Source organism: Hymenobacter terrestris (assembly GCF_013377905.1).
In the GTDB taxonomy this organism is placed as follows: Bacteria; Bacteroidota; Bacteroidia; order Cytophagales; family Hymenobacteraceae; genus Hymenobacter; species Hymenobacter terrestris.
Map to the genome: position 1 here is coordinate 57,180 of NZ_JABKAV010000010.1, position 43,451 is coordinate 100,630.

Genomic DNA, 43,451 nt, shown 5'->3' on the forward strand with positions numbered 1-43,451 from the left:
TCAGTCGATGAAGCGGCCCAGGCGTTGGCCAAGGAGCTGAACATCAGTTCGCCACAAGCCAGCCGCACCACCATCAACGGCCTGCCCGCTATTGCCCTGCAGGGCGACCAAGTGGGCCAGGATCAGCAGGGCCGCCAGGGCATCCAGGCCAGCACGCTTTCCTACATCATTCAGGATGGCAAAACGCTGTACGCCCTCATCGGTCTCTGCGGCCCCGGTACGCTGGGCAGCTATGGCCCCGCCTTCCAGCGCACGGCCCAGGGTTTCCGCCGCCTCACCGACGCCAGCAAGCTGAACCGCCAGAGCGAGAAAATTCGCATCCGCACCGCCAAAGCCGGTCAGACGCTGGCCCAAGCCCTCACGGCCAATGGCGTGTCCAGCAAGCGCCACCAAGAGCTGGCTATTCTGAACGGTATGAAAACCACCGACAAGCTCAGCGCCGGTACGCTGTTTAAAGTGGTGGGGAAGTAGGTTTAACTTTGCCTCCATTCGTTTTGAAAGCTAGACTTCAAGTTTTTTGAGGTCTAGCTTTTTTATGAAAGACTGAATGGTTTCGGAGTTGAGCAGTATCCAGACATCATCTCCTGTGGGGTCTTCGGGGATAAAATCGAACTCCAAATGACAATTAGCTATTGCTAATTCTAAGCCTTCAAAGTTGAGTAGCAACAGGTGCGGCCGGGTGTCGGGAAATCCAAAAACATCAAAACCGGTGAGTTGTCTGCCCACCAGCTGCTGCCAGTAGGCTGTCTCGGGGGCAAACTTTTCGCTGGCCAAGCAAAACGAGGTAGCTGAAGCACATAACGTGTAGTGAAACCACCCCTTAACCCCGTTCCACCCGATAAAGACGGTTTGTCCATTCTCGAATTGCAATTCTACCTGCTGGGCAATGATATCTATCCCTTGCTCATTCGTTGTCAAAGCCTCTATCCCGAAAACATCATGGTAGAAGTATGCAGCTAACCTTTGGCGCACGACGCTGGCCACGGGCCGGAGCAGGTGCTCCAAGAGAAGTGGATAACTCATCTGGATTAGAGTAAAAAAAGCACCTCAGTCTAACTACTCGAATTAGGCGCGTAATTAATAGCAGCGAAATCAGCGACAATCTGTGATTTAGTCCTCCAGCGCGTTGGTCAGAAACGTGTTCTTGAGGCCCAGCCAGAGCAGCCAGAATCCTAGGCACCAGTAGAGGTAGGTGCGGTAGTAGTCCTGGGTGTTGCGGTAGCGGGTTTGTTTGATTTCGGACTTCTCGTAACTATTGATCTGGTCGAACACCTGGCGCAGGCCGGCGTTGTCGGTGGCGCGGAAGAAGCGGCCGTCGCCGGCCTGGGCAATCTGGCGCATGGTGGTTTCGTCGAGACGCGTTTCCACGAAACGGGGCCGGCCGTTCTCGTCGGTGCCGTAGGGCACCACGCCATCCTGCCCCAGCCCGATGGTGTAGAGTTTAAGGCCATAGGCATGGGCCAGTTGGGCGGCCGTCAGCGGGTCGAGCGAGCCGGCTGTGTTTTCGCCGTCCGAGAGCAGGATGCACACTTTGGTGCGCGAGGGCGAATCGCGGAGGCGGTTGGTGGCCACGCCCAGCGCCGTACCGATGGCCGTGCCGTCGTTGGCAATCAGGCCCAGGCGCAGGCCCTGCAGGTTTTCGCGCAGCAGCTCGTAGTCGGTGGTGAGGGGAGCCAGCGAGTAGGCGTTGCCGGCGAAGGCCACCAGCCCCACCCGGTCGCCGCGGCGGCGGTCCAGGAAACCGAGGGCCACGCGCTTAGCAGCCTCCAGGCGGTTGGGGCGCAAATCCTGCAGCTCCATCGAGGCCGACACGTCGAGCACCAGCACAATATCAATGCCCTGGCCGGTTTGCGCCACCCGCTCGTCGGTGCGCTGGGGCCGCGCCAGCGCCACAATCCCGAAGCCCAGGCTTAGGGCCAGCACCACATCGGGCACGAAACGCAGGGCCGCGCTCCAGTCGCGCCGCAGCTCGCCGGCCACGAAGGCCACATCCAGGTGCGCCCGCCGCCGCCGGGCCAGCGCCCAGCGCAGCACGAACAGCAGTGGCACCAGCGGCAGTAGCAGCAGCAGGCGCGGCTGCTCCCAGCTGTAGCCGGCCAGCGTGGCGTAGCGCAGGCTGTCGAGCAGTTCTTGCATTTATGGTGGAAGGAGAGCGTGAAATAATGACTTAGCGAGCAAAGAACGTCATTCAGCGCGCAGCGAAGAATCTCGCGTGCAGTCGTTGAAGTATACTAATCCAGCGTCAGCACGCGAGATTCTTCGCTGCGCGCTGAATGACGTGCCCTTGATCATTCGCCTTCTTGCGTCATCACCTGCCCGTACTGGCGTTCGGCAAACTGGCGGAGCAGGTCGAACATGACGTCGGTTTCGGTGTCTTCCTCGAAAAACTGATTGCCGTAGATAACCCGGTCGGCCAGGGCCAGGGCCTGCCGCACATCGGGGTCGTGGTGGTAGCGGGCCACGATTTCGCGGGTCGTGAGGCTGGTGATGTTGAAGTTGGTGAGCGTGGAGAGGTAGTTTTTCCAGAGCGTAATGGCCCGCTCCATGTTGTTGAGCGAGCGGGAAAGCGTGAATCGCTCGACGTGGCGGGCATATTGGGCCAGAAAGTACGCATGGTTCTTCCGCAAGCGGTAGCGGCGGTAGCGCAGGCGCAGGCGCTGCCGGAAGCCCAGCACCAGCCCGCCGGCCAGCAGCAGCAGCCCGGCCAGTCCGGCCAGCCAATAGGGGTAATTGAAGCGCTGGGCTACGGGCAGTAGCTGCAGATTCTGGCGTAGCGCCGGCGCCTCGGCGGCGGCAACAACCGGAGCCGTAGGCCGCAGCCGCACCTGTGCTGCCGGCGTGGGCACCACCAGCGTATCGCGACCGCGCAGCACGGTTACGGGCACGCTCAGCGTCTGCACCGAATCGAGGCTGAAGGTGCGCAGGCGGTATACGGCTTGGTCGAGGCTGCGGCCCTGGCGGGTGCGAGTGGGCCGGTAGCGGCGGCCCACATACTCGAAGGGCGCGAAGCTGGCGGCCGAGTCGGGGAAGATGATTTCCAGCGCCGGCGCGTGGTCCGAGGTCAGCTCGTATTCAATAATTTCGCCCACCCGCACGCTCGCCTTCCGGAACCGGCCCTGCGCCACTGCCTGCTGCTGCTGCGCCGATGCGCCGGCTACCGTAGCTGCGACGGGTACCTGAGCCGGCACCTGCGCGACGCCCGCGCCGGCCAGCAGGAGCAGGACCACCGTTGCCGACAACCGCCGGCCAATGCGTTGCGGCCAATACCAGTTCAAGCCCGCGCCCTCACCCACGACCTCCGCGCTGGTTGCGCCGCCGGAACAGGTTCACCAGCTGGGGAACGAAGTCGTCGGCGGTGCTGATGGACAGGAATTCGGTGCGGTGGCGGCGGCAGATCTGGCCAATCTGGGCCCGGTTCTGCTCGTAGGTGGCCCGGTAACGCTCCCGAAAGGCCGCCGACGAGGTATTCGTCCACACGGTACGGCCCGATTCCTGGTCATGGAGCGGGATGATGCCCAAAGGCGGGAATTCCTGCTCGCGCTGGTCGAGTAGTTGCAGCACCACCAAATCGTGCTTGCGGGCTAGCATCGTCAGCTCCCGCTCGTAGTCGGCGTCGATAAAATCGGAAATCAGCAGCACAATACTGCGCCGCTTCAGCAGCCCCAGCGCCTGCTTTATGCCGGCCGCCACCGCCGTTTGCCGGTGCTGGGGCTCCAGCTCGTACAGCCGCTTGATGAGCGAGTAGGCGTGGTGGGTGCCTTTGCCCGAAGGCTGGTACAGCTCTTTCTGGTCGGAGAAGGCCAGCAGGCCCAGCTGGGCATCCTGGCGGGCGGCGGCCAGTGCCAGCACCCCGCAAATGTCGCGGCCCATATCGAGCTTGCGGCGGCCGGCCGCGCCTACCTGCTGCGAGGCACTCACATCGAGCAGCAGCAGCACCTGTTGCTCACGCTCTTCCTTATAGGTTTTTACAAACGTGCCGTGGCCTTTGCTGCTCACGGCCCAGTCGATGGCTCGCACTTCGTCGCCGTACTGATACAGGCGCACCTCATCCACTTCCAGGCCCGTACCTTTAAACACGGAGTGAAAATTGCCCTGCAACTGGGCATCCACGGCCTTTAGGATGCGGATTTCCATCTGCCGCAGGCGGCGCACAAGCTGCTGGAAAGGCGAATCGGCGGGTTTCATTCGGCCTAAACTACGGTATTGACCTAACTTTGCCTTCGTGAAACGAATTTCCCATTGCCTATCCGCTGCCCGCCGGGCCCTGCCGCTGGCCGGGCTGCCGGCTTTGCTTACGGCTTTACTGCTGACTGCCAGCGCCTGCCAGAAAGCAGAAGAGGTGCCCGCGACCGCCCAATTACTGCCGCCCGACAAAATGGTGAGCGTGCTGATTGAACTGCACACGCTGGAAGCGCGCACCGAGGCGGCTCTGCTGCCGCCCGATTCCAGCCGGGCCCTGTTCCGGCAGGAGCAGAAGAAAGTGTACTGGCGCCACGAGGTATCGGACTCCACCTTCACCCAAAGCTTCCGCTATTACGCCGTCCGGGGCAAGGAGCTGAACACTATCTACCAATCCGTTATCGACAGCCTTGCTACCCGCGAGAAGATGGCAAAATAGGGTGGAAAACTTTGTTTAACGAAGGCGGCTGCCGTTGGGAAGAGGGGCCGCCAGGGTGGCCAGCACAATGTGGCCGGCCGCATCGGGGGCACCAGTAACCAGCACCTCGGAGCGTAGCGGCCCGATTTGTTTGGGTGGGAAGTTCACCACGCACAGCACCTGCAGGCCCGGCAAGTCAGCCACTTGGTAATGATGTGTAATCTGGGCGCTGGACTTACGCAGGCCGATTTCGGGCCCCAAGTCAATCAGAAGCCGATAGGCGGGCTGGCGCGCCTCCGGAAATTCGTGCGCCTCCACAATAGTACCCACGCGCATATCCACGCGCTCAAATTCCTCCCAGGTTAGCATATTTTCAGGTTAGAGAGATTGAGGGCCGGGAAGTCAAAAAGTGCAAACTACCTTATTCGGCAAAGGGCGCCAACTGCTCGAGGCGCAGGCGCGTTTTCTGCTCCCACTCGGCTTGTTTGGGGGTGTTGAGGCCGTGGTTGCTCTCCTGGTCGTAGCGGGCTTCGTCGCGCTGCCAGGCCAGAAAGGCCACTTTCGTGATGTTGTTGAAAGCCGGCTGCAAGTGCAGGCAGTCGAACTTGATGAGACTCAGCTTCTGGCGCAGCAGCCGGGTATGTACCTCGGTCAGGTCGAAATGCAGCTGCTCGTGGCGCAGCAGCGCGGGCGAGGCTTGGGCCGCGTTGCGCACCCACGACTCGGAGGGCGCAAACGTGGCCTGCACCTTGCCCGAAAACTTGAAATCGATGCAGCCAATTGTGGCGTCGATGGAGGACGAGGTGAGGGCCGCCAGCCGGTCGGTGTTGGGGCGGGCCCGGAAGTCTTCCCAGCTAAGCGGCCGGGCGGCACTCCAGGTAATTTTAGGGGCCGGCGGCGTAACCTGGGCCGGCGCGGCGGGCATCAGCAGGCTAAGCAGCCAGAAGGGAGCAGTAAAGAGCATGAGGGGGGAGCTATTGGCTTGGCTTAATAGCGGTCAACTGACTGCTTTAGTTCATTCGGTGAGCTACTAACGCACGGCCAGCACGGGCTCGGCAAGCGAAGCCGCTACCAATGGCCGCCGATAGAAGCGCAGTAGCAGCATGCCGGCTACCAAAGTCAGCCCCGTAAGCAAACCCAGCCACACGCCCACTGCGCCCATATTTAGTTTGAAAGCCAGTACGTAGCCCAGCGGTAGGGCTACCACCCAGTAAGCCAGCAGGGCTACCACCGACGGCACCTTCACGTCTTCGAGGCCCCGGAGCGCGCCCAGGCCAACCACCTGCAGTCCGTCGGAAATCTGGAAGGCGGCGGCAATCAGCAGCAGCGTAGCAGCCTGAGCCACCACGGCGGGGTCGTCGTTGTAGTAGAACGGCAGGTAGTTGCGCACCAGCACCAGAATAAGGCCCATCAGGCCCATAAAGGTAAGCGTGAGCAGGTAGGCCATCTGGCCTGCCTGCCGGGCCCGCATCCCATCGTGCGCCCCAAAAAACTTGCCTACCCGAATGGTAGCCGCCGCCCCGATGCCGCTGGCAGCCATATAGGTAACCGAGGCCACGTTGATGGCAATCTGGTGGGCAGCCAGCTGGGTAGCGCCGAGCCAGCCAATCATGATGGCCGAAAAGCTGAATGCGCCCATCTCAAACGTCATCTGCACGCCAATGGGCGCGCCCAGGCCGAGCAGGCGGCGCAGGCCGGCCGTATCGGGCCGCAGGTTGGCCTGCGCTGCGAGCCGGTAGGGTTGCAGCCGCTTGGCCCGCAGTACATACCAGGCCATTAGCCCGGCCATCAGCACGCGGGCTATCAGCGTGGCCCAGGCAGCGCCCATCATCCCCATATTGGGCATGCCCAGCTCCCCGAACACCAGCCCGTAGCAAAGCACCGCATTCACCACATTGGCCTGTATTGAGAGCGACATAGCCTGCTTGGTGAGGCCCAGGCCCTCGGCAAACTGCTTGAAGCCCTGGAAAATCATCAGCGGGAAAAACGACAGGAACAGTACCTGCACCCAGGGTGAGGCCAGCAGCACCACCGCCTCGGGCTGCCCCAGATGGGGCAGCAGGGCCGGTACCAGCAAGCCCAGCGCCGCCAGCACCAGACCAGCCACCACGCTCAGCCACACGCCGTTCACGAGCAAGCGGCCATTGGCGGCCACATCCTGGCGACCATCGGCGGCGGCTACCAGCGGCGTAATGCCCATCGTCAGGCCCAGGCCCAACACCATTACCACAGTGCTTACACTCACGGCCAACGACACGGCCGCCAGCGGAATCTTGCCCGTCTGGCCCACTACCATGCTGTCTACCACATTCACCATAACGTGGCCCAGCTGGCTAAGCACCACCGGGTAGGCCAGGCTAAGTGTGGGATTTAGGTGAGAGCGGAACGTGGAGGGAATCATAGCCGGGCTGCAAAAGGATGCGCAAAGGTACGGCTTTGGTGAGGGTGGAATAGCGAAAAGGTGAGTTGCTGTAACGGGGTGCCGACGCGCTGGAATTGCAACGGTGCAACAGCGCCCGAGCCCTAACCCATCCGCCTTATCCTTTCACCAGCTCATCATCCGGCCTGTTACCGCAACACCGCTGCCATTCGGTCGCAGGCCGTTGCTAAATCGGCATCGGGCACGGCGTAGGAGAGGCGCGCAAAGCCGGGCGCGTGGCAGCCGGCACCGTCCACCACATCGACGCCGGCCGTGCGCAGGCGCGCCACCAGCTCGGCCGAGGCTGCAACCGGCGACTGGCTGGGGCGCAGGTAGGCCCGCAGGTCGGGGAAGGCATAGTAGGTGGCGGCCGGTAGCGGCGGCTGTCGGGCGGCTGGCAGGGCCGCCAGAAAATCGTGCAGGTAGGCGCGGGTGGGGCGTAGCTGCTCCAGCAGGCGGCCCGATACCTCGGCGGCGGCTTCGGTTACGGCCAGCGCCGCGGCTTGCTGAGGCGCTGGCACGGCCGCTCCGGTGGCGTGCTGCCAGGCCGCGCAGGCGGCCGCCACTGGGGCCGGGGCCACCAAATAGCCCAATCCCCAGCCGATAAGGCCCAGCGACTTACTGAACCCGCTTACCACTAAGTGCCGGCCACGTGGATCCGGGAAATCGAGCAGCGAAACCGGCGGCTCGGACTCGAAATGAATGAGGTCGTAAATCTCGTCGCTGAGCAGGTAGAGGTCGGGGAAGTCGGCGGTTACCTGCAGCCAGCCGGCTAGCTCGGCCCAGCTGTAGCGGCGGCCGGTGGGGTTGCCGGGGTTGGTAAACAGCAGCACCCGCGTACGGCCGGCCGATAGCGCCGCACGTAGCTGCTCGGCTGGCAGGTCGTAATTGTTGTCGGGGCTGAGTGGTAGGGTGCGGAGCGTGCCGCCGGCGCGGGCCACCAACTCATCGAACCCAAACCAACTAGGTGTAAGCAGCAGCACTTCGTCATCGGGGCGAAGCACGGTTTTCAGCAGCGCAAACAGAGCCGCTTTGGCCCCGGGCGTGATGACCACATTGGCCGGTCCCAGCGGAGCGGCGTCAGTGGAGCGCGGGCGGCCGGCCAGCGCCGCCCGCAGCGCCTCGGAGCCGGCGGCGGGCAGCACCGGCAGCGGTGAAGTCTGGAAAGCGCGGGCAGCCGCAGCGGCAGCCTCGGGAGGTATGGCGAAGTTGCCGTAGCCCGAAGCCAGGGAAACAGGAGCAGTCATGAGAAAGCAGGCAGGTGAGGGCCGGAGCGGAGAAGTTGCAGCGCGAAAGCCCGGGAGTTTTCGCGCTGCAAGCTAAGCGTCTTTCCGCAGCAACACGTCGGCGAAGTAGTCCTGCTCGTCGGTGAAGAACTCGGCAACCTGCAGGCCTGCTTCCTGCGCAATATCTTCGATGGCGGGCCGGGTAAATTTGAAAGAATTTTCGGTGTGAATCATCTCCCAGGCCCGGAAATCAACCGACCAGCCGGGCTCGGCAAACTGCACGGTTTGGGCGCGGGTGCTGGCCAGAAACGAACGCACGGCCCCCGTAAGCGGGTTGTAATCGGTGTAGTGCTGCCAGTGGGCGAGGTCGAAATCGGCCCCCAGCTCCCGGTTGATCCGGTGCAGCAGATTGTAGTTGAAGGCAGCCGTTACGCCCTGGCTGTCGTCGTAGGCCGCGCGAATCACGCGCGGGTCTTTCTGCAGATCGAAGCCGATGAGCAGCCGGTCGTCGGGGGTGAGCGGGCCGGCGAGGCGCTGCAGAAACTGCTGGCGGTCTTCGGGGCTGAAGTTGCCGATGTTGGAGCCCAGAAACAGCACTGCCTTGCGGCCCGGCCGGCCCGCCATCAGTCCCAGCGCATCGGCATAATCGGCTACCACAGGCTCCACGCGCAAGTCGGGCAGTTCGGCCTGCAGGCTGCGCGCCAGCCCCTCCAGCGCCGCCGCCGAAATATCAACCGGTACATAAGTAAAATCGGCCCCCGATTCCAGCAACTCGCGCAGCAGAATCTTGGTTTTTAGCCCGTCGCCGGCCCCCAGTTCCAGCAGAAAAAACGGCTCGGCCGGATTTTGGGGCCGCAACGCCCGCGCAATGGCTGCCCGGTGGCGGCTGAACAGTGCAAACTCGGTGCGGGTAGGGTAGTACTCCGGCAGGGCCATAATCTGCTGGAAAAGCCGGCTGCCTTCATCGTCGTAGAAATACATCGACGAAAGTGCCTTGAAAGGTCGGTTGAGGCCTTCCCGCACATGGTCGCGCAGCAGCAGATTGGGGTCGGCAATGGTATTAGAAGAAGAAGCCACTTCGGTGGCCGAAACAGTGTTATCGTGGGGCATAGAGAAGGATGTATGAACTAATAACTAACCGCTACCAGAACGTCATTCAGAGCGCAGCGAATAATCTCGCGAACAATCATACGGTTTACTTTTACAACGTCAGCAAGCGAGATTATTCGCTGCGCTCTGAATGACGTTTCTTCCGCTAACAGCTAACAGCTAACAGCTAACAGCTAACAGCTAACGGGCCAGGCGGATGCCGGTGAATTGCCAGCGTTTGTCGGCGTGGAAGAAGTTGCGGTAGGTGAGGCGGATGTGGCTTTCGGGGGTGGCGCAGGAGCCGCCGCGCAGCACCAGCTGGTTTACCATAAACTTGCCGTTGTACTCGCCCAGCGCGCCGGCCGCCTTCTGGTAGCCGGGGTAGGGGTGGTAAGCCGAATAGGTCCATTCCCAAGCGTCGCCGAGCAGCTGGTGGCACTGGTCGGGAGCGGCATCGGGCGACAGGGGCTGCGGGTCGAATAAGCTACTTTCCAGGAAGGTGCCGGCCTCCGGATTGGGGCCGAACTGGCGGGCTGCAATTTCCCACTCCTGCTCGGTAGGCAGGCGGCAGCCCCGCCATTGGGCGTAGGCATCGGCCTCGTAAAAGCTTACGTGCGTAACCGGCGCGGCCATATTTACGGGCTGCAGGCCGTGGTAGGTAAAGCGCAGCCACTGCCCGTCGCGCTCCAGCCAGTACAGCGGGGCCTGCCAGCCCTGCTGCTGCACCAAATCCCAACCGTCGCCCAGCCAGTAGCGGAAATTCTGGTAGCCGCCGGCCGCCATAAATTCCAGGTACTCGGCATTAGTCACCAGTCGGTTCTGTAGCTCGAAATCGGCCACGTAGGTATCGTGCGGGGCTTGCTCATTGTCAAAGCAGAATCCGTCTCCCTCGAAGCCAATCCGGTGCATGCCGCCCGCTACCAGCAGCCAGGCGGCTTTCGGAGCGGAAGAAGCCGATGCAGGTGCCGGTTTATCAGCTATATAAGCCGGGGCTAACGGACTGCTACTGAGGATATATTTAATGTCGGTGGCCAGCAGCTCCTGGTGCTGCTGCTCGTGCTGGAGGCCCAGCTCGAGCAATTCCCAGAAGGCTGGCGGCAAGGTGTCAGCTTGTTCGGTGAGTAGCTGCTGCATGGCCGCATCCACGGCCTGACGGTAGGCATACACATCGGCCAGGGGTGGGCGCGAGAGGGTGCCACGGTCGGCCCGGTTCACGCGCGAACCCAACGAGTTGTAGTAGGAGTTGAACAGGAAGGCGTAATCGGGGTGGAAAACCTGGTAACCGGGCAAGTAATCGCGCAGCAGAAACGTTTCCCAGAACCAGGTAGTGTGCGCCAAGTGCCACTTAGGCGGGCTCACATCAAGCATGGGTTGCACCACTGTGTCTTCGGGCAGCAAAGGCTGGCACAAGGCCACTGACTGCGCCCGTACGGCCGCAAACCGATTGGCGGAGGCAAGGGGTTGGGCCGGCTGCAGAGTTGGGGCTAAGGTGGGAGCGAGAGAAACGGACATAAGGAGGGACAGATAGGGGGCAGAAGTTACTGCTAAACGCTAAACCAGCCGAGTAGTTTACAAGGAGCTAAAGCCGGTGGCAGTCATACGGGTTTACCCCGATTTTGATGAAATGCATGCGTAGTTATACGGATTAGCTCATCCGTAGAAAGCGGTATTTTGCTGTTTTGTCTTGGTAAATACCCCTAATTCAAGGATAAAAGATCCTTGTTGACCGTAGAAGCTAAACAATATCGTCGGCGTGTTTTCCCCTCAGCCACCTTATAGAAATTCCGCTTCGCTTGTCATCTACCCATCTTTTGTTCCCGGAACATATGAACGCCGACCTCACTGCTCGCCCCGCCGCTATTACTACATCTGCTAAAGTTGCCGGCGCCAAAATAACCTCGGGTAAAGCCGCTGCCGACAAAGCCGTAACCAAGCGCCCCCGTGGCTTTGCCGCCATGGACCCCGCCACCCAGCGTCGTATTGCCAGCGAAGGTGGCCGCGCCTCGCATCAGAGCGGGCGGGGCCATCGTTTCACATCAGAGGAGGCTCGCGCCGCCGGCCGCAAAGGTGGCCAGGCTACTCGTAGCACCGCTGCCAAGAGCAAAACCGACCAATAGCCGGCCGCAAGTCCGGACATCAACGCCAACGCCGCCTTCTATCCGGGTCATCCGGACGGGAGGCGGCGTTGGCGTTGGTGGCCGGGTTGTATATTGCCTGAATCCCGCCGCTGCGGGCTGCTTTTTGCTTATCCTGCTATGCTTCAGCTTCGCTCCGTTAGCCGCGCCCTGCGCTTCAACTTTCCGGCCCGCACCTCCCGCGGCGCCCTCACCGAGCACTTGGTTCATTACCTGATGCTCTCCGATACGGCCGCGCCCGAGCAAGCCGGCTGGGGTGAGGCTGCCCCGCTGGCCGGCCTCAGCCCCGACCACGGCCCTGCTTTCGTGGCCACGCTCGAAGGCTTTGTGCGCGAGTTCAACCGCCGCCAGTTGCGCGAACTGCTGCCCCAGGAAGCGGCCGAGCTGGTTGGTCCCGAGTGGCCGGCCCTGCGCTTTGCCCTCGAAACGGCGGCCCTCGACTACCAGCACGGCGCCCGCCGCCAGCTCTACAACAATGCCTTCAGCCGCGGCGAGGCCGGCCTGCCCATCAACGGGTTGGTGTGGATGGGCGACGCCGACTTCATGCGCGAGCAGATTGAGGCCAAGCTGGCGGCGGGCTACGACTGCCTGAAACTCAAAATCGGCGGCCTCGATTTCGCCACCGAGCTGCGCATTCTGGCCGACATCCGGGCGCAGGCCGGCCCCGACCGCCTCACGCTGCGCGTAGACGCCAATGGAGCCTTTACGCCGGCCGAAGCCCTGGGTAAGCTCGAACAGCTGGCCCGCTTCGACCTCCACTCCATCGAGCAGCCTATTGCCGCCGGGCAGTGGTCGGCAATGGCCGAAGTATGCCGCCACTCGCCGGTGCCGGTAGCCCTCGATGAGGAGCTGATTGGCCTGACCGCCCCGGCCCGGCAGCCAGAGCTGCTGGAGCAGGTGCGGCCGGCCTACCTTGTGCTCAAGCCCACGCTGCTGGGTGGGCTGGCCGCCAGCCAGCACTGGGCCACGCTGGCCGACAGCCACGGCATCGGCTGGTGGCTTACTTCGGCTCTGGAGTCGAACGTGGGCCTGAACGCCATCAGTCAGCTGGCTGGCACGGTGGCCCTGCCCGGGTTCCCGCAAGGGCTGGGTACGGGCCAGCTCTACCACAACAATTTGGCGGCTCCGCTCAGCATAGCGGGAGGCCAGCTGCACTACCATCCGGCCGGCGTGTGGGAGGCCCCCGGGTAGCGTTTTGCGGGTTCCGGGCGATTATGCTTCATGTGTAATTTTAAGTACCTTACCCGGGAAGTTTATTCCTTGTATGCCGCTACGAATCGGGGCTTTACTGCGTGCGTACCACCAGCGCCGGCCGTGGCGGCTTAGTTGGCTGCTGTTGTTGCTGGGGCTGATGGGCCCCGTTGTGCCGGGCCGTGGGCAGATAAGCGAGCCAGTGTTTCGGCTGTTGCGGCCGTGGGCCCGCCAAGCCAAAGTGCCCTTTGTCCTTCAGCGCAACCTGATTGTGATAGAAGCACGGCTTAATGGGCAGGGGCCGTATAATTTTCTACTCGATACGGGCCTGGCCAGCTCCCTCATCACCGACCCCGCCGTGGGCCGTGAGCTGAACTTAGCTACCACCGACCGATTCCTGGTGTCGGGGGCCGGCGAGGAAAGTGCGCTGGAGGCCTTCCGGGTGCCGGCTGTGGCTGTGCAGTTCGCCGGCCAGGTAGGAGCCACTCGCGCTTCGTTTCTGATGCTTTCTGAAGACGTGCTGAATATTTCGGGCTATGTGGGGGTGCCCGTGCATGGCCTGTTAGGCGCCGATGTATTCCGGAACCTGGTAGTGCAGGTTGATACCGAGCAGCAAACGCTGGTGTTCCGCGACCCGGCCCGCTACCGGGCGCCCCGCGGCCGCCGCTGGGCTCGCCTGCCGCTCGAGTTCGATGGCTCTAAAGCTTTTCTGAACCTGCCCGTGCAGGTTTCCGACTCGCTGCAACTGCCCCTACGGCTGGTACTTGATACCGGTGCCGGCCACGCCCTATCGATCGAAACCACTTCCGACCCACGCCTGCGCGTGCCCCCGGCCCGATTGCGCACCCAGCTTGGGCGCGGCCTCAACGGCAATATAAACGGGTTTCTGGGCCGGGTGCCGGCTCTGCAGCTGGGTCGCTACCGCATCAGTAACCTGCTCACGTCCTACCCCGATTCGGCCGATGTGGCGGGGCGGGCCGAAACGTTTCGCAACGGTAATCTGGGCTTCGAGCTACTCAAACGTTTTACAACCATCATCGACTACCCACACAACCGGCTGCTGCTGAAGCCGAACAGCCTGTTCCGCGACCCATTCGAATACGACATGTGCGGCTTCGACTTGCTCGCATTCGGGCCCGACTACCAGCGCTACCGTCTGCTGCGGATAGAGCCGGGCGGCCCCGCCGAACAGGCCGGGCTAAAAGTGAACGACGAAATTATATCCATCAACTTTATTCCGGCCGAGTTCTTTTCGCTCACCGACATTAGCCGAATGCTGCACTCGGTCGATGGCCGCCTGCTGCTGTTTGTGGTGCGCCGCGCCGACACCGGCGAGCTGCAAAGTGCCCGCGTGCGCCTGACCCGCCGGATTTAGGCTCTGCCGTCAGCTCGCCGGAACCGAACGGACTTTTTTGCGAAATACCGGACCGGCGCGCAACTCGGAGGCGGCTAAAAGCAGTACATTGAAAGCCCGACCGTCTTCCCGCCCTTTATGACGAACCCCGCCGCCGCAACTCCTGCTGGGCTGCCGCCGGCCATTGTGGCCAATCAGCACATCTACTCCGATTATTTCGACGAGCAGTTCGTCGAAACGCTCGACCAAAATATCATGCAGCTGCTCGACCGGGTGTGGTTTCGCTCCGAGTTGGTGGGCTTCGATGACTACCCTCAGCGCAACCGGCCCGATCGGCCCCTGCTGTTTGCCTCCAATCACTCGGGCATGGCCTTCCCCTGGGATGCCATGGTGGCCCTGGCGCACCTGTGGCGCTACCTGCCCGACCTGCGCGACCTGCCCCGGCCGCTGTCGGCGCCTATGCTCTCGCAATCGATTTTGATGAATCCGTTTCTGGTGAAAGACTTCTGGAAGCGGGCTGGCTGCGTGGATGCCACCACGCTCAATTTCGAGACGATGATGTACTACAACGACCACAACCTGATGCTGTACCCCGAAGGCGTGCCGGGCATCGGCAAGGGGTTCAACAACAAGTACCGCCTCCAGCGGCTGGCTACCAGCATCGTACGCCTGGGCATCGAGCACCGCACCGACATCATCCCGTTCTACACCATCAACGGCGAGTACCTCAACCCGCATACCTACAGCTGGGAATGGGTAAACCGGCTGAGCAAGAAAATCGGGATTCCGTTTATTCCGGTGGGGCCGGTGCTGCTGCTGGTGCTGCTGCAGCCCTGGTTTTTCTACATGGCGTTTCCGGCCAAGCTCACCTTTGTGCTCGGCACCCGCGTGAAGCCCTACGAACTAACCGACAAGGACCCCGCCGACCTAACCCGCGACGACTACCGGGATATTTCGGAGCAGCTGCGCGCGCGCATGCAAACCGAACTGGACGCCGCCGTGGCCAAGTACGGGCAGCAGCCCTACCGCTGGTCCGAGCTGTGGCAGCGCATCAAAACCAACTGGCGTTACTTTCCGTTTTTTCTGCCGTGGGCCTGGCCCGCGCTGTACCAGGAGTTCGAGCGCCAGTACATTCGGGCCGGCCGCCGCCACTTCGACCTCGACCTGCGCACGCCCGGGGCTTACTGGCGCATGCTCTGGCGCAACCCGTTTACGCTGGCCTTCTTTGTTCCATTATTGGGCTGGATTCCCATTGCCATCCGGGGGTATAGAAACCACCGGATAAATCGGGCGTCATAACAGCGGAATTTTTAGTTCTACCCAGCCTCCATCTCAGATTCTTCTCCACATGTCCTCGCCTCAACACGCGGTATTGCAACAGTTTCTGGTGGCTGCTACGGGCCCGCTGGCTGAGCGGCGGCCCCGGCTGCCGGCCATGCGCCTGTTTGCCGAGCTGCTGGCTTTCGGGCAGTTTATGCCCTGGAACGTGTTTCTGGAAGATGTTGATGTAGAAGGCATTCCGGGCGAGTGGGTGCGGCCGGCAGAGGCGGCTGAGGGGCGGGTGCTGCTGTACCTGCATGGTGGCGGCTACGTGCTGGGCTCGCTCAATACCCACCGTTCGTTGGTAGGCCGGCTGGCCCAGAAATGCGGTGTGGCGGCACTGGCCATCAACTACCGCAAAGCCCCCGAGTACCCATTTCCGGCTGCCCTCGAAGATGCCCTGACCGCCTACTTCTGGCTGCTGAACCAGGGCTACGCGCCCGCCGACATTGTGGTGGCCGGCGACTCGGCCGGGGGCGGGCTGGCGCTGGCCCTGCTGTTGGCCCTGCGCGATGCCGACGAACCGCTGCCCGCCGCCGCCGTAGGCCTCTCGCCCTGGACCGATTTGCAACTGCCCGCCGGTACGCTACGCAGCGTGTGCCACGATGAAAGCCTGCTGCTGGAGGCGCTCGAAATTCGGAACTGGGGCCCGCTTTATGCCGCTGAAACCCCGCTAAGTCACCCCCTTATTTCGCCGGCCCGCGCCGAGCTGCACGGGCTGCCGCCGCTGTTGCTGCAGGTTTCCGACGCCGAGGTGCTGGGCGACGATGTGCGCCGCTTTGCCGAGCGGGCCCGTGCGGCCGGAACGCCCGTAACACTGCAGATTTTTGATGGGCTGGTACACTGGTGGCACTTGTTCTGGCGCTTCGTGCCCGAAGCCGATATAGCCCTCGACCGGGTAGCCGACTTTACGCGGCAAATATGGGTGCTGCCAGCCGCCGCCCCGGCTGGCAGCGCCGCTGCAATTCGGCAAGCAGCCTGAAAATGAGACGCATCAGCAGAAATAATGCAGATTGCAGCTTAACTATATAGCAGGTATTTCGTAGGTTTGTAGAAACTAGTAGGCTTGCATACTAGTTTTGGCCCGCTGGCTTCGCAAACGCTGTTCTTCGCTGGTTTTCTTCACTTTCCACTCATTCAAACCCAACTCCTCATGGAAGATTTGTTCAAGAAGTTCGTAAATGCCGGTGTGGGCTTCGTTTCGCTGACCAACGACCGGGTGCAGAAGACCATTGATTCGTTGGTGAAGGAGAGCAAGCTCTCGGAGAAGGAAGGCGCCAAAATTATGGACGACCTTAAGAAAAACACCGATGCCAAGCGTAAGGAGTTGGAAAAGCAGGCCCAGAGCCTGGCTTCCAAAATGCTGAAAACTGTTGGTGTTGCGCCGAATTCGGAGTTGGAAGAGCTGAAGCGTAGCACCAAGTCTGGCAGTAAGTCGGCGGCTGGCAGCAGCGCCGCTTCGGGCAGTAAGAAAGCCGCGCCATCGAAAGCCGGTAGCGCCGCCAAAGGTGCCGCCGCCAGTGCCACCAGCAAAGCGGCCAGCACCGTGAAGAAGGCCGCTGACAAAACCAGCGCCGCTGCCGGCAAAACCCAGAAATCGGCCGCCGGCTCGGCCGGAGCTGCTAAGAAAGCTGAGAACAAGGCTGACGACAGCAAGTCGTAAGCTTTTAAGCGTAGTTGAAGTGAAGTAGAAAACCCCGTCCGTGTTTCGCGGGCGGGGTTTTCTACTTCACTTTCGCCGTATCTTGCCCTTCCTATGTTCAAGAACACCATCTCCAATCTTTCGCGCATCCGGCAGGTAGCCGAAGTGCTGATTCGCTACGGTTTCGAGGACGTGGTAACGAGCACGGCCCTGCGGCGGCTGGTGCCCCAGAGTCGGCGGCGCTCGTGGCTGGAAGGCGAGCAGGCGGTGTTCGAGACAACCCGCTGGGAGCGAATCCGGATGATTATCGAGGAGTTGGGGCCCACTTTCATCAAGCTGGCCCAGGCCCTGAGCAACCGCGCCGACCTGCTGCCTCAGCCGCTGATTGACGAGTTTGAGAAGCTGCAGAGCAACGTGCCGCCGTTTCCGGTGGCGCAGGCCCGCCAGATAATTGAGCGTGAGCTGGGCCGGCCGCTGGAGGAGGTGTTTGCCGATTTTGAGGAGGTGCCGCTGGGCTCGGCCAGCATCGGGCAGGTACACGGCGCCCGGCTGCTGACGGGCGAGAAAGTGGTGGTAAAAGTGCAGCGCCCCGACGTGCAGGACAAGGTGCGAACCGACCTAAGCCTGCTGCACGAGCTGGTGCGCCTAACGGCCGGCTTCCTCAAAAAACAGGGCCTGAGTAACCCCCAGGACATTGTGGACGCCTTCGAGCGGAGTATGACCAAGGAGTTGGACTACACCTCCGAGGCCCGCAGCATGGAGCAGTTCCGCAAGCTCTACGAAGACTACGACACGTTCTATATTCCGAAGCCCTACCGCGAGCTGAGCACCAGCTGCATGCTGGTGATTGAGTTTGTGAGCGGCTGCAAAATTACCGATAAACCCCAGCTGCTGGAATGGGGGCTGAGCCCCGAAAAGGTGGCCGAAGTGGGCATGGACGTGTACCTGACCCAGATTTTCGAGTTCGGCGCCTTCCACGCCGACCCCCACCCCGGCAACGTACTGGTGCGCCCCGATGGTACGCTGGTGCTCATCGATTTTGGCATGGTGGGCCGCCTGACCAAGCAGCAGAAGTACGCTTTTGCGGGCGTGTTCATCGGCATGGCCCGGCAGGATGCGCGCAGCATGGCCCTCAACTTCCGCCGCCTGGCCCTCACCTCTGAAATACCCGATATGCGGGCTTTTGAAGCAGATTTGAGCCAGCTGATTGAGGATTTCGCCTCGCTCGACGTGAAGGAGATGAGCATGTCGGATCTGGCCGATTCGCTGCAGGACGTGATTTACCGCTACAAGCTGCAGGTGCCGGGCGCTGTGTTCCTGATTCTGCGGGCGCTGGTTATTCTGGAGGGCATCGGTAAGGTGCTGCACCCGCGCTTCAACACCTTCGAGTTCGTGCGGCCCTACGGTGCCAAAATCATTGCCGAGCAGTACTCACGCGAAAACATCCAGAACGAGGCCCTCTACACCGGTACCCAGCTGCTGGCCCTGCTCCAGACGCTGCCCACCGACGTGCGCCAAATCGTGCGCAAAATCTCGCGTGGCGACCTGCGGCTGCGCGTCGAACTCAGTGGCTACCAGCTGCTCATGGCCAAAGCCGACGAGCTGGTGGGCCGTGGCATTCTGGCAGCCATTACGGTGGCCATCATCCTGTTTGCGGGCCTGAGCCTATTGGGTAACTACTCGCCGGCCATGCCCTACTACCGCGGGATTCCTGTCATTACCTGGTGGGCGCTGGCCGCCGGCGCGCTGCTGCTGCTGATTTTATTGCTGCTGGGCACCCGTCGGCCGCGCCGCCGCAAGCCGCAGTAGGCCAGGCTTTACTCACGAAACAGCGTGTAGGCCGCCCGTATGCCCACCGTCTGGATGCCAGACTGCAGGATATCCTCGAAAAAAATATCGGACGGAAAATACCGCTGATAGAAGGCACTCAGCCGCACCTCCTGCCGGGGAGGCAGCGGTAGTGCCATACCCACTGAAACCGCCAAGTGCGGCGTCACATTACCGCTTTCGCTATACTGCTCCCTGAGGACAGTGGGCCCACCTCCCCGCGGCCGCCGGTAGATTTGGGTGTTATTGTGCACCCGGTAATTGAACCCCAACTCCAGGCCCATTAGCAGGCCGGGGCGGCCCGGTTTGCCCAACCGCTGGCTGATGCGGGCCAGACCGGTGAGGAAATGAAACTGCCCGCGCTCCTGCTCCTCCGTTGGCGGCGCCGAACCAGAAGTATCTTCGGTCCGAAAATCGGACCGATAAGCCAAGTGAGTATAGCCCAGGCCAAGGTCGGTTTGCAGGCCGCTGGCCCGCATCAGGTTCCAGGCCAGTGCCACCCTCTGGCTCGTGCCCTGGCTCAACTTTTCGAACGACGCGTTGCCGATGCGCACGAGGCTAAAGTCGGCCTCCAGGCCCAGACCGTGGCGGTAGGTGCTGCGCAAAATACCTGCCGCCGGCTGCCATCCGGGCGCCACGCAGCGGTTGTAGCGGCTGAGTAGCTGCCCGACGTAGCGCTCCTCGAAGAGTAGGCGCAGCACCTGCTCCTCACTCAGGTTCAGGTCGGGGCAGCCGGCGAGGTAGCTGTTGAAGAGCAGGTGCCAGTTGTAGGCGTTCAGTTCGTAGAGCGTGTCGGCGGCGGGGGATGGGGGCTGCAGCAACAGGCCGGTTTCGTTGGCGAAGGCATAGAGGGCAGCCGGCCCCAGCAGCCGGGGCAACACGAAATAGCGGGCCGTGCCGCCTTCGGCCAGCCGCACTACGGCGCTGGCAACCAGGGCTTGGCCACGCAGGCCGTATCCCTGAATCTGAGTTGGGTCGAACTGCTGGAGCTGTCCATCGGGGCCGAGCAGGTGCACTTGCCGCTGCTGGGGCAATTCGGCCAGCGTGCCGTGCAGTGTGTCGCCGCCTAGCGTGAGCACGTAGCCCGGCAGGCCTTGGGCGCGGGCGCCCGATGCGGCCAGCAGCATAAGAAGCAGCGCGGTGGTAAGGTAGCGGTAGCGCATTGGCAAAGGAGAATAACGAGGATAATTCGGAGGCATAGCAAACCGGCTGTGCAAGGGTAAAGATAGCCTGCCGGCAAACCAATCGGCCGAAAAAACAACCCTGTTGCCCCTGCCTTGCGTATTAAGAAGCAAGCTGCCCTACCGGGGTAGCATTTACTTATTCTTTCCTTATTTCCCCTACTCCATGTCCGATTCCAAAAAGACCACTGATCAGAACGACGACAAAGTATATTCGACCAAAACCGGCAGCACCGCTACCGACCTGACCGGAGCTACCAAAGTGATGACTACCGCCGCTGACGGTGAAACCGACGCCAGCGCCCCCATCAGCGACCAGGTAGACGAGAAAACTATCCGCCAAGACGCCAAGGACGACCAGAATAAGAAGTAAGTCCGGCCCCATAGCTCACTAAAGCAAAGCCCCCGCACGGAACCGTACGGGGGCTTTGCTTTGATAGTGATTGTACCACTCAACTCTGATTCGCAACGAGCCGAGCGAGCTTTCATTTGTCAGCTAGTAGCTTATGCGAGCTGCATGTCCTGGATGATGCGCTGGATTTTCTCGTCGGCGAGGCGGGTGGCCAGATCGAAATCGACGGCGGAGGCAAGGGGCTGCTTCACGCTGAAGTAGAACTTGATTTTGGGCTCGGTGCCGCTAGGGCGGGCCGAAATCTTGCTGCCATCTTCCAGGATGAACTGGAGCACATTGGAGCTTTCGAGGCCGGTTTCGGTTTCGAGGCCGGTGCGTAAGTCCTTTATTTTACCGGTTTTAAAGTCGCGCATTTCCACTACCGGCTGGCCGGCTAGGTTGGCGGGCGGGTTGGCCCGTAGGTCGCGCATCATCTCCTGGATTTCCTCGGCCCCGCGCTGGCCTTTTTTGGTGATGGAAATCAGGTGCTCCTTGTAGAAGCCGTAGCGCAGGTACATGGCCACCATTTCTTCATACAGCGTGTGGCCCTGGTCTTTGGCTACGGCGGCCATTTCGGCCAGCAGCGCGCAGGCCGAAATAGCGTCCTTGTCGCGCACGAAGTCGCCGAGCATGTAGCCGTAGCTTTCCTCGCCGCCGCCCACGTAGGTTTCCTGGCCTTCCAGCTCCCGGATGATGCCGGCAATGTACTTGAAGCCCGTCAGCGTCCGGTAGGCCTTTACGCCTTGGTAGCGGGCAATGTCGCCCAGCACCTCGCTCGTGACAATGGTGTAGACGATGAAATCCTTGTCGGTAGCCTTGCCGGCCTGCTTGCGGGCCGAGAGCACGTAGTGCGTGAGTAGGGCGGCCGTCTGGTTACCATTGACGAGCACCCACTCACCGGCCGGGTTTTTCAGGGCAATGCCCACGCGGTCGGAGTCGGGGTCGGTAGCCAGCACGATGTCGGCGTCGAGGGCCTGGGCTTCATCGAGAGCCATCTGCATGGCCGCCTGTTCCTCGGGGTTGGGCGACTGCACAGTGGGGAAGTTACCATCGGGCGTCGCCTGGGCGGCCACGATATGCACGTTATCGAACCCGAGCTGGGCCAGGGCCGGTGGCACCATCGTAATGCCGGTGCCGTGGATGGGCGTGTACACTATTTTTAGGTCGTGCTGGCGCCGGATGGCCTCGGGGTTGATACTCAGACCTTTCACCTTCGCCAGATAAGCGGCATCGAGCTCGGCCCCGATAAGGTGAATGCGGCTGGGCTCGGGCTGGAACTTCACTTCCCGCACCGAGCTGATGGCGTCCACTTCGCGGATGATGTTCTGGTCGTGCGGCGCTACCACCTGCGAGCCATCGGCCCAGTACACCTTAAAGCCATTGTACTCCTTGGGGTTGTGTGAGGCCGTAACTACGCAGCCGCTCTGGCAGCCCAGCTCGCGGATGGCAAACGACAGCTCGGGCGTGGGCCGTAGGGCTTCAAACAGGAAAACTGTAATGCCGTTGGCCGAGAAAATATCGGCCGCAATGCGTGCAAATTCGGGGCTATTGTGGCGCGAGTCGTGGGCCACGGCCACCTTTATCTCCTGGCCCGGAAACGACTGGAGCAGGTAATTGCACAGGCCCTGGGTGGCCATGCCCAGCGTGTAGCGGTTCATGCGGTTCGAGCCCGCGCCCATCACGCCGCGCAGCCCGCCGGTCCCAAATTCCAGGTTGCGATAGAAGGCGTCGGACAGCTGCTCGTGCTGGCTGTCGTCGGCCAGCAGTTGCCGGATTTCGGCTTGCGTAGCGGCGTCGTAGTCGTCGGTCAGCCAGCCATTTATTTTGGTTTGCAGGTCAGAGGAAAGCGGCATTGGTTTAGAGCTTAGTTGTTAGGGCTTAGGTTTTAGGTCGGGCAGCCAGTTTGGTGCTTCGGGCTGTTGGATTGGTACTCAACGCAAGTTGCGAAGAACGGTGTAGGGGCGGGGCTTGTCCCTGCGCGCCATTAAACGGTTGCTGTCGAATAAAGTCGGCACGCTCGTCCCACGATTCCGTTCCTGCGGCGGGCGGGGACAAGCCTCGCCCCTACACCGTTCTTCGCAACTTGCGTTACTTAAATGACGAGCGAAGCAGCTACAGGGGGTAAGAAGTGACGGGCCGCTAATGTATAGTGCTTAGGTTGATGACCGAACAGCGCGTTCAATCATCAGCCTAAGCACTGCGCACTAACGACTAGGCGCTAAACCTTACAGGTTGCCCCGCAGGCCCTGCTCGCGCTCAATGGCCTCAAACAAAGCCTTGAAGTTGCCTTTGCCGAAGCTCTTGGCTCCTTTGCGCTGGATGATTTCGTAGAACACGGTGGGCCGGTCCTCCACCGGTTTGGTGAAAATCTGGAGCAGGTAGCCCTCCTCGTCGCGGTCGATGAGCAGGTTCAGGGCGCGGACGCTTTCGAGGTCCTCGTCGATGTGGCCCACGCGCTCCAGCAGGTCGTCGTAGTAGGTGGCGGGCACGTTGAGGAACTCCACACCGCGGCGGCGAAGCTCCGTTACCGTCGTGCGGATGTCGTCGGTGAGCAGGGCCATGTGCTGCACGCCGGGGCCGTGGTAAAAGTCAAGGTACTCTTCAATCTGGCTCTTTTTCTTGCCTTCGGCGGGCTCGTTGATGGGGAATTTTACGAAGCCGTTACCGTTGCTGACCACCTTGCTCATCAGAGCCGAATACTCGGTCGAAATATCGTCATCATCAAACGTGATGAGCAGCTTGAAGCCCAATACATCCTCGTAGAACTTCACCCACTGGTTCATTTCGCCCCAGCCCACGTTGCCCACGCAATGGTCGACTACCTGCAGGCCCACCGGGTTGCCCTGGGGCACGTTGCTGGTGCGCGCCACGAAGCCCGGCAGAAACGGCCCGGTATAGTTGCTGCGCTCCACGAAGGTGTGGATGGTTTCGCCATAGGTATAGATGCCGGCCAGCGTGACTGAGCCGTTTTCATCCTCAATGGTATAGGGCTCGAAAGCCACTTTAGCACCGCGCTTGGTGGTTTCCTCAAACGATTTGCGGGCGTCGTCCACCCACAGGGCCATCACCTTCACGCCGTCGCCGTGCTGGGCTACGTGGCGCGTAATGTCGGAATCGGGAAGGAGGGAAGTGGTGAGCACCAGCCGGATTTTGTTCTGCTGCAGCACGTAACTGGCCCGGTCGCGCACGCCGGTTTCGGGACCGGCATAGGCCACTAGCTCGAAGCCGAATGCAGCCTGGTAGAAGTAGGCCGACTGCTTGGCGTTGCCGACGTAGAATTCGAGGTAATCGGTGCCGTTGAGGGGCAGGAAATCTTCGGCCGGATGGGCCAGTACGGCCGGGGAAGTCATGGTTTGCATAGAAGGATGGCTTACGTGAGCGGGGAATTAGTTGGGTTGGGTAAAAATACGGGTTTTTAACTTCCGGTTTTTGCTGTGTGGCTTTTTGCTGCCGGTTTGAGGCATATCAGGGAGAGCCCGCGGAAGCCTAAAAGAGCTTGCTAAAATCCATAAACAAACGGGCATCAACTGAAAACCAAACCTCAGTTCTTACCTTTGCCAACGAACCTATTGCCATTCGACCTATGAATTCGGAAGAGTTGAACAAAGCCCTCGTGGCCCTTATCGATAAGAAAGCCGAGCTGCAGAAACTCACCTACGATGATGCCCGCTACGACGACATCGAGGAGGAACTTCATGACCTGGAGGACGACTTCAACGAGGAGTATGGCCCGTTTCTGGAAGCCGCCCTCGAGAAAGTGCATGACGAGCTTAGCTCCGACACCGATGTGCTGTTGCCCACGGCCTACCTGCCCGTCGGCACCAGTACCAAACCCACTCCCAAGGAGGGCGTCTGGATTGATTCGGAGAAATATTCGGGCAAGGAAGCCCGCCTGACGCTGGTGCCCAACCCCGTCCGCCTCGTGCTCACGGTAGGCAAAGCCGTGCAAGAGGACGTGTGGAAAGCGTAAACTCCACCGAGTAAAAGGTTAACGAGCAAAAGCGAAACGGGAGCAAGCGGCCAAGGTCGTTGGTTCCCGTTTTATTTTTGCTCGTTAACCTTTTAGTTTGAAACTATGCTCTACCGCATCAGCCAGCCCGACGATTGGCAACGGGCGCAACAGAACGGCTTTTTTGCCAGCCCCGACCTGGTGGCCGAAGGATTCATACATGCCTCGGAGCTGGCGCAGGTACTGGAAACGGCCCGGCTTTACTACGCCGATAGCCCCGGGGCGCTGCTGCTGGAAATAGACGAAGTGGCTCTGCTGGCCACCGGGGTGCGGGTGGAGCGCGAGTGGGCTGCGGGGCGGCAGGCATGGTTTCCGCACGTGTTCGGGCCGGTGCCGTTGGCAGCCGTGCGCCGGGTGTGGCAACTGCCGGTAGCCGCCGATGGGAGTGCCGCGCTGCCGCCGGAACTGGTGGAACAGTAAGGATCTGAAAGAAAGGATAAAAGCGTTATTATTATTGCGCAAACCCACTATATAGCGCCGGGACGGTAAGACCACACTGGTATTTATCTGCCGATTCTAAAGTGCCGTTTTATGTCCTCAACAACTACTGTTTCGCCTTTGCTGCGCCGGCTGCCGGGCGGTTGTTCGGCACTGCTATTGGGGGCTTTGCTGACGGCTTGCGCATCCAGCCAAACACTGAGTATTGTGCCGGCCGGTTGGGGGAGATTCCCGGTCACAAGCCTGATCAGCCACCCCGACAGCGTGTACGTGCGCTTCCATTTCGTGCGGGCCGACCCGAAAGAGCTGGTTTTTGAGGCCGAGTTCAGCAACGCTGCCAACCACCCGGTTACTATTGACCCAGCCAGTTTCTACTTCCTGCCATTGCCCGACAGCGCGGCCAAACCTGCCGCCGTTGCGGCCGCTTCCCCGGTTTCTGCGGCGAGCCGCCGGCTGGCTTTCAACCCCGAAATGCGGCTGGACTCGCTGGCCCACCGCCGCGACGAGCTGGCCGATAAGGCAAGCCGCGTTAGTCTGGTAGAGGTGCTGCTGCTGGTGGCCAGTACGGCCGAAAATGTGGCCAGCGTCAACAGGCGCGAAACGCCTATTGAAAGAACCAGCCGGCAGGTGCGGCAGCAGGGCGGCCAGGTGTTTTTTGAGGTGCAGCGGGTCGTGCGGGCCGCGCAGGCTCAGCAGCTGCACACCACCGTTGCGGAACAGTCCGTGAGCAGCCTGCGTCGCGCCACCCTGCAGACTGGCGACCGAGCCGTGGGCCTCGTGTACTTCCCCCGCCTCGATGCGGCCCGGCAGCTACGGTTCGTGCTGGCCTTCGACGAGCAGCCGGTTTCGTTCGATTTCACGCAGGAAACCCGAAAGCTGAACGGGAAACAAGCAAACCCCTGAACGTACAGCGGCCCGCCCGAACAGCTTGGTTCGGGCGGGCCGCGTCGGGCATATAGCACGCGTGAGCTATACCAGCTCGGCTAGCTCCAACCAGCGGAGCTCTTTGGTTTCCAGCTCCTGGGTGAGGGTCCCGAGGCGGGCGCCCCAGGCCGCAAACTCGTCGGCGCTGCCGCTGCCGCCGTTCAGCTTGCCGGTTACCTGCTGCTTCTCGGCTTCGAGGGCCGCCATGTCCTTTTCGAGCTGCTCGTACTCGCGTTTTTCGGCGTAGGAGGCGCGGCGTTTGGGGGCGGCAGCCGGCGCAGACGCTGCGACTGGCGCGGGCTTGGCGGCTTCAATTTTAGCCTCAGCGCGGGCGGTTTTAGCGGCTTTTTCTTCCTCTATCAACGCGGCTTCGGTTTCGCGCTCGGCCAGGTACTCGCGGTAGTCGGTGTAGTTGCCGGGGAAGTTGAGCACGGCCCCACCCGGCTCCAGCACAAACAGGTGCTCGGCCAGTTGGTCGAGGAAATACCGGTCGTGACTCACGATGAGCAGGCAGCCGCCGAAATGCAGCAGGAAGTCTTCCAGGATGTTGAGCGTGCTCAGGTCGAGGTCGTTGGTGGGCTCGTCAAGAATCAGGAAGTTGGGGTTCTTAATGAGTACGCGCAGTAGCTGCAGGCGACGCTTTTCGCCCCCGCTCAGCTTGTTTACCAGCGTGTACTGCTGGGCCGGCGGGAACAGAAACAGGCTCAGGAACTGGCTGGCCGTGAGCACGTCGCCGTTGGCCAGCTCCACTACTTCAGCCACTTCCTTCACGATGTCAATTACGCGCTGAGTGGGGTCAAACTCCAGCTCCGTCTGGGTGTAGTAGCCAAACACGGTAGTCTGGCCGACTTCAATGGTACCGGAGTCGGGCGCGAGCTTGCCCGTGAGCATGTTGAGCAGCGTGGATTTGCCCGCGCCGTTGGGGCCCACGAGGCCAATGCGGTCCTTCTTCTTGAACACGTAGCTGAAATCGTCGAGCACCACATTGTCGCCGAATGTCTTGTTCAGGTGGCTGGCTTCGATGATTTTACCGCCCTGGCGGGTGGTTTTCACGCTCAACTCCACGTTCTGCTTGCTCAGGTTGGTGCTGGCCTTTTCCTTCGTGATGTAGAAAGCGTCGATGCGGGCCTTCTGCTTGGTGCCGCGGGCCTGGGGCATGCGGCGCATCCACTCCAGCTCCTTCTTAAACAGCTGGCGGGCCTTTTCTACCTCGGTGGCCTGGCGCATTTCGCGGTCGGCTTTTTTCTCCACGAAATAGGCGTAGTTACCCTGGTAGCGGTACATCTGACCCTTGTCGAGCTCCACGATTTCGTTGGCCACGCTGTCCAGAAAATACCGGTCGTGGGTGACCATGAGCAGCGTGAGGCTGGGGGAGGAGAGGCGGTTTTCGAGCCACTCAATAGTGGCTAAGTCCAAGTGGTTGGTTGGTTCGTCGAGCAGCAACACATCGGGCTCCTCGATGAGCACGCGGGCCAGGGCCACGCGCTTGCGCTGCCCACCCGAAAGCTTGCTCACGTTGCGCGTCAGCAGCTCGCCCAGAATGCCGAGCCGGCTCAGAATCTGCTGTACCTGCGCCTCATAGTCCCAGGCCTGCAGCGAATCCATGCGCTCGAGCACCCGCTGGAGGTCGTCGGCTTTGTGGTCGGGGTCGTTTACCACATGCTCGTATTCCTTGATGGCCTTGAGCGTGTCGTTCTGGCTGGCGAAGATGGTCTCTTCCACCGTCATCGTTTCATCGAATACCGGCTGCTGGCCCAGGTAAGTTACCCGGATGCCCTTGCGTACGCTCACCAGGCCGGTGTCGGGGATTTCGAGGCCCGCCAGAATGCGCATCAGGGTGGTTTTGCCGGTACCGTTGATGCCCACAAAGGCCACCCGCTGGCCCTGGAGCAATCCGAAGTTCAGGTCTTTAAACAGCCAACGGTCGGCGTAATTTTTGGAAAGATTTTCCGCGGAAAGAAGATTCATGCCGCAAAGGTACGGCGGTGAATCGGGTGATGGGGTAATGAAGTAAAGAGAAGGTGAGGGAAAAAGAACTGTCATGCTGAGCGAAGCCGGAGACGACGTCGCAGCATCTCTACCGCAATAGTAAAATTGGGGTCAGGATTGGCATTGCAGTAGAGATGCTTCGGCTGAGCTCAACATGACGTTCTCCCTACCTTTGTCCTTCCCATCACCTCATTCGTCGTCACATATGCCTTTCCCCATGACTTCGCGCCGCTGGCTGTGGCTGTTTCTGCTGGTGCTGGGCGGGGCCTTTTGCTGGCAGCTGGGCAGCTGGGGGCCGTTGGACAGCAGCGAGGCCCGCTACGCCGAAATCGGCCGCGAAATGCTGACGGGCGGCGACTGGCTGCACCCGCGGCTTTTGGGCATTCAGCACTTTCATAAGCCGCCGCTCACGTACTGGCTCACGGCGGCAGGCCTAGGGCTGTTTGGCGTGAATACGGTGGGTGTGCGGCTGCTGCCGGTGCTGGCGGTACTGCTGCAAGTGGGGCTGGTGTACGCGCTGGGCCTGCTGCTGTTTGGCAACGACCGGGCCCGGGCGCTGGCCGCGGCCGTCATCTACGGCACGCTGCCGGTCGTGCTCATTTCGGCCCTCAACGTCACGACCGATGTGTACCTGGCCACCCTGGAGCTGGCCGCCGCCTACGGCATTCTACGCTACTACCACGACGGCGGCCGACGCTGGCTGTACCTGTTCTGGCTGGGGCTGGGTCTGGCATTTCTAACCAAGGGCCCGGTAGGCTTCGTGCTGCCGCTGATGGCCGTGGCGGGCGCCTACTTCCGGGTGCCGGCCGCCGAACGGACGGGACCAGCGCGGCGGCCGTTCACGGTGCATCATGTGCTAGGGCTGGGGCTGTTTTTGGTGGTGGGCCTGAGCTGGTACGGCTATCTGGTGGCCGAAAACCCGGCTTTCGTGCGCTACTTCTTGTATGAGCACACGGTGGAGCGCTTCGCCAGCGCAGATACCTTCAACCGTAGCAAACCCTGGTGGTTTTACCTACTGCTGGCTCCGGCTGTTAGTTTGCCCTGGGCGGTGGCGCTGGTGGTACGGGCTGCGCGCACACCATGGGCCACGGTGCCGCGCCAGTGGCGCAACGTGCTTATTTTCTGGGTGCTGGTGCCGCTGCTGTTCTTTTCGCTCTCCAGCTCCAAACTGCTGTTTTACGTGCTGCCCATTTTTCCGGGCGTGGCGTTGCTGACTACTTATTACTTGGGTCGCTGCACCGAGGCCATGCTCCACCGCTGGTACGTGGGCATTCTGGCCTTCTTCGGGTTGTTGCTGGGGGCATTATGCGTGTTGCCGATTTTTGCAGCTGTATTCGAGCTAGGGCTGGAGTTGCGCCCGCTTACCTCGCTCTGGCCAGCTGTTGGTGTAGTTGTGCTGGTGCTCACGCTTAGTATGTGGGACCAGGTGCGCATTGCGCCCCGGCTGCTGGCTGGCACGGTCATTTTTACGGTCTTTCTGCTGCTGTCGGCCAAGCCTATTATGCAGCAGAACGAGCTGACCTTCAACGGTAGCCGCCCGCTGGCCGAGTTCATCACCCAACAAGGTCTGCAAACCCGCCCGATAGTGGTGTACAACCAGTTAATGCCCTCTTTGGCTTTCGAGTTGGGCACGCTGCCGGTGTTTCTCCACGACGGCAACATTAATCTCGACCGCGAAACCAAGTTCGAGCCCGGCACCAGCTGGCACCGCTACCTGCTTTACTTCGACCAGTCAGAAGCCGAACTCCACTGGCTGCTCGCCAGCAAACCGGTGCTGCTCATAAAAGGCGAGCTGAGACCCGAGCGCAACTGGCTACTGCAAAGCTTTACCCATCAGGAAAAGCTGGGCGAGTGGACGGTATATTGGTGAGAATAGAACTGAACGAGGTAGGAGCGGGGCTTGTCCCCGCCCGCCGCGGGGACGGGTGCCGTGCCCATCACCGATAGCACGGCAACCGTTCCCGCGGCGGGCGGGGGCAAGCCCCGTTCCTACGTCGTTCATTTACTGCCCGCTGTACACTGCCGCTGCCTTTTCGCGCAGGTTGTAGCTTGATGACATGACCTCGCCATAGGCGCCGGCCGAGCGGATGGCCAGTAGGTCGTGGCGCTGGGTTTCGGGCAGCAGGCGGGCCCGTCCGAACGTGTCGGTCGATTCGCAGATGGGCCCCACCACATCGTAGGCTAGCTCGGGCAGCTGGCTGCTGAGGTTTTCGATGTGGTGGTGGCTGCCGTAAAGGGCCGGGCGCATCAGTTCAGTCATGCCCGCGTCGAGAATAGCGAAACGCGTGTGCTGGCTTTCCTTCACATAAAGCACCCGGCTGAGCAGCGTGCCGCACTGCGCGACCACCGAGCGGCCCAGCTCCACGTGTATCTGCTGGCCTGGCCGCCGCTGCAGGTGCTGCTCAAACATGCCGAAATACGTCTGAAAATCAGGAATCGGGTACTCGTTGGGTTGCTCGTAGCTGATGCCCAGGCCGCCGCCCACGTTGAGGTGGGGCAGGCGGTGGCCGCGGTCTTCGAGCCAGGTCTGCAGGTCGTTGAGCTTGCGGCTGAGGGCGGCAAATACGCTCATTTCCGTTATCTGCGAGCCGATGTGGGCGTGCAGGCCCAGCAGCTCCACATTAGGCAGCTGCTCCAGCTGCTCCAGCACGCCGGCCAAATCGGGCAGACTGATACCGAATTTGTTGGCATCGAGACCCGTCGTGATGTGGGGGTGCGTGTAGGCATCCACGTTGGGGTTGATGCGCAACGCCACCCGGGCCCGGCGGCCCTGGGCGCGGGCCAGCTCATCGAGCACCCGCAGCTCGGGCACCGACTCGGCATTAAAGCAGAAAATATCGGCCTCCAGGGCCAGGTTTATCTCAGTGTCTGACTTGCCCACGCCCGCAAACACTACGTCATCAGCCCCGAAACCGGCCTCCAGGGCCCGCGCCACCTCGCCGCCGCTCACGCAATCGGCACCCAGCCCGGCCTGCCGGATGCGTTCCAGCACGGGCAGGTTGGTGTTGGCTTTAAGAGCATAATGCACCCGGAAATTGCCCGGCCGAGCGGCGGCCGTCAGGGCCGCCAGCGTCTGGTCGAGCAGGCCGAGGTCGTAATAGTAAAAAGGAGTAGGCTGATTCAGAAACTCAGCTGGAAGCTGGAAAGGCATGGAGTTGGATGATTAAGTTGTGATGGGCTGGGGTTGTTTGAGCAAGTGGGCGTTGGCACATGAATCCTGTCATGCTGAGCGAAGCAAAGCGTAGTCGAAGCATCTCTACCGCTTCGTTACAGTCATCCGGGTTACTACTACAGTAGAGATGCTTCGACTACGGCTTGCGCCTTCGCTCAGCATGACAGGAGTTTCTGTCTCCGCTATTTCCGCTCCTCAAACAGCCCCGCATTCAATGCCCGTAACGCGCGCACTTTGTCTTCGGTGCTCACCAGAATGCTGATATTGTTGGGCGAGCCGCCGTAGCTGATCATACGTACCGGCACGTCGCGCAGGGCGGCGAAGGCCCGGTGGGCGCTGCCGTTGGCGTCCTGCGTGAGGCTGCCGACAAGGCAGATGATACTCTGGTTTTCATCAACTGCCACCGCGCCGAAATCCTGCAGCTCGGCCACAATCTGGGGCAGACGGCCGGCATCGTCGATGGTAAGCGACACGGCTACTTCCGAAGTCGTAATCATGTCGATTGCGGTGCGGTGGCGTTCGAACACCTCGAACAGGCTCCGCAGAAAGCCGTGGGCCAGCAGCATCCGGCTCGATTTCACGTTGATGGCCGTGATGCCGTCTTTGGCGGCAATGGCCTTGATGGACCCGGAGCCGGTGCGCGCCGAAATGAGCGTGCCGGGCGCGTCGGGCTGCATGGTGTTCAGCAGGCGCACCGGAATGCCGTGCGCCCGCGCCGGCAGCACCGAGCTGGGATGCAGGATTTTGGCCCCGAAATAGGCCAGCTCGGCGGCCTCATCAAACGATAGCTCCCGCACCGGATAGGTGCCGGCCACCACCCGTGGGTCGTTGTTGTGCAGGCCGTCAATATCGGTCCAGATCTGGATTTCCTCGGCCTGCAGGGCCGCGCCAATCAGCGAGGCCGAGTAGTCGGAGCCGCCGCGCCGCAGGTTATCAATGCGGCCGTGGGCGTCGCGGCAGATGAAGCCCTGGGTGATGAACAGCGCGTCGTTGGGGTAGGGGGCCAGCGCGGTGGCCAGCCCCTGCCGGATGGCGGCGACATCCGGCTCTCCGTCGGCATTGAGGCGCATGAAATCGAGGGCGGGTAACAGCACGGCCGGGCGGCCTAGCACCGTCGTTACGTAGCCGTACATCAGCCGCGTGCTCAGCAATTCGCCCTGGGCCAGGATGACCCGCTCGCCCTCGGCTGTCAGCGGCAGGTTGGCGGCCAGCTCGTGCAGGGTCTGGAATGATTGGTCCAGCGTCGGCCAGAAAGAAGCCGCCTCAGTTGCGCCGAGCAGTTCGTGGGCCACCGCTTGGTAGTGTTGGCGTAGCTGTTCGAGGTGGGCGGCTGCCGGGGCGGCGTTGCGGGCGTACAGCAGGCCGGCCAGCTCGACCAGCGCGTTGGTAGTCCCGCTCATGGCCGACAGCACCACCAGGCGCCGCTGCAGGTGCGGCGCGTGCATCAGTTCTGCCACCTCGCGCATCCGGGGCGCCGACCCGACGGAGGTACCGCCAAACTTTAAAATCTTCATAAGAACTACGTGTGGAGCGAAGCGCTGCTTTGCCCAAGCCAAAAAAAGCGCCGACCCTTGAGAGGACCGGCGCGAAAAATGTTCAAAATCAGGTATAGTGAACTAGTGCGACGGTCGGGTCGGGGTGCGTTTCTTCGATTTCTTGCTCATTGGCCGGCTGCTGCCCACCTGCTGCCCGCGCAGCCCTGCATCCCCAGCCGAAAGGCGGTTGAAACAGAAGGAAGCACAACAGAAAATAGATGTTAGCATAGTAGCAGGCCGGCACACCCGGCGCATTTGCGGCCGCAAGTACGCTCCGGATACGGGATATTCAAGAAAAGGAAAGGAAAAAGCCGGCCCTATCGCACTGGCACGGGCATTACCGGCAGGCTTTCGTGGCCCTCGGCATCCACGCTCACCACCCCAAACAGGAAGTTGTCCTTGTTGTAGGGCAAATCGGCTTTGAGGTCGGTTACAAAGAACTTCTGCTCCCATTCGGAGGCGTTGGTGGGGCGCATGAGTATGTAGTAGCCAGCCGGTTTTTCGCCCGCGGCGGGTGCTTCCCACTGCAGTTCGGTGCGGTTGGTGAGCTTGGCCGTGAGCACGCCCACGTTGCGTGGGGCGGCCGGGGCCAGCGCCAGGCTGGCCAGCGTGGCCAGATTTACGCCGGTGTTTTGGCGCAGGTAGGCGAAGTCCATGAACTTGGCCAGGTCGCCGTATTCCTCACCATTTTCGGTGCGCAAATCCTGGTGCTGGTGGCGAAAATCCTCGTTCACCTCCGTAAAGCGCACCGCCGTGAAGCCCTGCTGATTGAAGGGCGTGTGGTCGCCGCCGCGTAGGAAACGGTCGGGGCGGTACACCAGCACTACCTCGTGGCCGGGCACGTACTGCTTGGTGGCCTCGCGGGCGTAGCGGGCCAGCAGACGGCTGGGCGAATCGTTTTCCGAGCTGAGCGTGCGGCGCATGCGGGCTTGCTCAGGTGTTTCGCTGGCCGGAATGCCTTCGCTGAGCACGCGCAGCTGGGTGGTGTTTTTGATGGTCGGGTCGTGGCCGGTTGAGTTGCCCACGATGTCGTTGTTGAGCATGGCCACCAAGTTCCAGCCCTCCTTTTTGGCCCGCTTGGCTAGGTGGGTCGAGCCATACAAGCCCTGCTCTTCGCCCTGCACCGCCACGAAAATAATGGTGGCCGGAAACTGCTGCTGGCTCATCACGCGGGCCAGTTCCATCACGGCCACCGTGCCCGAGGCGTCGTCGTTGGCGCCGGGCGCGTCGGCTGTGGCGTTCATGACGTCGCTCACCCGCGAGTCGATGTGGCCGCTGACGATGAACACGCGGGTGTCGGTGGGGTCGGTACCGGGCAGCGTGGCCATCACGTTGGCCATGACCACAGGCGCGTTGATGCGGCGGCCGTCGGGCTTGATGGTAAACGTATCCTGCTCGACCTTAAGCCGGCCGCCGCTGGCCTTGCTGTATTTGCGGAACTCGCTTTCCACCCAATTCCGGGCCGCCCCAATACCGCGCTTCTTGCTCTTGGTATCAGACAGCGTATGGCGTGTGCCGAAGCTCACGAGCTTGTCCACGTCGTCGCGCAGATTCTTTTCCGACACCTGCTGGACCATTTGCAGGATGAGCGGGTTGGGCGTGGTAGCGGGCTTGGTCTGGGCGAAAACGGGCGCGGTCAGGCCCAGGCCGAGCAGCAAAAGGAGGGAGCGGGACATAGTGGAGAAGTGGTTGGAACAGGAAATATAAGGCGGAGTGAGGGGATATAATGCGAAGCTCCCGCTTCGCATATCGTTGCTGAACGCCAGAAGACGTCATACCGCGGTATGCGGAACTGCCGGAACTGCAACGGTTTCGTGCAACGATACGCGAAGCGGGAGACTCGCGCTACATGCCCATAGACACAACCACACTCGCCGCGTTGCCCCCGAAGCCAGCAGCATTCACCAGAACTCGCCGCACGGGCAGCGTGCCCGGGCCGTTTACATCGGTAACGAAGGGTGGCGTGGGCCAAGTTTGGGTTTGGAGTACGTGCAGGGCAAAGTCCAGGCTGAGCGCGGCCGAAGCGCCCAGCGTGTGGCCCAGCAGCCATTTGTTGGAGAGTAATAGCGGCAGTTGCTCTCCGAACACAGCCCGTAATGCGACCCGCTCGGCCGCGTCGCCAGCCGGAGTGCCGGGCGAGTGCAGCACTACCGCATCAATATCGGCTGGAGCCGTGCCCGCCTGCTGTAATGCTGTGCGCATGGCCTGTTGGAAATGCTGGCCGTCGGCCGAAAGTCCGGTTTTGCTGCCTAGCCCTTCGAAGCCGAAGCCCACGCCGTCGAGCAGCAGCGCACTTTCGCCCGCCGCCTGCAATGCGGCCCGGCTCCCGCGTTCCAGCACGAACACGGCCGCGCCCTCACCCAGCACAAACGTGGAGGGCCGGCCCGCGCCCGGCCGGCAGGGCCAGGGGGCGGCCGTGAAGGGCGAGTAGATGCCGATAGCCCGCATCTGGGCCAGCGTGAAGGCCGTGAGCGGAGCTTCGGTACCACCGGCCAGGAACCGGTCGGCCATGCCGGCACGCAGCCAGGCCACGGCGTTGCCCAAGGCCTGGAAGGCGCTGCTGCAGGTGCTCGAATGACTCAGGGCCGCCGCGCCTGTCTGCCCAGCATCGAAGGCCACCCAACTGGCCACGTTGCCCAGCGTGGTGAGGGGTGAAGCGGCGGCCGGTACGCGCCCTTCCATCATAAATGCCGCATGAAACTCCTCCAACCGCCCCGTAGCGCCCCGGCTGCTCCCGATGCTGACGGCTAGATTATCGGCTGCCAGTTGCCAGTTGTCAGTTGCTACGTTATTATCACTGCTGGTGCTGCCAACCGACAACCGACAGCTGGCTACTGCCAGCCTCGCAGCCAGCATGGCCAGTAGCACGGTGCGGTCGAGTTGGCGGTACGCCGAGTGGGCCTGGCGCAGCGCGGCCACGGCGTCCTCGGCCTCAGCCGGCAGGGCTGCTACGGGTAATCCCGCCGCATGCGTGCTGAAAGGCGAAGCGGGCGCGTTCCAATCGGCTCCCAGCCCCAGCGCCGATACCCGGCCCCGACCCCGGATGACGATTACGGTGTCCGAAGCGCGGTTAGTCATGCAGAATGTGGGGCAGATTGGCGGCGGGCACGAAGTCGAGCACTAGCTCGCGCATCTGGCGCAACACAGCGTAAAGCAGCTCCAGCTCGGTATCGGTGGTGCAGTAGGGCGGCAGCAGGTACACCACGTTGCCCAGCGGGCGCAGCACAATGTGGTGGTCGAGGGCGAGTTGGTAGAAGGCGTCGCGCAGGCGGCTGAAGTAGCTGGTGCCCTCGCCCGGGTCGTACTCCACGGCCAGAATGGTGCCCCGGTGCCGTACCGCCCGGATGCCCGGCTGAGCCTCAATCTCGGTTCGGAAAGCGGCGTGGGCGCTGGCGATACGCTGGCGCTGGCTGGTGCATTCATCAGTGCGGGTGAGCTCCAGGCTAGCCAGGGCGGCGGCGCAGGCCACGGGGTTGGCCGTGTAGGAATGGCCGTGAAACAGCGCCCGCATCTTGTCGTCGCTCAGGAAAGCATCGTAAATCGGGGAGGCGCAGGTGGTGAGGCCCATGGCCAGGGTGCCGCCGGTGAGGCCCTTGGAAAAGCACATCAGGTCGGGTTGTTCGGTTAGCAGGCTGCTGGCAAACAGCGGTCCGGTGCGGCCGAAACCGGTCATCACTTCATCGGCAATGCAGAGCACGCCGGCCGCGTGGCAGCGGCGCAATAGTTCGCTCAACACCTCGGGCTCGTACATCACCATGCCCGCCGTGCCTAGCACTAAGGGCTCAAAAATGAAGCCGGCCACTTCAGGCTTTTGCAGGACTTCGTCGAGCTGGGCCAGTACTTCCGCCTCGCGGCCCGGCACCGGCACATCGATAAACTCCACGTCGAACAGCAGCGGCCAGAAGGGCTCGGTGAAAGCCCCGCGGCTGCTCACGGCCATGGCCCCAAATGTGTCGCCGTGGTAGGAATTGTTGAAGCAGATGAATGTCCGCCGCTCGGGCTGACCCTGGTTATGGAAGTACTGGAGCACCATTTTCAGGGCTACTTCCACGGCCGTCGAGCCGTTGTCGGAGTAGAAGGCCCGGGCCTGGTTTGCGGGTAGGATTTCCAGCAGCTGCTCGGCCAGCTCCACGGCGGCCGGGTGGGTGAAGCCGGCAAACAGCACGTGCTCCAAAGTGCGCAGCTGCTCGCTTACGCGGGCCGCAATGTGCGGGTGAGCATGCCCGTGCAAATTCACCCACCACGACGAAATAGCGTCGAGGTAGCGGGTACCGTCTTCGGCTACCAGCCAGCTGCCCTCGCCCCGCATGATGGCAATGGGCAGCGGAGCGGTCTGCATTTGGGTATAAGGGTGCCACAGCACGGCGGCGTCGCGTTCAGAAAGGGTAGGCATGGGGGCAAAGGTAGGCCCGATACCGTTTCCCGCAGAGGACGCGGTGTTTTCGCGGGATACGCTACCCCTCAAACCACGCCCGGTACTCCGCCGCGTACCGCGCCACCACCGTCGCCGACACCGCCGGCTCCTCCAGTATCCGCGGCAGCACGGGCCCGTCGTAGTAGCTCAGAATAGCCTCCTCGGTTGCCGGGTTGGGCACTCCGTTGAACACGAGGCCGCGCACCGGAATCTGCCGGGCTCGCAGCGCCTCCAGCGTGAGCAGCGTGTGGTTGATGCTACCCAGATAGTGCCGCGACACCACCACCACGGCCAGCCCCAGCCGCTGCACCAAATCGGCCACCGAGAAGCCGGGGGCCAGCGGCACCAGCAAGCCGCCCGCGCCTTCTACCACGAGGTGGTTGGCCGTGGCCGGCAGCTTGAAATCGTCGGGCCGCAGCGTGATTCCCTCGGCAGCGGCGGCGGCGTGGGGCGAGGCCGGCAGCGCCAGCCGGTACCGCTCGGGCCAGAAGCGGCTGACAGAGTTCGGGACGAGCCCACGCACCGTGCCCGCATCGGTAGTCGGCGTGAGGCCCGCCTGCACGGGCTTCCAGTAATCGGCCTGCAAAGCCTCGGTAAGTATGGCCGCCACGAGCGTTTTGCCCACGTCGGTGCCGATGCCGGTGATGAAGAGGTTTTCCAAAGGCGGGAAGTCAGGCGGGGTGCAACGGTAACGAGTTCTTTACAAGAACAACTTATTTCTTCAGCAGCTTATACACATCTTCAGAATCAGCGCCCAAATCCCTCGTAAACTCAAGCTTGCTGCCATTAGAAACCAGCTTGTATTCTCCTGATAGGATGAGCGTCCAATCAAACTCCGCTGTCCAGGGGCAGGCATTTTCGAAATTGATAGTATTGCCCTTGATGGTGTAGGTTCCACTACACAAGGCCGGGTATTTTTGGACTTGACTTTCCCCGCTCCAGTTTCCGTCTGAAAAAGTGATAGTCACGTTGGAAATTGCTCCCCCAGCCGATGTCAGCCTCTGAAACGTGCCAATGTAAGTGCCTTCCGGAATAACACTCGGCTCAGTTTTCTTGCAGGAAGTCGTGAGAAGTAGCAGAAGCAAGAAAGAAAGGAGTACGTGTCTCATCGTATTGAATTGAGGGAGGCAGTAAGATGCTACTTGCTGGAGGCCGGTTCTGCTATGAAAGTTGCATTCTCGTTCTTATTGTAAGAATTTTCCATCACTTGCCATTAGCCACTTAATTTCCCAGCACAATCCGGTTAGCAACTGCTGGATTTAGGCCAGGGATATTGCTAGTAATCAGTCTGATGTGAAGGCGCATCTCCACGCCTGTCCGTTAAGCAAAACTGGCTGAACGGCACGGATTACGAGACGTAAAGATGCGTTTATACAGTAGCCTACCAACTTGCTAACCTGTTTCCTAACCTGTCTCGTTATCTAGATGAGCAGGCCCTCATTTATATAGCGTATTATCGGCCAGCCCATTCAGATAGAACTGCACGCACGCCTTCAACTCGTTGCCGTACTGTCGCAGCTTGATGGGGTTGGGGCTGGCGAGTGGGGCGGCGGGCAACTGGTGGCGGCGGTAGGGATAGAGGCGCACTTGGTTGTCAGCCGTCAGTTCGGTTACGTAGTCGGTGTGGATGAGCCAGTAGCTGCCGCCACTCAGAAACAGGGCGCGCCCGGCAGTGCCGGAGTCAAATACTGAGGAGCCGAAGGGCAGCAACTGCCCCTCGGCGGGTAGGCCTAGTAGGTCGAGCACGGTGGCCGGTACGTCGGCCTGCTGGCTGATGCGGGGCTGGGAAATAGCCGGCAGCGACTGGCCGGGTGCGAAGAGCAGCAGCGGCGTTTTGTACTCGCCCAGCAGGTTCTGGTAGTCGGGCGCGTCGGACTGCGAGGTATGGTCGGCCAGCAGAATGAAAAGCGTGTTGGTGTACCAAGGCTGCTGCCGGGCCGTGGCGAAGAACCGGCGCAGCGCTAAATCGGTGTAGGCAATGGTGGGTTGAATGGCCAGCTTGCTGGTGGGCAGCTTGCCCTGATATTTGGCCGGCAACCCAAACGGCTCGTGGGCGCTGAGCGTAAACAGCGTGCTGAAAAAGGGCTGCTGCTGCCGGCTCAGCTGCTGGCTGAAATACTGCAGATACGGCTCATCGAAAATGCCCCAGTGACCGTCGAAATCGGAGCTGTTGGCCGCGCCGGGATACTCATCAAGCCCAAAGTACTGCTGCATGCCAGTCATGCCGCCGAAGGTGTTGAAGCCCATTGTGCCGTTTTGGGCACCATGAAACAGGCTGGTTTGGTAGCCGTGGCGAGCCAGGATGCTGCCCAGGCCGTGCAACTCATCGGTCTGGAAATCGGAGGTAATGAACGAGCCTTCCATCAGGCTCGGCAGGCCCGCCAGCACGGCCGGCAGCGCCTCGATGGAGCGGCGGCCGTTGGCGTAGTGGTCGGGTAGCAGCAGCCCGCCGCCGCGGGTGGCCAACGAGTCGAAAAAGGGCGTGTAGCCGCGCCGGCCGGGGTTTTCGACGCCGGTATACTCCGAGCTGAAGCTTTCCAAAATCAGGATGACCACGTTGCGGCCCGGCAACGGCGCGGTAGTTCGCTTCGGCAGTGGCCGGGCCGCCAGCGCCGTCTGTAGCTGTTGGGGCGAATCGAAGTAGTTTTTGCGCTCGGGCACAGCATAGCCCAGGCTTTTGAGGAAGGTAAAGGTGCTGTTGAGCGCCAAGTGCCCCAGTACGGCTGGTTGCTGCACGAAAGCGGCCCCGGTGCGCAACGGCTTCAGTTGCAACCCGCCCCGAATACCTAGAACTGCCAATAGGGCTATAGCTACAAGCTGCAAGCTGTAAGCTGTAAGCTTTTTTCTCCACTCTTTAGCAGTGTTCGTCTCTCTACCAACTTGAAGCTTGAAGCTTGTGGCTTGGAGCTTTTTATGCGCTTGCGGCTCCTCAAGAGGCATCGGATAGAAGTACCACAGCGTGGCCAGCAGCGCGCCGAAAGGCAGCAGTAGCCACCAATAGCTAAGCAGCAGCTGGCCCGCTTGCCGCTGCACATCGGCCCCGATGGTGCTCAGCTCGTTACTCGTGCGCCGGCCGATGAAGCGAAAGTACTCCCAATCCACTAGGTTCAGCAACAGTCCGAAGCCGTTGAGCAGCAGGTATACCGCCCGCGTCAGCCGCTGCCAGCTCCGGCCCCGGCTGGGCACCAGACTCAGCAGCAGCCACGGGATATTGAGCAGCAGTAGCGCCGACAAATCGAACCGGAATCCGTGCCAGAACGCCAGCACCACCTGCCCCGCCGGGGCCTGCCGGAACGCGCCATAGTTCAGCCCGAAAAAGCCCGCCCGCAGCAGCACGTACGCCCCCAGCAACAGCGCAAAACGACGGACAAGCAAACGCAGAAACTCGGTGGGCATATGCTAATAGAGCAGCAGTAGAAAGTGGCGTGGGGATATTGAACGGGTAGGGGTGGGGCTTGTCCCCGCCCGCCATTGAACGATTCAAACCCGGACCGTTTAACGGCGGGCGGGGGTAAGCCCCGCCCCTACATCGTCCAGTATATTTCGACGGTTTCGGCTAGCGGTAGACATATACAACCTCTACAGCGGCACCAGCTTTACAGCTTGCCCATCGGGCAAATCTTTTATCTGGCGGTAAAAATCGGCCAGCCAAGTCAGCCGACTAACTACAGGTACAGGTTTGGCCACGGGTGGGGTTATGGCGTTGCTAGCAATGCACAGCGGCGGATACAAACTCAGCAGTTGCCCCGGCTGCAGTACGCCGCCAGCCTGCTGGAAGGAGCGGAGCGGCTCCAGGCCCAGCGCATCCATCGGAAACTTCTCGGCCCCGAACAAAAAGTGCTTGAAGTCCACATCGAGGTCGGCCAGCTCGCCGGTTTCGGTATCGAGCAGTAGCACGGCGTCGCCGCGCAGCAGAAACTGATTTCCCACGCAATCCTGGCCGAACGGAATGTCGGACTTGCGCAGTTCGGCATAGGTGCGCCACAGGGCCCGCTCGCCCTGCCAGACCTGAGCCAACGCGTGCCAGCCCGGCGCGGCTACGCAGCCCCGGATGTGTAGCCCGCCAAAGTAGGCCACCACGCCGTTCTGCGCCCGCAAAAATGCCTGTAGGTAGGTCGGCAGCCGCGCCAGCGTCACGAGGTCAGTCAGCTCGCCGCCGGTATAGATGATTCCTTTCATATGGTGTCAGATGCTAAGCTAGCGCCTGTTTCTCGAGGGTTCAGCCCCACAAAACGGGCGCGGCATATTCCTACAGAAAAGCCTTTCCCGCACGAGTCGGGAAAGGCTTCTCAAGGTAACAGGCAGTGAAATTATACTGACAGGAAAGTGCTTTCCTCGAACATTACATTCTCGTTGAGCACCTGGTTGACGTCGGTCAGCTCCAGGCCCCAGGCGTCGGCCACACCTTTGTACACCACCTTGCCATTCACCACGTTCAGACCCAGACGCAGATCTTCGTTGAGCAGGCAGGCCATGCGCCAGCCCTGGCTAGCCAGCTTGAGAGCGTAGGGCAGCGTAGCGTTAGTGAGGGCCAGCGTGGAAGTGTAAGGCACCGCGCCCGGCATGTTGGCCACGCAGTAATGCACAATGTCGTCGATGATGAAGGTCGGGTCTTCGTGGGTCGTGGGCTTGCAGGTTTCGATGCAGCCACCCTGGTCCACGGCCACGTCCACGAGCACGGTGCCCGCTTTCATGGTCTTCAGCATGTCGCGCGTAATGAGGTGCGGAGCCTTGGCGCCCGGAATCAGCACAGCCCCGATGATGAGGTCGGCCGTTTTCACGGCAGCGCGGATGTTGTACTCGTTGGAGTACTGGGTGGTCACGTTCTTGGGCATGAAATCATCCAGTTCCCGCAGGCGGTTGAGGTTGATGTCCATAACGGTTACCTGCGCACCGAGGCCGGCGGCAATTTTGGCGGCCTGGGTGCCCACAATACCGGCGCCGAGCACCAGCACTTCGGCTGGCTTCACACCGGGTACGCCACCGAGCAGAATGCCACGGCCCTTCAACGGCTTCTCCAAGTACTTGGCACCTTCCTGCGGGGCCATACGGCCGGCCACCTCGCTCATCGGAATGAGCAACGGCAAAGCGCGGTTCGGCGACTCTACCGTTTCGTAGGCCAAGCATACCGCCTTGCGCTCGATCATGGCGTGGGTCAGGGCCTCGCCCGAAGCGAAGTGGAAGTAGGTGAACAGCAGCTGATTCTCCTTGATAAGCGGGTACTCCGAAGCAATCGGCTCCTTCACCTTGATAATCATCTCGGCCTTGGCGTACACATCCTCAATGGTGGGCAGCATGCTGGCGCCAGCCTGCTCGTACTCCTCATCCGAGAATCCGCTGCCTTCGCCGGCCGTAGCCTGCACGTACACTTCGTGGCCGTACTTCACAAATTCGGCCGCCCCGGCGGGCGTTAGGCCCACCCGGTTTTCGTTGTTTTTAATCTCTTTTGGAACACCAATCAGCATGGCTGGCAGCAATAAAAGTGGGTGGGTGGAAATGGGTGGGTTAACAGGCCGCAAAGATAGGCACGCCAGTAGTTAGAAGCTAGGATATGGAAGGGATGGGCGAGAGGTGAGAAAAAGAACGTCATTCTGAGCGAAGGCGCAGCCGTAGCCGAAGAATCTCTACCGCTTCGTTGCCACTGACAGGATTACCATTGCAGTAGAGATTCTTCGACTTCGCTCAGAATGATGCCCTTTTTCTCACTACTACTTAAACGGCACCGAAGTCCCGCTTTCCTTCAGCATGCTACCGGCGTTCAGGTCTTTTACCAAGTCGGCCGTAAACGTGAGTTTGGCGTCGCCGGTCAGGTCGTTGCTGGTGATGACAACAGCCTCCTGCTGCTGGCCCACCCGGCGCTGGTTGTACACCAGTTCCACCACGGCCGTTTCGCCGGGCTTGATGGGGGAGGGCACGTTCTTATAGCCCACGCAGTAGCACCCCGACGTAATGGCGCTCAGCACCAGATCCTGCTTGCCACTGTTAGTTACCTTGAAGCGGGCCGTGAGTGTCTGGCCGGCTTCGGCCTTGCCGAAATCGTGGCGGGCGCGGTCCAGCGTCAGGCGCGGCGACTGGGCCAGTTGGGTGGGCGTGAGTCTGGAGCGCATCTGCTCCTTGTTCAGCACATTGCCCTTAATGGTAAGCACGGCACTGGGCGTAGTGGCGTTGCTGACCACCGTTACGGTTTTGTTGAACACGCCGGGCCGGCCGGCGCTGCTGTACACGGCCTTCACCATGCCGCTTTTGCCGGGCAAAATGGGCGTTTTAGTCCAGTCGGGCGTGGTGCAGCCGCAGCTGGCCTGCACGTTGGCAATGATGATGGGCTGGTTGCCCGTGTTCTTGAACCGGAACTCGTGGGCCGCCATTACGCCCTCCGGAATGGAGCCGAAATCGTGCTGCTCGCCCTGGAAGGTGAGCACGCCCTGGGCGCGGGCGGCCGTGAGCGTAGCAATGCTAAGGAATAGGAAAAGCAGGTGTTTCATAGGAGAAGATTTTGGGAAGTCGAAAGCACTTACCTGACGTTGTTGTTAGCCGATCAGTTCGCCGACCTTACACAATCAAAGATACTCAACGAAATACACCCGCCGCGGCATCGGCC

General features: G+C 61.4%; 39 protein-coding genes (1 of these 39 only partly in view). 14 read left to right on the forward strand and 25 right to left on the reverse strand.

Annotation, left to right across the window (positions count from 1 at the left end; translation table 11 throughout):
- Positions 1–471, forward strand: partial view of a M48 family metalloprotease gene (locus HW556_RS05585; RefSeq protein ID WP_176898788.1) — the 3' end only. Its footprint begins 960 nt before the window's first position; only the last 471 of its 1,431 coding nucleotides appear in the window; its start codon lies off the left edge, out of view; it ends in the stop codon at positions 469–471.
- A gap of 30 nt (positions 472–501) precedes the next feature.
- Here the strand turns inward: HW556_RS05585 and HW556_RS05590 are convergent, their stop codons facing one another.
- The 4 genes from HW556_RS05590 to HW556_RS05605 form a co-directional block, all read right to left on the reverse strand.
- The gene (locus HW556_RS05590) at positions 502–1,005 is read right to left on the reverse strand and encodes a hypothetical protein (RefSeq protein ID WP_176898791.1); all 504 of its coding nucleotides are present in this window, start codon (positions 1,003–1,005) and stop codon (positions 502–504) included.
- A gap of 105 nt (positions 1,006–1,110) precedes the next feature.
- Entirely contained in the window at positions 1,111–2,136 is a 1,026-nt protein-coding gene (locus tag HW556_RS05595; protein ID WP_176898793.1) for a VWA domain-containing protein, read from the reverse strand.
- 152 nt (positions 2,137–2,288) lie between these two features.
- A complete protein-coding gene (locus tag HW556_RS05600; protein ID WP_176898795.1) occupies positions 2,289–3,227 on the reverse strand; it encodes a hypothetical protein in 939 nt (312 codons plus the stop codon).
- A 58-nt stretch (positions 3,228–3,285) separates the two neighbouring features.
- Positions 3,286–4,185, reverse strand: a complete 900-nt coding sequence (locus HW556_RS05605) for a DUF58 domain-containing protein (protein ID WP_176898797.1) — start codon at positions 4,183–4,185, stop codon at positions 3,286–3,288.
- A gap of 37 nt (positions 4,186–4,222) precedes the next feature.
- On the opposite strand from HW556_RS05605, the gene HW556_RS18625 reads away from it, so the two are divergent.
- Positions 4,223–4,618 carry a DUF4296 domain-containing protein gene (locus HW556_RS18625; protein WP_176898799.1) on the forward strand — a complete coding sequence of 132 codons (396 nt, stop codon included), beginning with the start codon at positions 4,223–4,225 and terminating at the stop codon, positions 4,616–4,618.
- A gap of 15 nt (positions 4,619–4,633) precedes the next feature.
- Here the strand turns inward: HW556_RS18625 and HW556_RS05615 are convergent, their stop codons facing one another.
- From HW556_RS05615 to egtB, 6 genes are all read right to left on the reverse strand, one after another.
- Positions 4,634–4,966, reverse strand: a complete 333-nt coding sequence (locus HW556_RS05615) for a tRNA-binding protein (RefSeq protein ID WP_176898800.1) — start codon at positions 4,964–4,966, stop codon at positions 4,634–4,636.
- Between the two features lie 52 nt (positions 4,967–5,018).
- Positions 5,019–5,561: a DUF922 domain-containing protein gene (locus HW556_RS05620; RefSeq protein ID WP_176898802.1), complete on the reverse strand. Its 543-nt coding sequence runs from the start codon at positions 5,559–5,561 to the stop codon at positions 5,019–5,021.
- Positions 5,562–5,627: 66 nt separating this feature from the next.
- Complete coding sequence (locus tag HW556_RS05625) at positions 5,628–6,998, reverse strand: MATE family efflux transporter (protein ID WP_176898804.1); 1,371 nt, start codon at positions 6,996–6,998, stop codon at positions 5,628–5,630.
- A gap of 167 nt (positions 6,999–7,165) precedes the next feature.
- The gene (locus tag HW556_RS05630; RefSeq protein WP_176898806.1) at positions 7,166–8,263 is read right to left on the reverse strand and encodes a pyridoxal phosphate-dependent aminotransferase; all 1,098 of its coding nucleotides are present in this window, start codon (positions 8,261–8,263) and stop codon (positions 7,166–7,168) included.
- 72 nt (positions 8,264–8,335) lie between these two features.
- Positions 8,336–9,352, reverse strand: coding sequence for an L-histidine N(alpha)-methyltransferase (gene egtD, locus HW556_RS05635; protein ID WP_176898808.1), 1,017 nt, complete (start codon positions 9,350–9,352; stop codon positions 8,336–8,338).
- 180 nt (positions 9,353–9,532) lie between these two features.
- Positions 9,533–10,843, reverse strand: a complete 1,311-nt coding sequence (egtB, locus tag HW556_RS05640; protein ID WP_176898810.1) for an ergothioneine biosynthesis protein EgtB — start codon at positions 10,841–10,843, stop codon at positions 9,533–9,535.
- A gap of 314 nt (positions 10,844–11,157) precedes the next feature.
- On the opposite strand from egtB, the gene HW556_RS05645 reads away from it, so the two are divergent.
- From HW556_RS05645 to HW556_RS05675, 7 genes are all read left to right on the forward strand, one after another.
- Entirely contained in the window at positions 11,158–11,448 is a 291-nt protein-coding gene (locus tag HW556_RS05645; RefSeq protein ID WP_176898812.1) for a KGG domain-containing protein, read from the forward strand.
- Between the two features lie 138 nt (positions 11,449–11,586).
- Positions 11,587–12,657 (forward strand): o-succinylbenzoate synthase, encoded by a 1,071-nt coding sequence (locus tag HW556_RS05650; RefSeq protein WP_176898814.1) that lies wholly within the window; start codon positions 11,587–11,589, stop codon positions 12,655–12,657.
- Positions 12,658–12,730: 73 nt separating this feature from the next.
- The gene (locus HW556_RS05655) at positions 12,731–14,032 is read left to right on the forward strand and encodes an aspartyl protease family protein (RefSeq protein WP_176898816.1); all 1,302 of its coding nucleotides are present in this window, start codon (positions 12,731–12,733) and stop codon (positions 14,030–14,032) included.
- 117 nt (positions 14,033–14,149) lie between these two features.
- Positions 14,150–15,310: a lysophospholipid acyltransferase family protein gene (locus HW556_RS05660; protein ID WP_218136874.1), complete on the forward strand. Its 1,161-nt coding sequence runs from the start codon at positions 14,150–14,152 to the stop codon at positions 15,308–15,310.
- A 49-nt stretch (positions 15,311–15,359) separates the two neighbouring features.
- A complete protein-coding gene (locus HW556_RS05665; RefSeq protein WP_176898818.1) occupies positions 15,360–16,313 on the forward strand; it encodes an alpha/beta hydrolase fold domain-containing protein in 954 nt (317 codons plus the stop codon).
- 171 nt (positions 16,314–16,484) lie between these two features.
- Positions 16,485–16,994 (forward strand): phasin family protein, encoded by a 510-nt coding sequence (locus HW556_RS05670; protein ID WP_176898820.1) that lies wholly within the window; start codon positions 16,485–16,487, stop codon positions 16,992–16,994.
- 93 nt (positions 16,995–17,087) lie between these two features.
- Positions 17,088–18,782 carry an ABC1 kinase family protein gene (locus HW556_RS05675; protein ID WP_176898822.1) on the forward strand — a complete coding sequence of 565 codons (1,695 nt, stop codon included), beginning with the start codon at positions 17,088–17,090 and terminating at the stop codon, positions 18,780–18,782.
- 8 nt (positions 18,783–18,790) lie between these two features.
- Here HW556_RS05675 and HW556_RS05680 read toward each other — a convergent pair whose 3' ends face one another.
- The gene (locus tag HW556_RS05680) at positions 18,791–19,963 is read right to left on the reverse strand and encodes a hypothetical protein (RefSeq protein WP_176898824.1); all 1,173 of its coding nucleotides are present in this window, start codon (positions 19,961–19,963) and stop codon (positions 18,791–18,793) included.
- A 184-nt stretch (positions 19,964–20,147) separates the two neighbouring features.
- Here HW556_RS05680 and HW556_RS05685 point away from each other — a divergent pair, with 184 nt between their 5' ends.
- On the forward strand, positions 20,148–20,354 hold the full coding sequence (locus HW556_RS05685; protein ID WP_176898826.1) for a hypothetical protein: 207 nt from the start codon (positions 20,148–20,150) through the stop codon (positions 20,352–20,354).
- A gap of 131 nt (positions 20,355–20,485) precedes the next feature.
- Here the strand turns inward: HW556_RS05685 and HW556_RS05690 are convergent, their stop codons facing one another.
- Together HW556_RS05690 and hppD are read right to left on the reverse strand one after the other, a co-directional pair.
- The gene (locus HW556_RS05690; protein WP_176898828.1) at positions 20,486–22,225 is read right to left on the reverse strand and encodes a phospho-sugar mutase; all 1,740 of its coding nucleotides are present in this window, start codon (positions 22,223–22,225) and stop codon (positions 20,486–20,488) included.
- Positions 22,226–22,597: 372 nt separating this feature from the next.
- A complete protein-coding gene (gene hppD / locus HW556_RS05695; RefSeq protein ID WP_176898829.1) occupies positions 22,598–23,731 on the reverse strand; it encodes a 4-hydroxyphenylpyruvate dioxygenase in 1,134 nt (377 codons plus the stop codon).
- 224 nt (positions 23,732–23,955) lie between these two features.
- Here hppD and HW556_RS05700 point away from each other — a divergent pair, with 224 nt between their 5' ends.
- The 3 genes from HW556_RS05700 (at position 23,956) to HW556_RS05710 (ending at position 25,722) form a co-directional block, all read left to right on the forward strand.
- Positions 23,956–24,342 carry a hypothetical protein gene (locus HW556_RS05700; protein WP_176898830.1) on the forward strand — a complete coding sequence of 129 codons (387 nt, stop codon included), beginning with the start codon at positions 23,956–23,958 and terminating at the stop codon, positions 24,340–24,342.
- 105 nt (positions 24,343–24,447) lie between these two features.
- Positions 24,448–24,801, forward strand: coding sequence for a DUF952 domain-containing protein (locus HW556_RS05705; protein ID WP_176898831.1), 354 nt, complete (start codon positions 24,448–24,450; stop codon positions 24,799–24,801).
- Between the two features lie 111 nt (positions 24,802–24,912).
- The gene (locus HW556_RS05710; protein WP_176898832.1) at positions 24,913–25,722 is read left to right on the forward strand and encodes a hypothetical protein; all 810 of its coding nucleotides are present in this window, start codon (positions 24,913–24,915) and stop codon (positions 25,720–25,722) included.
- A gap of 66 nt (positions 25,723–25,788) precedes the next feature.
- Here HW556_RS05710 and HW556_RS05715 read toward each other — a convergent pair whose 3' ends face one another.
- On the reverse strand, positions 25,789–27,711 hold the full coding sequence (locus tag HW556_RS05715; RefSeq protein ID WP_176898833.1) for an ABC-F family ATP-binding cassette domain-containing protein: 1,923 nt from the start codon (positions 27,709–27,711) through the stop codon (positions 25,789–25,791).
- Positions 27,712–27,937: 226 nt separating this feature from the next.
- Between HW556_RS05715 and HW556_RS05720 the strand changes: the two genes are divergently transcribed.
- The gene (locus HW556_RS05720) at positions 27,938–29,602 is read left to right on the forward strand and encodes an ArnT family glycosyltransferase (RefSeq protein ID WP_176898834.1); all 1,665 of its coding nucleotides are present in this window, start codon (positions 27,938–27,940) and stop codon (positions 29,600–29,602) included.
- 132 nt (positions 29,603–29,734) lie between these two features.
- On the opposite strand, the gene lysA is transcribed toward HW556_RS05720, so the two are convergent.
- The 11 genes from lysA to HW556_RS05775 form a co-directional block, all read right to left on the reverse strand.
- The gene (gene lysA / locus HW556_RS05725; protein WP_176898835.1) at positions 29,735–30,883 is read right to left on the reverse strand and encodes a diaminopimelate decarboxylase; all 1,149 of its coding nucleotides are present in this window, start codon (positions 30,881–30,883) and stop codon (positions 29,735–29,737) included.
- Positions 30,884–31,086: 203 nt separating this feature from the next.
- On the reverse strand, positions 31,087–32,418 hold the full coding sequence (locus HW556_RS05730) for an aspartate kinase (RefSeq protein WP_176898837.1): 1,332 nt from the start codon (positions 32,416–32,418) through the stop codon (positions 31,087–31,089).
- Between the two features lie 338 nt (positions 32,419–32,756).
- The gene (locus tag HW556_RS05735) at positions 32,757–34,115 is read right to left on the reverse strand and encodes a M28 family metallopeptidase (RefSeq protein WP_176898839.1); all 1,359 of its coding nucleotides are present in this window, start codon (positions 34,113–34,115) and stop codon (positions 32,757–32,759) included.
- 169 nt (positions 34,116–34,284) lie between these two features.
- Positions 34,285–35,517, reverse strand: coding sequence for a beta-ketoacyl synthase N-terminal-like domain-containing protein (locus tag HW556_RS05740; RefSeq protein ID WP_176898841.1), 1,233 nt, complete (start codon positions 35,515–35,517; stop codon positions 34,285–34,287).
- Positions 35,510–36,832: an adenosylmethionine--8-amino-7-oxononanoate transaminase gene (bioA, locus tag HW556_RS05745; protein ID WP_176898843.1), complete on the reverse strand. Its 1,323-nt coding sequence runs from the start codon at positions 36,830–36,832 to the stop codon at positions 35,510–35,512. Before bioA ends, HW556_RS05740 begins: the two co-directional genes overlap by 8 nt.
- Positions 36,833–36,893: 61 nt before the next feature.
- A complete protein-coding gene (gene bioD / locus HW556_RS05750; protein ID WP_176898845.1) occupies positions 36,894–37,514 on the reverse strand; it encodes a dethiobiotin synthase in 621 nt (206 codons plus the stop codon).
- A gap of 52 nt (positions 37,515–37,566) precedes the next feature.
- Positions 37,567–37,962, reverse strand: coding sequence for a hypothetical protein (locus HW556_RS05755; protein WP_176898847.1), 396 nt, complete (start codon positions 37,960–37,962; stop codon positions 37,567–37,569).
- A gap of 328 nt (positions 37,963–38,290) precedes the next feature.
- Positions 38,291–40,249: an LTA synthase family protein gene (locus HW556_RS05760; RefSeq protein WP_176898849.1), complete on the reverse strand. Its 1,959-nt coding sequence runs from the start codon at positions 40,247–40,249 to the stop codon at positions 38,291–38,293.
- A gap of 183 nt (positions 40,250–40,432) precedes the next feature.
- Positions 40,433–41,032: an SMI1/KNR4 family protein gene (locus HW556_RS05765; protein ID WP_176898851.1), complete on the reverse strand. Its 600-nt coding sequence runs from the start codon at positions 41,030–41,032 to the stop codon at positions 40,433–40,435.
- 131 nt (positions 41,033–41,163) lie between these two features.
- The gene (gene ald / locus HW556_RS05770) at positions 41,164–42,318 is read right to left on the reverse strand and encodes an alanine dehydrogenase (RefSeq protein ID WP_176898852.1); all 1,155 of its coding nucleotides are present in this window, start codon (positions 42,316–42,318) and stop codon (positions 41,164–41,166) included.
- 243 nt (positions 42,319–42,561) lie between these two features.
- Positions 42,562–43,335 carry a DUF1573 domain-containing protein gene (locus HW556_RS05775; protein ID WP_176898853.1) on the reverse strand — a complete coding sequence of 258 codons (774 nt, stop codon included), beginning with the start codon at positions 43,333–43,335 and terminating at the stop codon, positions 42,562–42,564.
- Positions 43,336–43,451 lie beyond the last annotated feature (116 nt).

What these genes read in the sequence shown, in the direction of transcription:
- HW556_RS05595 (WP_176898793.1), bottom strand. Translation starts at nt 2,136, where the DNA reads ATGCAAGAACTGCTCGACAGCCTGCGCTACGCCACGCTGGCCGGCTAC.
- HW556_RS05605 (WP_176898797.1), bottom strand. Translation starts at nt 4,185, where the DNA reads ATGAAACCCGCCGATTCGCCTTTCCAGCAGCTTGTGCGCCGCCTGCGG.
- HW556_RS05615 (WP_176898800.1), bottom strand. Translation starts at nt 4,966, where the DNA reads ATGCTAACCTGGGAGGAATTTGAGCGCGTGGATATGCGCGTGGGTACT.
- HW556_RS05620 (WP_176898802.1), bottom strand. Translation starts at nt 5,561, where the DNA reads ATGCTCTTTACTGCTCCCTTCTGGCTGCTTAGCCTGCTGATGCCCGCC.
- HW556_RS05625 (WP_176898804.1), bottom strand. Translation starts at nt 6,998, where the DNA reads ATGATTCCCTCCACGTTCCGCTCTCACCTAAATCCCACACTTAGCCTG.
- HW556_RS05630 (WP_176898806.1), bottom strand. Translation starts at nt 8,263, where the DNA reads ATGACTGCTCCTGTTTCCCTGGCTTCGGGCTACGGCAACTTCGCCATA.
- egtD (WP_176898808.1), bottom strand. Translation starts at nt 9,352, where the DNA reads ATGCCCCACGATAACACTGTTTCGGCCACCGAAGTGGCTTCTTCTTCT.
- egtB (WP_176898810.1), bottom strand. Translation starts at nt 10,843, where the DNA reads ATGTCCGTTTCTCTCGCTCCCACCTTAGCCCCAACTCTGCAGCCGGCC.
- HW556_RS05645 (WP_176898812.1), top strand. Translation starts at nt 11,158, where the DNA reads ATGAACGCCGACCTCACTGCTCGCCCCGCCGCTATTACTACATCTGCT.
- HW556_RS05650 (WP_176898814.1), top strand. Translation starts at nt 11,587, where the DNA reads ATGCTTCAGCTTCGCTCCGTTAGCCGCGCCCTGCGCTTCAACTTTCCG.
- HW556_RS05655 (WP_176898816.1), top strand. Translation starts at nt 12,731, where the DNA reads ATGCCGCTACGAATCGGGGCTTTACTGCGTGCGTACCACCAGCGCCGG.
- HW556_RS05660 (WP_218136874.1), top strand. Translation starts at nt 14,150, where the DNA reads ATGACGAACCCCGCCGCCGCAACTCCTGCTGGGCTGCCGCCGGCCATT.
- HW556_RS05665 (WP_176898818.1), top strand. Translation starts at nt 15,360, where the DNA reads ATGTCCTCGCCTCAACACGCGGTATTGCAACAGTTTCTGGTGGCTGCT.
- HW556_RS05670 (WP_176898820.1), top strand. Translation starts at nt 16,485, where the DNA reads ATGGAAGATTTGTTCAAGAAGTTCGTAAATGCCGGTGTGGGCTTCGTT.
- HW556_RS05675 (WP_176898822.1), top strand. Translation starts at nt 17,088, where the DNA reads ATGTTCAAGAACACCATCTCCAATCTTTCGCGCATCCGGCAGGTAGCC.
- HW556_RS05680 (WP_176898824.1), bottom strand. Translation starts at nt 19,963, where the DNA reads ATGCGCTACCGCTACCTTACCACCGCGCTGCTTCTTATGCTGCTGGCC.
- HW556_RS05685 (WP_176898826.1), top strand. Translation starts at nt 20,148, where the DNA reads ATGTCCGATTCCAAAAAGACCACTGATCAGAACGACGACAAAGTATAT.
- HW556_RS05690 (WP_176898828.1), bottom strand. Translation starts at nt 22,225, where the DNA reads ATGCCGCTTTCCTCTGACCTGCAAACCAAAATAAATGGCTGGCTGACC.
- hppD (WP_176898829.1), bottom strand. Translation starts at nt 23,731, where the DNA reads ATGCAAACCATGACTTCCCCGGCCGTACTGGCCCATCCGGCCGAAGAT.
- HW556_RS05700 (WP_176898830.1), top strand. Translation starts at nt 23,956, where the DNA reads ATGAATTCGGAAGAGTTGAACAAAGCCCTCGTGGCCCTTATCGATAAG.
- HW556_RS05705 (WP_176898831.1), top strand. Translation starts at nt 24,448, where the DNA reads ATGCTCTACCGCATCAGCCAGCCCGACGATTGGCAACGGGCGCAACAG.
- HW556_RS05710 (WP_176898832.1), top strand. Translation starts at nt 24,913, where the DNA reads ATGTCCTCAACAACTACTGTTTCGCCTTTGCTGCGCCGGCTGCCGGGC.
- HW556_RS05715 (WP_176898833.1), bottom strand. Translation starts at nt 27,711, where the DNA reads ATGAATCTTCTTTCCGCGGAAAATCTTTCCAAAAATTACGCCGACCGT.
- HW556_RS05720 (WP_176898834.1), top strand. Translation starts at nt 27,938, where the DNA reads ATGCCTTTCCCCATGACTTCGCGCCGCTGGCTGTGGCTGTTTCTGCTG.
- lysA (WP_176898835.1), bottom strand. Translation starts at nt 30,883, where the DNA reads ATGCCTTTCCAGCTTCCAGCTGAGTTTCTGAATCAGCCTACTCCTTTT.
- HW556_RS05730 (WP_176898837.1), bottom strand. Translation starts at nt 32,418, where the DNA reads ATGAAGATTTTAAAGTTTGGCGGTACCTCCGTCGGGTCGGCGCCCCGG.
- HW556_RS05735 (WP_176898839.1), bottom strand. Translation starts at nt 34,115, where the DNA reads ATGTCCCGCTCCCTCCTTTTGCTGCTCGGCCTGGGCCTGACCGCGCCC.
- HW556_RS05740 (WP_176898841.1), bottom strand. Translation starts at nt 35,517, where the DNA reads ATGACTAACCGCGCTTCGGACACCGTAATCGTCATCCGGGGTCGGGGC.
- bioA (WP_176898843.1), bottom strand. Translation starts at nt 36,832, where the DNA reads ATGCCTACCCTTTCTGAACGCGACGCCGCCGTGCTGTGGCACCCTTAT.
- HW556_RS05755 (WP_176898847.1), bottom strand. Translation starts at nt 37,962, where the DNA reads ATGAGACACGTACTCCTTTCTTTCTTGCTTCTGCTACTTCTCACGACT.
- HW556_RS05760 (WP_176898849.1), bottom strand. Translation starts at nt 40,249, where the DNA reads ATGCCCACCGAGTTTCTGCGTTTGCTTGTCCGTCGTTTTGCGCTGTTG.
- HW556_RS05765 (WP_176898851.1), bottom strand. Translation starts at nt 41,032, where the DNA reads ATGAAAGGAATCATCTATACCGGCGGCGAGCTGACTGACCTCGTGACG.
- ald (WP_176898852.1), bottom strand. Translation starts at nt 42,318, where the DNA reads ATGCTGATTGGTGTTCCAAAAGAGATTAAAAACAACGAAAACCGGGTG.
- HW556_RS05775 (WP_176898853.1), bottom strand. Translation starts at nt 43,335, where the DNA reads ATGAAACACCTGCTTTTCCTATTCCTTAGCATTGCTACGCTCACGGCC.